Annotated in this window: 54 protein-coding genes, 1 tRNA gene and 1 riboswitch (2 of these 56 running past the window's edge); of the genes, 21 read left to right on the forward strand and 34 right to left on the reverse strand. The window is 65.9% G+C overall.

The genetic code is table 11. The features are described from left to right. Positions 1-75 carry the 3' portion of a response regulator gene (locus tag QTI04_RS21500; RefSeq protein ID WP_286617516.1) on the forward strand. The gene continues 2,154 nt to the left of window position 1, outside the view, so the window shows 75 of its 2,229 coding nt (coding positions 2,155-2,229); its start codon lies off the left edge, out of view; it ends in the stop codon at positions 73-75. Positions 76-87: 12 nt separating this feature from the next. On the opposite strand, the gene QTI04_RS21505 is transcribed toward QTI04_RS21500, so the two are convergent. The 3 genes from QTI04_RS21505 to QTI04_RS21515 all read right to left on the reverse strand — a co-directional run bounded on the left by QTI04_RS21505 (position 88) and on the right by QTI04_RS21515 (position 2,650). Beyond that, on the reverse strand, positions 88-336 hold the full coding sequence (locus QTI04_RS21505) for a hypothetical protein (protein WP_286617517.1): 249 nt from the start codon (positions 334-336) through the stop codon (positions 88-90). Positions 337-476: 140 nt separating this feature from the next. Continuing rightward, positions 477-1,454 (reverse strand): tripartite tricarboxylate transporter substrate-binding protein, encoded by a 978-nt coding sequence (locus tag QTI04_RS21510; RefSeq protein WP_286617519.1) that lies wholly within the window; start codon positions 1,452-1,454, stop codon positions 477-479. 29 nt (positions 1,455-1,483) lie between these two features. Continuing rightward, a complete protein-coding gene (locus tag QTI04_RS21515) occupies positions 1,484-2,650 on the reverse strand; it encodes a mandelate racemase/muconate lactonizing enzyme family protein (protein WP_286598226.1) in 1,167 nt (388 codons plus the stop codon). A 103-nt stretch (positions 2,651-2,753) separates the two neighbouring features. Here QTI04_RS21515 and QTI04_RS21520 point away from each other — a divergent pair, with 103 nt between their 5' ends. Then, positions 2,754-3,653 (forward strand): LysR substrate-binding domain-containing protein, encoded by a 900-nt coding sequence (locus tag QTI04_RS21520; protein ID WP_286598227.1) that lies wholly within the window; start codon positions 2,754-2,756, stop codon positions 3,651-3,653. A gap of 18 nt (positions 3,654-3,671) precedes the next feature. Here the strand turns inward: QTI04_RS21520 and QTI04_RS21525 are convergent, their stop codons facing one another. Next, positions 3,672-3,905, reverse strand: a complete 234-nt coding sequence (locus QTI04_RS21525) for a DUF2789 domain-containing protein (RefSeq protein ID WP_286598228.1) — start codon at positions 3,903-3,905, stop codon at positions 3,672-3,674. A 373-nt stretch (positions 3,906-4,278) separates the two neighbouring features. Here QTI04_RS21525 and QTI04_RS21530 point away from each other — a divergent pair, with 373 nt between their 5' ends. Next, a complete protein-coding gene (locus tag QTI04_RS21530) occupies positions 4,279-4,668 on the forward strand; it encodes a YkvA family protein (protein WP_286617610.1) in 390 nt (129 codons plus the stop codon). A 95-nt stretch (positions 4,669-4,763) separates the two neighbouring features. Here QTI04_RS21530 and QTI04_RS21535 read toward each other — a convergent pair. The 5 genes from QTI04_RS21535 to QTI04_RS21555 form a co-directional block, all read right to left on the reverse strand. Beyond that, positions 4,764-4,839: transfer RNA gene (locus QTI04_RS21535), tRNA-Asn, on the reverse strand. A 124-nt stretch (positions 4,840-4,963) separates the two neighbouring features. Continuing rightward, a complete protein-coding gene (locus QTI04_RS21540; RefSeq protein ID WP_286617521.1) occupies positions 4,964-5,872 on the reverse strand; it encodes a thiamine phosphate synthase in 909 nt (302 codons plus the stop codon). Positions 5,873-5,914: 42 nt separating this feature from the next. Then, positions 5,915-6,733: a thiazole synthase gene (locus QTI04_RS21545; RefSeq protein ID WP_286617525.1), complete on the reverse strand. Its 819-nt coding sequence runs from the start codon at positions 6,731-6,733 to the stop codon at positions 5,915-5,917. Between the two features lie 15 nt (positions 6,734-6,748). Continuing rightward, positions 6,749-6,946: a sulfur carrier protein ThiS gene (gene thiS / locus QTI04_RS21550; protein ID WP_286598231.1), complete on the reverse strand. Its 198-nt coding sequence runs from the start codon at positions 6,944-6,946 to the stop codon at positions 6,749-6,751. Next, positions 6,943-8,055 (reverse strand): FAD-dependent oxidoreductase, encoded by a 1,113-nt coding sequence (locus tag QTI04_RS21555; RefSeq protein WP_286617526.1) that lies wholly within the window; start codon positions 8,053-8,055, stop codon positions 6,943-6,945. The genes thiS and QTI04_RS21555 overlap by 4 nt, the downstream gene beginning before the upstream one ends. Positions 8,056-8,203: 148 nt before the next feature. Here QTI04_RS21555 and thiD point away from each other — a divergent pair, with 148 nt between their 5' ends. Further along, the gene (gene thiD, locus QTI04_RS21560) at positions 8,204-9,049 is read left to right on the forward strand and encodes a bifunctional hydroxymethylpyrimidine kinase/phosphomethylpyrimidine kinase (protein ID WP_286617527.1); all 846 of its coding nucleotides are present in this window, start codon (positions 8,204-8,206) and stop codon (positions 9,047-9,049) included. Here thiD and QTI04_RS21565 read toward each other — a convergent pair. The 16 genes from QTI04_RS21565 to QTI04_RS21640 all read right to left on the reverse strand — a co-directional run bounded on the left by QTI04_RS21565 (position 8,994) and on the right by QTI04_RS21640 (position 25,894). Continuing rightward, complete coding sequence (locus QTI04_RS21565) at positions 8,994-10,331, reverse strand: cytosine permease (RefSeq protein WP_286617528.1); 1,338 nt, start codon at positions 10,329-10,331, stop codon at positions 8,994-8,996. The two genes, thiD and QTI04_RS21565, sit on opposite strands and share 56 nt — an antisense overlap. 74 nt (positions 10,332-10,405) lie before the next feature. Beyond that, positions 10,406-10,510, reverse strand: a riboswitch (TPP riboswitch). Positions 10,511-10,601: 91 nt separating this feature from the next. Further along, the gene (locus QTI04_RS21570) at positions 10,602-11,219 is read right to left on the reverse strand and encodes a phosphatase PAP2 family protein (protein ID WP_286598237.1); all 618 of its coding nucleotides are present in this window, start codon (positions 11,217-11,219) and stop codon (positions 10,602-10,604) included. Positions 11,220-11,324: 105 nt separating this feature from the next. Then, positions 11,325-12,389, reverse strand: a complete 1,065-nt coding sequence (locus tag QTI04_RS21575) for an NAD(P)/FAD-dependent oxidoreductase (RefSeq protein WP_286617529.1) — start codon at positions 12,387-12,389, stop codon at positions 11,325-11,327. Beyond that, entirely contained in the window at positions 12,347-12,676 is a 330-nt protein-coding gene (fdxA, locus tag QTI04_RS21580) for a ferredoxin FdxA (protein ID WP_286570019.1), read from the reverse strand. The genes QTI04_RS21575 and fdxA overlap by 43 nt, the downstream gene beginning before the upstream one ends. A gap of 43 nt (positions 12,677-12,719) precedes the next feature. Beyond that, a complete protein-coding gene (locus QTI04_RS21585; protein ID WP_286598240.1) occupies positions 12,720-14,057 on the reverse strand; it encodes a sulfate adenylyltransferase subunit 1 in 1,338 nt (445 codons plus the stop codon). Continuing rightward, positions 14,057-15,013, reverse strand: coding sequence for a sulfate adenylyltransferase subunit CysD (gene cysD, locus QTI04_RS21590; protein ID WP_286617530.1), 957 nt, complete (start codon positions 15,011-15,013; stop codon positions 14,057-14,059). Before cysD ends, QTI04_RS21585 begins: the two co-directional genes overlap by 1 nt. Before the next feature lie 10 nt (positions 15,014-15,023). Continuing rightward, the gene (locus QTI04_RS21595; RefSeq protein WP_286617531.1) at positions 15,024-15,839 is read right to left on the reverse strand and encodes a phosphoadenylyl-sulfate reductase; all 816 of its coding nucleotides are present in this window, start codon (positions 15,837-15,839) and stop codon (positions 15,024-15,026) included. Positions 15,840-15,883: 44 nt separating this feature from the next. Then, on the reverse strand, positions 15,884-16,282 hold the full coding sequence (locus QTI04_RS21600) for a DUF934 domain-containing protein (protein ID WP_286617532.1): 399 nt from the start codon (positions 16,280-16,282) through the stop codon (positions 15,884-15,886). Beyond that, positions 16,279-18,057 (reverse strand): nitrite/sulfite reductase, encoded by a 1,779-nt coding sequence (locus QTI04_RS21605; RefSeq protein ID WP_286617533.1) that lies wholly within the window; start codon positions 18,055-18,057, stop codon positions 16,279-16,281. The genes QTI04_RS21600 and QTI04_RS21605 overlap by 4 nt, the downstream gene beginning before the upstream one ends. A 263-nt stretch (positions 18,058-18,320) precedes the next feature. After that, complete coding sequence (locus tag QTI04_RS21610) at positions 18,321-19,133, reverse strand: SDR family NAD(P)-dependent oxidoreductase (RefSeq protein WP_286617534.1); 813 nt, start codon at positions 19,131-19,133, stop codon at positions 18,321-18,323. Between the two features lie 5 nt (positions 19,134-19,138). Next, entirely contained in the window at positions 19,139-19,897 is a 759-nt protein-coding gene (locus tag QTI04_RS21615; protein ID WP_286617535.1) for an SDR family NAD(P)-dependent oxidoreductase, read from the reverse strand. Continuing rightward, positions 19,890-20,813, reverse strand: coding sequence for a branched-chain amino acid ABC transporter permease (locus tag QTI04_RS21620; RefSeq protein ID WP_286598250.1), 924 nt, complete (start codon positions 20,811-20,813; stop codon positions 19,890-19,892). Before QTI04_RS21620 ends, QTI04_RS21615 begins: the two co-directional genes overlap by 8 nt. 6 nt (positions 20,814-20,819) lie before the next feature. After that, a complete protein-coding gene (locus tag QTI04_RS21625; protein ID WP_286617536.1) occupies positions 20,820-22,139 on the reverse strand; it encodes an ABC transporter substrate-binding protein in 1,320 nt (439 codons plus the stop codon). A gap of 28 nt (positions 22,140-22,167) precedes the next feature. Further along, a complete protein-coding gene (locus QTI04_RS21630; RefSeq protein WP_286598253.1) occupies positions 22,168-23,073 on the reverse strand; it encodes an NAD(P)-dependent oxidoreductase in 906 nt (301 codons plus the stop codon). A gap of 20 nt (positions 23,074-23,093) precedes the next feature. Further along, positions 23,094-25,025, reverse strand: a complete 1,932-nt coding sequence (iolC, locus tag QTI04_RS21635; protein ID WP_286617537.1) for a 5-dehydro-2-deoxygluconokinase — start codon at positions 25,023-25,025, stop codon at positions 23,094-23,096. 8 nt (positions 25,026-25,033) lie between these two features. Next, the gene (locus QTI04_RS21640) at positions 25,034-25,894 is read right to left on the reverse strand and encodes a MurR/RpiR family transcriptional regulator (protein ID WP_286617538.1); all 861 of its coding nucleotides are present in this window, start codon (positions 25,892-25,894) and stop codon (positions 25,034-25,036) included. A gap of 101 nt (positions 25,895-25,995) precedes the next feature. On the opposite strand from QTI04_RS21640, the gene QTI04_RS21645 reads away from it, so the two are divergent. From QTI04_RS21645 to QTI04_RS21660, 4 genes are read left to right on the forward strand one after another with little or no spacing between them, the layout of a single operon-like run. Next, positions 25,996-27,042 (forward strand): branched-chain amino acid ABC transporter permease, encoded by a 1,047-nt coding sequence (locus QTI04_RS21645; protein ID WP_286598258.1) that lies wholly within the window; start codon positions 25,996-25,998, stop codon positions 27,040-27,042. Beyond that, a complete protein-coding gene (locus QTI04_RS21650; protein ID WP_286617539.1) occupies positions 27,029-27,772 on the forward strand; it encodes an ABC transporter ATP-binding protein in 744 nt (247 codons plus the stop codon). The genes QTI04_RS21645 and QTI04_RS21650 overlap by 14 nt, the downstream gene beginning before the upstream one ends. Continuing rightward, entirely contained in the window at positions 27,769-28,521 is a 753-nt protein-coding gene (locus QTI04_RS21655; protein ID WP_286617540.1) for an ABC transporter ATP-binding protein, read from the forward strand. Before QTI04_RS21650 ends, QTI04_RS21655 begins: the two co-directional genes overlap by 4 nt. A gap of 5 nt (positions 28,522-28,526) precedes the next feature. Beyond that, entirely contained in the window at positions 28,527-29,153 is a 627-nt protein-coding gene (locus QTI04_RS21660) for an ATP-binding cassette domain-containing protein (RefSeq protein WP_286598261.1), read from the forward strand. Positions 29,154-29,158: 5 nt separating this feature from the next. Here QTI04_RS21660 and QTI04_RS21665 read toward each other — a convergent pair whose 3' ends face one another. Next, positions 29,159-29,773, reverse strand: a complete 615-nt coding sequence (locus tag QTI04_RS21665; protein ID WP_286599252.1) for a hemolysin III family protein — start codon at positions 29,771-29,773, stop codon at positions 29,159-29,161. A 187-nt stretch (positions 29,774-29,960) separates the two neighbouring features. After that, positions 29,961-30,170 carry a hypothetical protein gene (locus QTI04_RS21670; RefSeq protein ID WP_286598262.1) on the reverse strand — a complete coding sequence of 70 codons (210 nt, stop codon included), beginning with the start codon at positions 30,168-30,170 and terminating at the stop codon, positions 29,961-29,963. A 214-nt stretch (positions 30,171-30,384) separates the two neighbouring features. Between QTI04_RS21670 and QTI04_RS21675 the strand changes: the two genes are divergently transcribed. Further along, on the forward strand, positions 30,385-31,326 hold the full coding sequence (locus QTI04_RS21675; RefSeq protein WP_286617541.1) for a crotonase/enoyl-CoA hydratase family protein: 942 nt from the start codon (positions 30,385-30,387) through the stop codon (positions 31,324-31,326). A gap of 1 nt (position 31,327) precedes the next feature. On the opposite strand, the gene QTI04_RS21680 is transcribed toward QTI04_RS21675, so the two are convergent. Together QTI04_RS21680 and QTI04_RS21685 are read right to left on the reverse strand one after the other, a co-directional pair. After that, the gene (locus tag QTI04_RS21680; RefSeq protein ID WP_286598264.1) at positions 31,328-31,546 is read right to left on the reverse strand and encodes a YbdD/YjiX family protein; all 219 of its coding nucleotides are present in this window, start codon (positions 31,544-31,546) and stop codon (positions 31,328-31,330) included. Further along, complete coding sequence (locus QTI04_RS21685; protein ID WP_286598265.1) at positions 31,543-33,609, reverse strand: carbon starvation CstA family protein; 2,067 nt, start codon at positions 33,607-33,609, stop codon at positions 31,543-31,545. Before QTI04_RS21685 ends, QTI04_RS21680 begins: the two co-directional genes overlap by 4 nt. 239 nt (positions 33,610-33,848) lie before the next feature. Between QTI04_RS21685 and QTI04_RS21690 the strand changes: the two genes are divergently transcribed. Then, on the forward strand, positions 33,849-34,091 hold the full coding sequence (locus QTI04_RS21690) for a hypothetical protein (protein ID WP_286617542.1): 243 nt from the start codon (positions 33,849-33,851) through the stop codon (positions 34,089-34,091). A gap of 14 nt (positions 34,092-34,105) precedes the next feature. On the opposite strand, the gene QTI04_RS21695 is transcribed toward QTI04_RS21690, so the two are convergent. Continuing rightward, positions 34,106-35,560, reverse strand: coding sequence for a GntP family permease (locus QTI04_RS21695; protein WP_286617543.1), 1,455 nt, complete (start codon positions 35,558-35,560; stop codon positions 34,106-34,108). A gap of 3 nt (positions 35,561-35,563) precedes the next feature. After that, entirely contained in the window at positions 35,564-36,577 is a 1,014-nt protein-coding gene (locus tag QTI04_RS21700; protein WP_286617544.1) for a patatin-like phospholipase family protein, read from the reverse strand. A 295-nt stretch (positions 36,578-36,872) separates the two neighbouring features. Here QTI04_RS21700 and QTI04_RS21705 point away from each other — a divergent pair, with 295 nt between their 5' ends. The 3 genes from QTI04_RS21705 to QTI04_RS21720 are packed head-to-tail and all read left to right on the forward strand — an operon-like array spanning position 36,873 to position 43,133. Beyond that, a complete protein-coding gene (locus tag QTI04_RS21705; protein WP_336621899.1) occupies positions 36,873-38,477 on the forward strand; it encodes an efflux RND transporter periplasmic adaptor subunit in 1,605 nt (534 codons plus the stop codon). Next, positions 38,474-41,665: an efflux RND transporter permease subunit gene (locus QTI04_RS21715; protein WP_286598270.1), complete on the forward strand. Its 3,192-nt coding sequence runs from the start codon at positions 38,474-38,476 to the stop codon at positions 41,663-41,665. Before QTI04_RS21705 ends, QTI04_RS21715 begins: the two co-directional genes overlap by 4 nt. Further along, positions 41,652-43,133, forward strand: a complete 1,482-nt coding sequence (locus QTI04_RS21720; RefSeq protein ID WP_286617545.1) for an efflux transporter outer membrane subunit — start codon at positions 41,652-41,654, stop codon at positions 43,131-43,133. Before QTI04_RS21715 ends, QTI04_RS21720 begins: the two co-directional genes overlap by 14 nt. A gap of 4 nt (positions 43,134-43,137) precedes the next feature. Here the strand turns inward: QTI04_RS21720 and QTI04_RS21725 are convergent, their stop codons facing one another. Further along, positions 43,138-44,037: a transglutaminase family protein gene (locus tag QTI04_RS21725; RefSeq protein WP_286598272.1), complete on the reverse strand. Its 900-nt coding sequence runs from the start codon at positions 44,035-44,037 to the stop codon at positions 43,138-43,140. A gap of 109 nt (positions 44,038-44,146) precedes the next feature. Here QTI04_RS21725 and QTI04_RS21730 point away from each other — a divergent pair, with 109 nt between their 5' ends. Both QTI04_RS21730 and QTI04_RS21735 read left to right on the forward strand, forming a co-directional pair. After that, a complete protein-coding gene (locus QTI04_RS21730; RefSeq protein ID WP_286617546.1) occupies positions 44,147-46,561 on the forward strand; it encodes a hypothetical protein in 2,415 nt (804 codons plus the stop codon). Next, positions 46,518-47,411 (forward strand): hypothetical protein, encoded by an 894-nt coding sequence (locus tag QTI04_RS21735; RefSeq protein ID WP_286617547.1) that lies wholly within the window; start codon positions 46,518-46,520, stop codon positions 47,409-47,411. The genes QTI04_RS21730 and QTI04_RS21735 overlap by 44 nt, the downstream gene beginning before the upstream one ends. Here the strand turns inward: QTI04_RS21735 and mnmC are convergent. Both mnmC and QTI04_RS21745 read right to left on the reverse strand, forming a co-directional pair. Next, positions 47,387-49,276, reverse strand: coding sequence for an FAD-dependent 5-carboxymethylaminomethyl-2-thiouridine(34) oxidoreductase MnmC (gene mnmC / locus QTI04_RS21740; RefSeq protein WP_286617548.1), 1,890 nt, complete (start codon positions 49,274-49,276; stop codon positions 47,387-47,389). The genes QTI04_RS21735 and mnmC overlap by 25 nt on opposite strands. A 15-nt stretch (positions 49,277-49,291) precedes the next feature. Continuing rightward, on the reverse strand, positions 49,292-49,564 hold the full coding sequence (locus tag QTI04_RS21745) for an oxidative damage protection protein (protein ID WP_286570053.1): 273 nt from the start codon (positions 49,562-49,564) through the stop codon (positions 49,292-49,294). 127 nt (positions 49,565-49,691) lie between these two features. Here QTI04_RS21745 and QTI04_RS21750 point away from each other — a divergent pair, with 127 nt between their 5' ends. From QTI04_RS21750 to ssuD, 6 genes are all read left to right on the forward strand, one after another. Beyond that, positions 49,692-50,714 carry a sulfate ABC transporter substrate-binding protein gene (locus tag QTI04_RS21750; protein ID WP_286598276.1) on the forward strand — a complete coding sequence of 341 codons (1,023 nt, stop codon included), beginning with the start codon at positions 49,692-49,694 and terminating at the stop codon, positions 50,712-50,714. A gap of 13 nt (positions 50,715-50,727) precedes the next feature. Continuing rightward, positions 50,728-51,312, forward strand: coding sequence for an NADPH-dependent FMN reductase (ssuE, locus tag QTI04_RS21755; protein WP_286617549.1), 585 nt, complete (start codon positions 50,728-50,730; stop codon positions 51,310-51,312). An 88-nt stretch (positions 51,313-51,400) separates the two neighbouring features. Beyond that, entirely contained in the window at positions 51,401-51,541 is a 141-nt protein-coding gene (locus QTI04_RS21760; RefSeq protein ID WP_286598279.1) for a hypothetical protein, read from the forward strand. Between the two features lie 28 nt (positions 51,542-51,569). Next, on the forward strand, positions 51,570-52,526 hold the full coding sequence (locus QTI04_RS21765) for a sulfonate ABC transporter substrate-binding protein (RefSeq protein ID WP_286617550.1): 957 nt from the start codon (positions 51,570-51,572) through the stop codon (positions 52,524-52,526). Positions 52,527-52,539: 13 nt separating this feature from the next. Beyond that, positions 52,540-53,571, forward strand: coding sequence for a sulfonate ABC transporter substrate-binding protein (locus QTI04_RS21770; RefSeq protein ID WP_286617551.1), 1,032 nt, complete (start codon positions 52,540-52,542; stop codon positions 53,569-53,571). Positions 53,572-53,583: 12 nt separating this feature from the next. Beyond that, a protein-coding gene (gene ssuD / locus QTI04_RS21775) for an FMNH2-dependent alkanesulfonate monooxygenase (protein ID WP_286617552.1) crosses the window boundary here: on the forward strand, positions 53,584-54,449 show its 5' portion. 304 nt of this gene lie beyond the right edge of the window; 866 of the gene's 1,170 nt are visible here — the first part of the coding sequence; its start codon is at positions 53,584-53,586; the stop codon falls past the right edge of the window.

The following is a 54,449-nucleotide window of genomic DNA, read 5'->3' on the forward strand; positions in this document are numbered from 1 at the left end:
GCCTTGCTGAACTGCATCAGGACGTGGCGCCATTCGCGGCCGGACGACAGCGCCGACGTCCAAGCCGGCGTGTAGGCCATTGCGAGGCTAGACGGCGTCTTTCAAGGCCTTCTTGGCCTTGTCAGCCGAGTTCTGCGACCGGTTCTTGTGATAGCCCGACTTGACGTTGTTGACCGCCTTCCCGACCGGTCCGCTCTTCTTGGCTTCACTGTCCGCTCGCTTTTCGTCGATCTTGTGCTTGGCCGCGTCGGTGGCCTCGGAGGCGGCCTTGCCCACTTGGGCCGTGGCGGCGAGGACGGTGAGGGAGGCGGCGAGAGCGAACAAGATCTTCTTCATTGGGTTTTCCGGATATTGATTGGGCGATCCGGATGGTTGCAGCGCTTGGCGAGCCGCCTTGTCAGCCGCGACCGCGCGCGGCTCGGTCACAACATCGACAAGCGGTGTCAGCGTCTCTCGTCTCACCGCAGCAAACGCCCTCAATCCGCGTACTCGCCCGCGTCCTTGATCACCTTCGACCACCGCGCCTTTTCGGCTTCGACGAACTTCCTGTGACCGGCAGGGTCGACCCGGTCGTCACTTGCCACGGTGAGGCCAAGCGCCTCCTCGCGCTTGATCAGTTCGGGATCCTTCAACGCGGCACGCAGCGCAGTGTTGAGCATGGCGATCACATCCGGCGGCGTGCCGCGGGGGGCGTACAAGCCGTGCCAGACTTGGACATTGAAGTCCTTCAGTCCGGATTCCGACAGCGTCGGCGTGTCCTTGAGCGCTGCAAGCGGGAGCTTCTGCAAACTGGTGCCGCCATAGACCTTGACTTTCTTGCCCTCGATCTGCGGCACCGCGTTGGTGGCTTGCTCGCACATCAAGTCCACCTGCCCGCCGATGAGGTCGGTCATCGCCGGGGCTGTGCCCTTGTACGGGACTGGCGTCATGTCGGTCTTCAACGCACTTTGGAACATCAGGCCGCACAGGTGCGATGCGGAGCCGATTCCCGCGTTGGCGAGGTTCACCTTGCCGCCGTTCGACGCGATCCACTGGCGCAGCTCCGCGAAGTTGCCGGCCGCCAGACCTGGTTTGCCAATCAGGACGGAGGGCGCTTCATTGATCAGACCCAGTGTCTCGAAGTCGTCCGGCACCTTGTAGCTCAGCTTGCGGTACAGCGCTGGTGCGGTTGCCATGCCGATGTGATGCACCAGCAATGTGTAGCCGTCCGGTGTGGCCCTTGCAACTCGGGCCGAGCCGATCGTGCCGCCCGCGCCGACGGTGTTGTCGACGATCACCGTCTGGCCGAGAGGCTTCCGGAGCGCCTCGGCCAGGTCCCGGGCGATCTTGTCGCTGGGGCCACCGGCGGCGAATGGCACGACGAGCGTGACCGGCTTGTCGGGGAAGTCTGCGCAAGCCAGGGCGGCAGATCCGGCCAGGGCCAGGCCGGCGACGCAGCGCCAAAGTCTGTTCATGTCTTGTCTCCGTTGTGGTTGGTGCTGCGTCAGGCCGACAGGGCCTGCATCTCGCGGTACAGGTCCGCTTTGCCCTCGAAGCCGATACCGGGCAGGTCAGGCAGCGTCACGAAGCTGTTCTCGACCTTCACGCCATCCGGAAAGCCGCCGAAGGGCTGGAACAGATCCGGGTAGGACTCGTTTCCGCCGAGCCCGAGTCCCGCTGCGATGTTCAGCGACATCTGGTGCCCGCCGTGCGGGATGCAGCGGCTGGCCGACCAGCCATGCTCCTTGAGCATGTCGAGCGTGCGCAGGTACTCCACCAGGCCGTAGCTCAAGGCGCAGTCGAACTGCAGCCAGTCGCGATCCGGACGCATCCCGCCGTAGCGGATGAGGTTGCGTGCGTCCTGCATCGAGAAGAGATCCTCGCCCGTGGCCATCGGGTTCTTGTAGAAGTTGCGCAGGGCTGCCTGGAGTTCGAAGTCGAGCGGGTCGCCCGGTTCTTCGTACCAGAACAGGTCGTACTGCGACAGGGCCTTTGCATAGGCGATCGCGGTTTCGAGGTCGAAGCGACCGTTGGCATCGACGCAAAGCTTCTGGCCGTCCTGCAGCACTTCCATGATCGAGTCGATCCGGCGCAGGTCCTCGTCGAGCGAGGCGCCGCCGATCTTCTTCTTGACGACGGTGTAGCCGCGATCGATGTAGCTGCGCATCTCGTCCTTCAGCTTGTTGTGGTCCTGCCCTGGGTAGTAGTAGCCCCCGGCCGCATAGACGAAGATCTTGCGGTTCGGTTTCCCGTCGCCGTATCGGTCCGCGAGCAGTTGGAAGAGGGGCTTGCCTTCGATCTTCGCGACTGCATCCCAGACCGCCATGTCGATCGTGCCTATCGCCACCGAACGTTCACCATGACCGCCCGGCTTTTCGTTGGTGAACATCGTGTTCCAGATCTTGTGCGGATCGAGGTTGTCGCCGGTGGCATCGACGAGGGATGCCGGATCGGCTTCCAGGACACGCGGAATGAAGCGCTCGCGCATCAGCTTGCCTTGGCCATAGCGACCGTTCGAGTTGAAGCCGTATCCGATCACTGGCTTGCCGTCGCGGATCACGTCGGTGACCACGGCGACGAGGCTCAGCGTCATCTTGCTAAAGTCGATGTAGGCGTTGCGGATGGGCGAACTGATGGGGATGGTTTTCTCGCGAATTTCGACGATCTTCACATTGGCTCCAGAGGTTTTGGGTTGAGGACCTGAATGGTCTGCGCCGTGCGCTTTTTCGGCCAATGCTCTTTTTCGCTGCTTCTATGCGCTGGAAGAACCGCCCATGAATCTGATATGGCTTGAAGACTTCGTGGCCCTGGCCGCCACCGGCAATTTTTCGCGCGCGGCGGAGGACCGCCACAGCTCGCAGCCTGCGTTCAGCCGGCGCATTCGCGCGCTGGAAGAATGGGTGGGTGCAGACCTGTTCGACCGCAGCTCTCAACCGGCCCAACTGACCGAGGTCGGCGAGTGGTTTTCAGGCGTGGCCCAGGAGCTGATCGCCAAGGTCGCACGGGTGCCGGGTGAGGCCAGGAAGGTCGCCGAAGCCAGTTCGGTCACCTTGCGCATCGCATCCACGCATGCGCTCTCATTCACCTTCCTGCCGCGATGGCTGCGAAGTCTCGAATCGAATACGACGCTCGGGCCCGTGCAACTGATGTCCGACGTGCTCCAGCGTTGCGAAGCGCTGATGCTGCAGAGCAAGGTCCAGTTCGTCTTGACCCACGCGCATCCGAAGGCGCAAGGGGCCCTGGATGCGGAGCCTTACAGGTCGGTCCGGATCGGTGAGGATGGCCTGATCGCCATGTCCGCGCCGGACGCCGAGGGCAAGGCGCGTCATCAACTCACGCCTCATGGGGGATCGGCCTTGCCGGTGCTTCAGTACACCGACGAGTCAGGGCTGGGACGCATCATGCGCGCCGTGATCGGCCGCCGCTTGGAGACGATGCCCGTTCAGATCGTCTTCACCGCGCATCTTGCCTCGGTCCTCAGGACCATGGTGCTCGATGGGAGAGGGGTGGCGTGGCTGCCGCGGACGCTCGTCGAGGAAGACATTGGCGAGGGGCGGCTGGTCACGGCAGCGAGCAACGACTGGAACGTCCCTCTGGAGATCAGGCTCTATCGCGACGCCGAGCCTCTCGGCAAGGCGGCCGATGCGTTCTGGAATGCCGCCGCCGGGAGGTGATCGTTGCTGGAGGCCCGGTCAGGCGCGCAGCATCAAGTTCAGCTGATCGACGACCTCTGCCCAATCGGCATCCTCGCTGATTTCCTCGCGTAGGAACTGCGCCTGTCCGGCACTCCAGAACGGCGCATCCGCCAGTTGGAGCGAATTGCTCAATGGACGGTGCTGAGCGACGAACTGCTCGATTTCAGCGGACGTGTTGCCGAGCCCAAGCTGAGCGAACAGATCCTCGATTGTGTGGTTGCCTGAGTCCAATGGAATGCTCCTCGGTTTGCTTCGCTCACCAAAAGCGCCAGAACGGGCGCCGACGCGGTGACGAAGACTCCAGCGTGGCGCTCATCGTCGACGGGGGACCAAAGCGGCGCCGCACTTCGGTTTCGTGGCGATGGGCGGCTCCTCTCGCATCGCGGTGGCCGCGCAGGGCCAGCAGGCGAAGCTGGTGCGCGCGATCGAGCAACTCTTCGTCGGACAGTTCACCGGGCTCAGTCATGCCGCAATTCTGCACAGGGCCGGGCTCGCAGGCCAGTGCCGGCTGTCTCGCAGTTGCTTTTTCATCAACCGTCGTGGCGGTGCGTGCGTGGCGCCCGGCTATGGCAAGCTTGCGTGCTTATTCGAACGAGGGCACCGTTTGCCGATCCTCCAGGGCATCCGACAGTGGGCGCGCCGCGTCAAGCGTGACGCGTTGACGCTCTGGTTCGCCTATCGCCACCCGGCGACCACGTGGGTCCCGAAGGTGATGGCTGCCGTGGTCGTCGCCTACGCGCTCAGCCCCATCGATCTCATCCCCGACTTCATCCCGGTGCTGGGTTATGTCGACGATGCGCTCTTGCTGCCTGCGCTGATCTGGCTGACGATCCGCATGCTGCCGCAAGACGTGCTCGCCGACTGTCGCAACAAGGCCGATCAGTGGTTGGACAGCGGCAAGGCAAAGCCTCGCAGTGCCTGGGGCGCCGCGCTTGTCATCGCGATCTGGACGGGTGTGACCGTGCTTTTGTGGGCCTGGTTGCGAAGGCACTAGTCGCTTCGCGGGGACTTGCCAAACAAGGTGCCTAAAAAGGAAAAAGCCCGCTACAAAAAATGTAGCGGGCTTTCCAGAGGCCTTGCGGCTTGTAGTGGCTCCTCGACCTGGGCTCGAACCAGGGACCTACGGATTAACAGTCCGGCGCTCTACCGACTGAGCTATCGAGGAACAAGCCTCAGATTATAGCGTGCTTTTTTGGGCTCCTTCGGCAGACACCCATCGAATCTGCAATTTCTTCACAAGAATTTTTGAGCATCGAGTCGCTGGAGAAAGAGCACGTAAACGTAATCGTTCATTTTTCGTCGCAGATGGCCATCAGTCGGGCCGCTGCGGCCTCGGGATGGGTATCTGCCACCAGTGCGCGAACCACCGCCACGGAGCCCACGCCCGTTGCCAGCACTTCGGGCATGCGCGCCTCATCGACGCCGCCGATGCCCACTTGCGGATAACCGCGCAGGAGACGCGCGTAGGCGCCCAATCGCGCGACGCCTTGCGGCGCCGTCGCCATCTGCTTCAACGTGGTCGGGTAGACGGCGCCCATCGCGATGTAGCTCGGACTCACGGCGTCGGCGCGCACCATCTCTGCGTAGCCATGCGTGCTGACGCCCAGCCGAAGACCGGAGGCCCGAAGGGTCTGGAGGTCCGCCGACGAGAGGGCATCGAGATCTTCCTGGCCGAGATGAAGCCCGTAGGCGCGGGCAGCGATGGCGGCGCGCCAATGGTCGTTGATGAAGAGCAGGGCCTTGGTGCTTCGCACCGCCTCGACGGCTGCATGCACCTCGCGCTCGATGGCTTCGGCGTCGCCGGACTTGCAGCGCAATTGAACCGTGGGGACACCAGCGTGCGCCATGCGCCCGACCCATTGCGCATCGGGAAGCACGGCGTAGAGGCCGAGGTTCATGGGGCATTGGGGGAATGCGTCGTCTCGCGAGGACGGCGGGAAAGGGCGCATGCCGAAGTCGGCAGGGTTCTCGGGCCACGCATTCGCTTCGAACGAACCGGTGCGTTGCGTTTGTGCGCGCCATGCGTTGGCGAGGCATTCGGCGTCGACTTCGATGAAGCCGAGCGCCGCACAGGCCTGCTTCGCGCCGCGATACACGGCGTCGTCGGACGAGAAGGACGCTGCGGTGTCGGAGCTTTCTCCAAAACGCGGCGCGTGCGCCGCAACGATGGCTTGCGCGATGTCGTTGGAATCAGTCATTTGCGGTGATGGCGTCCATTGCATTGATCGAATTCATTGCGCTCATTGCGAAGCAGCGTGATGCCAGAACGGCGTGCCGAGGACCGGCGTGCTCGGCTGCGCGGATTCTTGTGCCGCCATCGCACCCGCACGATGCGCGTCCCGTCCGGCCTGCACCGCGTCCGCAAACGCACCGGCCATGGCGACGGGATCCTGCGCCAACGCGACGGCCGTGTTCAAGAGAACACCGTCGTATCCCCACTCCATGACCTGGCAGGCATGCGAAGGCAAACCCAGGCCGGCGTCGACGAGCAGCGGCACCGACAACCGTTCGCGCAGTACCTGCAACGCATAGGGATTGACGGGGCCGCGGCCGGTGCCGATCGGCGCTGCCCACGGCATCACCGCCTGGCAGCCGACGTCGACCAGACGCTGGCACAGGACCAGATCCTCGGTGCAATAGGGCAGCACCTGGAAGCCGTCGCGAATCAACTGCGACGCGGCGTCCACGAGGTTCAGTGTGTCGGGCTGCAGGGTGTAGTCGTCGCCGATCAGTTCGAGCTTGATCCACGGCGTGTCGAAAAGCTCGCGCGCCATCTGTGCTGTCGCGATCACCTCCTGGACGCTGTGGCAGCCGGCCGTGTTCGGGAGCACCGGCACGTCGAGACGTCGCAGCAGTTCCCAGAAGCCGTTGTCGCTGCCGGAAGCGGTGGGCGTCGCGGTCTGGCGTCGCAGCGAGGCTGTGAGCATCGCGGGCCGCGCGCGGCGGACAGCCGCTTCGAGCACATCCGGCGACGGATAGCGCGCGGTGCCCAGCAGCAGGCGGCTCTGGAAGGTCTGGCCGTACAGGACGAGCGGGTCTTGGGTGGATGCAGTGGTCATGGCGTGGCCTGGGTTCTAGCCGCCCGTCACGGGGCGGATCACTTCGATGCGGTCGTCCGGTTGCAGCGGGTGCGATGCGTAGTTCGAGCGCGGTACGAATTGACGGTTGACGGCCGCGGCAAAGGGCGGCGTCGCGTTGATGAGGACGAGCGCGTCCGACAGCTTCGCCTCGGGCGGCAGCGTGTGGGGCTCGTCGTTGATCAGGATGTTCATGGCACTGTGGGTTCCAGGCTGGGCGCCATGTCGAAGCGGCTTGCAAGCGCGGAATGGCCGGTCGCGAGCAGTTCCATGACGACGTCGAGGATGGCGGGCGCGATCATGAAGCCGTGGCGATAGAGGCCGTTGACCTGGATCACGCCCGGCCGCGGCTGGCGCACGGCCGGAAGATTGTCGGGCAGGGTGGGCCGGCATTGCGTCGCGATCTCGACGATGCGTGCTTCCGCGAAACCGCTGTGCACCGAGTAGGCGGCGCTCAGCAGTTCGAGCGTCGATCGCACGCTGGCGGGCGACATGTCGTCCGATTCGATTTCGGTCGCGCCGATCACGAACACGTTGTCGGGCTTGGGCGCGATGTAGAGCGGATAACGTGGGTGCACGAGGCGTGTGGGCCGCTGCAATGTCACCTCGGGCGCGTGAACACGGATGACTTCGCCGCGCACGCCGCGCAGGGCGTTCCATTGGGGGCGCGCGCCGAGGCCACGGCAGTCGATCACGCGTTCGGGCTGGCCGGGCTCGCCCGGTGTGAAGTCATCGGTGGTTCGGGGCGCGTGCCAGTGCAGGCGAACTTGGGACGACGCCTGCAGCGTCGCGAGCAGGGCGGCGAGCAGCGCGCGGTTGTCGAGCTGGCCTTCGTCGGGCAGCAACAGCCCCTGTGCAAAACGCTGGCCCAGCGAAGGCTCCAGCGCCGCGATGCCGGCCGCGTCGAGCGATTTCATCGCAGGCAGTTCGGGCACGACTTCGCCGGTACGCGCGAGGACACGGGCGAGGCGCGCGGCCTCCGATGCGTCCTGTCGATGCCACAGCACCAGCGTGCCTTCGCGCTGGAAGAACGCGGGCGCGGTCAGCGATGCAATCAGTGTCGGCCAGCGGTCGAGCGCGTAGTGGCCCATGCGCACCACCGAAGCCGGCGCGACGGCGGATTCCGCCAGCGGCGCCAGCATCGCGGCCGCGACGCGGGCGGCCGCGCCTTCGGCCTCGGGCCCGCCTGCTTCGAAGAGTTCAACCCCGCAACCGGCCTGCGCCAACGTCACCGCGAGCAGGCGCCCCATGAGGCCGGCGCCGAGGATCGCGGCGGAGCGAAATGGAAGATCGACCTTGTTCATGTCAACTCACCGCGCGCCGATCGAATCCGGCGCGTCCAAAAATCCAGGAATACCGCGGAACCGGCTCCGCCGGGCCGCCGGTATTGCCCCCCGGAGAGGGGGTGCCCGAGCCACACGAAGTGGGCGAGGCTGGGGGTAAGCTCGTGTCATGACTATTGCATTTTCCCGCTACGCCCGCGTGCTCTCGATCGCAGGTTCCGACAGCGGCGGCGGCGCCGGCATCCAGGCCGATCTCAAGACTTTCGCGGCGCTGGGCTGCTACGGCATGACGGCCATCACCGCGCTCACCGCGCAGAACACGCTCGGCGTGTCGGGCATCCACGGCGTGCCACCGGCCTTTCTGAAGGCGCAGATTCAGGCGGTGGTCGAGGACATCGGCGTCGATGCCGTCAAGCTCGGCATGCTGCATGCGCCCGAGATCGTCGAAGTCGTGGCCTGGGCCATCGATCACTACAAGCTTCCGAACGTGGTGCTCGATCCGGTGATGGTCGCCACCAGCGGCGACAGGCTGATCGCTGCGGAAACCGTTCAGGTGCTGGTGCGCGACCTCTTTCCGCGCGCGGCGGTGGTCACGCCCAATCTGGACGAGGCGGCGCTGCTCATCGGCCATGCGATCGACGGCGTCGATGCCCTGGACGAAGCGGCCAGCGAACTGCTCGCGCTGGGTGCCAGCGCCGTCTTGCTCAAGGGTGGGCATCTGCCGGGCGACGACGTGGTTGACCTGCTGGCGGAGGCCGGCGGCGACAGGCTGCGGCTCTCGTCGGCGCGCATCGCCAGTCGCAACCTCCACGGCACGGGCTGCACGCTGTCGTCGGCCATTGCCGCCCACCTGGCGCTCGGCTACGCATTGCCCCAGGCGGTGGAACGCGCGCGCGGCTACGTGGTCGCCGCCATGGAGGCGGGCGCGGATGTCAAGGTGGGTGCGGGCCACGGACCTCTCAACCACGGCTTTGCGCCAATGCCGACGGTCCGCTTGCCGGCGACGGACGCGTGACCCACGCCAGCACGAAGGTGATCGCCAGGGTCGGCAGCGCGGAGCCCCACTGAGGCGCCCAGGCAGCGCAGCCGTGATAGATGGCGATGCCGCCGATCCAGATGGCCGCAGCGGCAATGTCCACGCGGCGTGCGCCGACCGCCACGACGGAGCCGCCCGAGCCCAATCGCCCGAGGATCACGCCGTAGAGCGGCACGAAGACCGAGCTCAGCAGCAGCAGGAAGGGTTCGAGCGAGTGCATCGGCAGCACCAGCGCGAAGCCGATGCAGACCACGGCGAGAAGCAGGCCCCAGCGCCGCACGCTCCAGCGCGGCTGCAGACTGTGGGCCGAGACCGAGCCTGAATAGACGTCGCCATAGGCGTTGTCGAGTTCATCGATCAGGATCAGGCCCAGTGCAACCAGCCCGCCTTGCGCCAGCAGCAGCGCCGTGACCAGGCCGGCGCCGGGCTCCGCAACGCTCACCACCATGACGCCGAGCGCATAGCACCAGATGTTGGCCACCGCGTAGCCGATCCACGTTCCGCTGAACGCGCCGCCCAGTCTGCCCGAACTGCGCCTGCCGTGGCGCGCGTAGTCGGCGACCAGCGGAAGCCAGGACACAGGCATCGCGATCACCAGGTCGAGCGCACCGAACATCCCCATGCTCCCGTCGCCCGGTCGCGTCCAGAAGGCGTCCAGGCCCTTGGCATGGAGCCGCGTCGCGAACTGCCACGTCAGCCACAGGAGAGAGAGCACCACCAGCGGCAGGCCGAAGCGACTGACGAAGCGGCGCACCAGCTTGACCATGGAGCCTGCCAGAAGGGCGAGCAGCACGGCGCCCCAGAGCAGTGTCGTCACCAGCGAACCCAGGCTGCCGTCGAGCGACCAGCCGAACGCCTGGCGGCCAATGGCCTGGGTGCCCTCGCGCATGATCACGATCTCGAAAGTGGTCCAGCCGATCAGCTGCACGATGTTCAGCACCACCGGGAGGCGAGCAAAGGCGCTGCCGTAAGTGGCGTGCATCAGGCCCGCGCTGGCGAGCCCGCTCTCGCAGCCCAGGCGCGCGGTCCATGCCAGCAGGCCGGCGCCGATGCACGAGCCCAGCACGATCGCGAAGACCGCGTCACGCGTTCCGACCGCCGGCACCAGGTAGGCGCCGATCTGCATCACCAGCAGGCCGACCCCGAGGCTGAACCACAGCGCCATGTGGTCGTGCCACCGAAAGACGCGTCCGGCCTCCTGCAGGGGCGTCAGCGCCTCGTTGGCGCCGTTGCGTGCGGCATCGTTGTTCGTGTTTGCCATCCATTTGCTCCAATGCAAATTGTTTGGCAGGTGGGCGAGGCCCGGCGGTGGGACCGGCACGCGAGAAAACGTGGCGGCCGCCGGACCAGCTTCCCTGCGCGAGGATTACCTCAGTCAGGTTCAAAGGGACTCTCTCAGCCGGCCCACCGCATGGCGGGTCGGCACCCCTAGCGTTGCTTCAGTCTGGCGAAGCAGTGTGAATTGTAGAGCGGTGCGTTCCCCCGCAGCGCGGCGGCGTTCCGCCGGGGGCGACGGCAAGGGGATCGGGATTCAGGCGTGGCGGACAGCGGTCGGCGCAACGCCCTGTTTTTCCGAGCCCTTCGGTCGAAGGGCGGTTGGCGCATCATCGCGAACGAGCCGCGGGATGATGAAGCGCTGGCTCAAGCGCACAAGCGCCCAGAACACCGCCGTGATTGCCACGGCCAGAATCAGACCGGCGACGATGTCGAAGGGGAAATGAACCCCGACGTAGACGCGCGCCCATCCCGTGAAAACCGCGATCGCAAGCATCGCGAGCCCCGCACCCCGCAGGGAAGACCGCATGCAGAAGATCAGCGCAACGGTGAACATCACGGAGGCATGCGCACTCGGCAGGGAACCGCGCGCGCCGTGCACGATGTGCGGCGGGCTCAGGCCGAGCGCGAAGGGGCGTGGCAAGTTGATGGCGTCCGCCAGCGCGTGGGCGATGAGTGCTGTCACCCCGGCGGCGACGAGCGTCCCCATGGCGTACGCCCTTTGCGGCGGGCGTCGCCAAGCCACCCAGCCCATGATCGCGACGCAGGCCCAGGATGCTCCTTCGGCGATGACTGACGCGATCCACAGCAACTGCGGATGGGGCGTGTGGCCCGCGGCCAGCCACTGAAAGAGGGAGATGTTCAGTGCCTGCATGCGGGCATCGTAGGCCCCCACGGTGTCGATAGCATGAATCGGATGTTCACACCTCGTTCAGGATCGCAACGATCTGCTTGCGGGGCGTCCCGCAGCGGCGAGGCGCTAGTGGCCGACGCCGAGCAGGGTGTGCAGCCGCGTGCTGGTCGTGGTGTATTGCAGGGGGATCGACTTGCCGGGGAACACGATCGCCGTCGCACCCCAGGCCGCCAGCGTGGCTTCGTGGAAACCGCAGACGATCAGCTTCTTCTTGCCCGGATAGGTGTTGATGTCTCCGACGGCGAAGATGCCGCGCTCGCGCGTTTCGTACTTCTCAGTGTCGACCGGCACTTGCTTGCGCACGAGATCCAGGCCCCAGTCGGCGATGGCGCCGAGCCGAGGCGAAATGCCGAGGCAGCCGACGAGGGCATCGAAGGGCAATGAGACAGTTTGCGCGTCGGGCGTGGTGATCTGCAGGTGGGCGTCGTCGAAGGCGACGGGCTGACCCACGGCCAGGCGCATCGTTCCTGCGGCGACGTGCTCGCGCAAGGCTGCGACAGTGGTGTCCTCGGCCTGGAAGACATCACGCCGGTGCAGCAGCGTGACTTGCTTCGCGATGGGTGCGAGCGCCAGCGCGGTATCGAGCGCGGCATCATCGCCGCCGTTGACCACCACGGTCTGGCCGGCAAAGCGAGCGAGTGCATCGGGGTGATAGAAAAGCCGAGTGCCTTCCAGGCGCTCGATGCCTTCGACGGCGATTCGCTTCGGAACGAAAGCGCCGACACCTGCGGCGATGAACACGGTCCTGGCGAGGAAAGCGCTGCCCTTGTTCGTGCCCAGCAACAGACGACCGTCACTCTGACGCGCGAGCGACGCGACCTGCTCGCCAAGGTGGAGTTGCGGCTTGAAGGGTGAGATTTGCCGCTGCAGCGATTCCACGAGGCCACGGCCAGTGGTCACCGGGGTGCCGGGAATGTCGTAGATGGGCTTGTCGCCATACAGCTCGACGCATTGGCCGCCGGCACGGGGCAGGGCGTCGACGATGTGGCAGGAGATTTCAAGCAGGCCGAGCTGGAAGGCCTGGAACAGCCCGACCGGGCCCGCGCCGATGATCAGCGCGTCGGTTTCAATGGGGCGTGCTGTCGTGCTCAGCGCACCAGCTCCGAGACCTTGTCGGTCTTGTCTTTCCACTCTTCGGCATCGGGCAGCGCCGGCTTGCGCTTGGTGATGCTCTTCCAGCCATCGGCCACGGCCAGCTCGGCATTGAGCTTGATGAAGGCCAGCTGGTTGGCGGGAAGATCTTCCTCCGCGTAGATCGCGTTGACCGGGCACTCGGGAATGCAGACCGCGCAATCGATGCACTCGTCGGGATCGATCACCAGCATGTTCGGCCCTTCACGGAAGCAGTCGACGGGACACACGTCGACGCAATCGGTGTATTTGCAGCGGATGCAGGATTCGGAGACGACGTGGGTCATGATTCTTGGCTGACGGGAGAAATGATCGGGAAAACCCCGAATTTTAGGGCTTTGTGGCCGGGGGCCGCACGAGCACGGCGGCGGAGGTCCGGTGAGAGGCGGTGTCGACGAGGATCAGCGAACCGAGCGTGCGCGATTGCGTGAAAGGCAGCACAGCCAGCGGCTGCTGCAGGCTCAGCACCACGTCGCCGATGGCGTTGGCTTCGAGCTGGTCCGTCGGCTCGGAATCGAGCGTCGTGATGTTGACGCGGTCCACGATGCGCGCCACCTTGGCCTTGACCCAGCGATGGCCCTGCAGCGCCCAGTAGACGCGGCCCGCCACGAGCGGCTCGTCGTCGAGCCAGGCGATGGTGGCCGTGATCTCGCGCGCCGGTTCGAAGGCGCCGGGCTCCAGCAGCCAGTCGCCGCGCGACACGTCGAGTTCGCGGTCCAGCACGATGCCGGCGCTGTGGCCCGCATGCACGGCCTTCGGCTGGCGGGTGTGGCTCAGCACCTGCGCCACGGTAGCGGTCTGGTTGCTAGGCAACACGGTCACGCGCTGTCCGGGCTCGATATGCCCGCTCGCGACGCGGCCCCAGAACACGCGGCGGCCTCGTGAGGTGTCGGCCGAGGCGGAGAACTTCTCGACCCACTGCACCGGGAAGGCAAAGGGCACGGCCTCGTCCTGTGCGGTGACCGGCAGTTGCTCCAGCAGTTCGAGCAGGCTGGGGCCTTCGTAGCCGGCCCAGTCCGGATGGCGCGAAGCGACGTTCCAGCCCTTGAGCGCCGAGATCGGCACCGTGGCGGCAACCTCCACGCCGGCGGCTTCGGCGAAATTCGCGAGTGCTTGCGAAATGCGCTCGAAAGCCAGTTCGGCGTCGTCGATGGCATCGAGCTTGTTAACCGCGAACACGATCGACTGCACGCGCAACAGATGACACAGCAGCGTGTGCCGGCGGGTCTGAGGCAGTAACTCGCGCTTGACGACTTCGCCGTCGCCGACCTCGGATGCCCAGGCGAGCTTGGTCGCATCGACCAGCACCACCGCCGCATCGGCGCTCGACGCGGCCGTGACCATGTTGCGCGTGTACTGCTCATGGCCGGGCGCATCGCCGATCACGAACTTGCGGTGCGCAGTCGAGAAGTAGCGGTAGGCCACATCGATCGTGATGCCCTGTTCACGCTCGGCAGACAGCCCGTCGGTCAGCAGCGCCAGATCGGTCTCGCCGCCGCGCTGGACGCCGGCCAGTTGATCCTGAAGCACCGTCTTGCTATCGACCAGCAGGCGGCCGATCAGCGTGCTCTTGCCATCGTCCACGCTGCCGCAGGTGATGAAGCGCAGCGCCGCGCCGGTCTCGGCGTGCAGCTTGGAGGCAGCCGGGGATTGGGTAGCGGTGCTCATCAGAAGTAGCCGTCCTTTTTGCGTTTTTCCATCGAAGCTTCGGACGTCTTGTCGTCCATACGCGTGGCACCGCGTTCGCTAACGTCAGCCGCCAGCGTTTCGATGACCACGTCGCCGGCATCAGCCGCAAGGCTGTCGACCGGGCAGGTGCAAGTGATGTCGCCGACGGTGCGGAAGCGCACGTCGCGGACCTGGATCTGCTCGCCGTCACGCGGCGGGGTGAGTTCGGTCACCGGCACCAGCAGGCCGCGGCGCTCCACCACTTCGCGCTTGTGCGTGTAGTAGATCGAGGGCAGGGCGATGTCCTCGCGCTCGATGTACTGCCACACGTCGAGTTCGGTCCAGTTCGAAATCGGGAACACGCGGAAGTGCTCGCCGGGCGCGAGGCGAGTGTTGAACAGCGTCCACAGTTCCGGGCGCTGGTCCTTGGGCTGCCATTGGCCGAAGCTGTCGCGGTGCGAAAAGATCCGTTCTTTGGCACGGGCCTTTTCCTCGTCGCGGCGGGCGCCGCCGATGAGCGCGTCGAAGCGGAATTCCTCGATGGCTTCGAGCAGCGTGACCGACTGGTGCACGTTGCGTGATTCGTCCGGGTGCGCCAGGCGTACCGTGCCGCGTTTCATCGAATCCTCGACATTGCGCACGATCAGTTCGGCGCCGAGTTCCCTGGCGCGGGCATCGCGGAAATCGGTCACTTCGGGGAAGTTGTGCCCGGTGTCGATCATCAGCAGCGGGTAGGGGATGCGGCCGATGCCGAAGGCCTTTTCCGCGCACTTGAGCAGCACCAGCGAATCCTTGCCGCCCGAGAACAGCAGCGTCGGCCGCTCGAAGGATGCGGCGACTTCACGCAGGATGAAGATGGTCTCTTCTTCCAGTGCGTCGAGCTGCGCGTTGGAGAGGCGCGCGAGCGACTGCGATGTGGATTGCAGCAGCAGGTCGGTGTCGGTACGGGCGTTCATGAAGCGGGGTTCAGTTCGGGATGGCACGAATGGGGATGGCGCGGTTCGGAAGGGGAGAGACGGGTGAGACGGCGGACAGGGGCTCGAATGCAGCGGGCTCTTCGCCCTCGTGGCTGCCGTCGGCGGCCACGTGCAGGCCGCATTCCTTGGCGCTTTCCTGCTCCCACCACCAGCGGCCCGACCGGAAGTCTTCTCCGAGGGTCACGGCGCGGGTGCAGGGCGCACAGCCGATGCTCGGGTAGAACTGGTCGTGCAGCGGGTTGTGGGGCACGTTGTGGATGGCGATGTAGTGCCACACGTCGCCCCAGGTCCAGCGCGCCAGCGGATTGATCTTGACGCGCTCGGGCTGCTGCTCGATGAACTCGACCTCGGCACGCGCGCCGGACTGCTCGCGCCGGAGGCCCGTGATCCAGGCACGCTTGCCGGCGAGCGCACGCTCCAGCGGCTCCATCTTGCGGATGTGGCAGCAGGCCTTGCGCAATTCGAGGCTGCGGTACATCGCTTCTTCGCCGTTTTCCTTGACGAACGCGGCCGCATCTTCCTCGACCGGGCGGTACACCTCGATCTCGCGGCCGTAGTGCGTCTGCAGGCGGTCGAGCAGGCCCAGCGTTTCAGCATGCAGCTTGCCCGTTTCCAGCACGAAGACGCCGCTCTGCACCTGGAAGCGATGGAGGATGTCCGTCACGACCATATCCTCAGCGCCCAAGCTGGAAGCTTGCGTGATCGGCGTGAATTCGGCCGCCGCGCCTCGAAGCAGCGCCACGCTCTCGGCGAGCTTGTCGTCGAAATCGGCGGAGGGCTTGGCGTAGAGCGAGATGGCGTTCATGTCGAAATGGCTGGGCGCGCAGGGCGCTGGCTGGTTGTGGAAGTTCAGGCGGTTTCGCGTTTGAAGATCGGTGTGGCTTGCACCGCGTCACCTTGATAGAAGGCCGCAAAACGATCGAACTGGCGATGTGCGGCGGAGGCGTCGACGCCTTCCTTGAGCACGGCACTGGAGAAGCCGGTGCGCTGCATCTGCACGAGCTGGTCGATCAGCACGTCGCCGGTGGCGCGGATATCGCCCTTGAAGCCGAGTCGGCGGCGTAGCAGGAAGGCCTGGCTGTAGGCGCGGCCGTCGGTGAACTTCGGGAAGTCCAGGTCGATGCGTTCCACGTCGTCGAGGCAGACCTCGATCGCCAGCGGATCGGCGTCGTTGGCCAGTTGCAGGACGTTCGGGTCGCCGTTGTCCACATGGTCTTCGGCAGCGATGAGTCGAAGCGTCTTGTTCATGCGGCCACCTCGACCTTGAAGCGCGCGCCGTTGGCGGCGGCCTTGAAAGGCTCGATGCCGACGCGCCGCAGCGCGTCGATGAAGGTCTCGCCCGCCTCGCGGGTATCGCGGTAGGTGTTGAGCACGGCCTCGATCACGTCCGGCACTTCGGCCGCGGAGAAGGAGGGGCCGACCACCTTGCCGGGCTGCGCCGCACCGCTGAGCGCGGAGCCGTCGGAACCGCCCAGCGTGACCTGGTACCACTCCTTGCCGTCCTTGTCGACGCCGAGGATGCCGATGTGGCCGCTGTGGTGGTGACCGCAGGAGTTGATGCAGCCGCTGATGTGCAGGTCGATCTCGCCGAGATCATCGAGCTCGTCCAGATCCTGGTAGCGCTCGGTGATGGCTTCGGCGATCGGGATCGAGCGCGCATTCGCCAGCGCGCAGAAGTCGCCGCCGGGGCAGGCGATCATGTCGGTCAGCAGGTGCACGTTGGCGCTGGCAAAGCCGGCTTCGCGCGCTGCGAGCCACAGGGCATGCAGATCTTCGGCGTGCACCCAGGGCAGCAGCAGGTTCTGGTCGTGCGTGACGCGCGCTTCTCCGGCGCTGAAACGGTCCGCCAGCAGGGCGGCCGTATCGAGCTGGTCGGCAGAAGCATCGCCCGGTGCCTGCAAGCGGCGCTTGAACGACAACGTGACCGCGCGCAGCGCCGGGTTCTTGTGCGGCGCCACGTTGCGCGCCAGCCAGCGCGCGAACATGACGTCGTCGGCGGCCTGTGCGCGGAGGTCGGCGTCGGTTTCCTCGGCGCTGCGGAACACGCGGGTGGCGAGCGTCGGCGGCACGAAGGAGGCGCTCACGCGGTCGAGCTCGGCCTGCGTGACCGTGTGCGGCGCGCCGTCGTGCTCGATGATCTGCTTGTACTCGGCCTCGACGTCGTCGATGTAGCGTTGGCCCTCGGCCTTCACCAGGATCTTGATGCGCGCCTTGTAGATGTTGTCGCGCCGGCCGTAGCGGTTGTAGACCCGAATCACCGCTTCGAGGTAATTCATGATCTGGTTCCACGGCAGGAACTCGCGCAGCACGGTGCCGATGATCGGGGTGCGGCCCATGCCGCCGCCGACCTGGACGCGGAAGCCCAGGTCGCCCGCGTCGTTCTTCACGAGGTGCAGGCCGACGTCATGCCAGCCGGTGGCGGCGCGGTCTTCCTTGGCGCCGCTGATCGCGATCTTGAACTTGCGCGGCAGGAAGGCGAATTCAGGGTGCAGCGTGCTCCACTGCCGCATGATCTCGGCGAAGGGGCGCGGATCGGCGATCTCGTCGATGGCCACGCCGGCGCGCTCGTCGCTGGTGATGTTGCGGATGCAGTTGCCGCTGGTCTGGATGCCGTGCATGTCGACCGAGGCCAGCAGGTCCATCACGTCGGCCGACTTGGACAGCGGGATCCAGTTGTATTGGACGTTCTGGCGCGTTGTGAAGTGGGCGTAGTGCGTCGGCAGCTTGGCCGTGCCGAGCTTGCCCTGCGTGGCCAGCGCGGTCTTGTAGACCTCGGCCTCGGGTTCGTCGTAGACGCGCGCGATCCTGGCCAGCACGCGCAGCTGCCGGCTCGACAGCTCGCCGTAGGGCACCGCGACGCGCAGCATCGGCGCGTAGCGCTGCACATACCAGCCGTTTTGCAGCCGCAGGGGACGGAATTCGTCCTCCGAGAGCTTGCCCGTTTGCCAACGTTCGAGCTGGTCGCGGAATTGCGCCGCGCGCAGGTGCACGAACTGGCGGTCGAAATCTGTGTATTGGTACATCGTGTTGTCAGTTGCTGGAAGGCAGTGCGTCCACGGCCTCGTCAACGGGATCGAGGAATGTAGAAGCGAGCCTTATGGAAACAAACTATTTTTTGGTTCGCGCTTTATGCGGATAAGCATATTCACCAGTCCCCATGCGGGTTTGCGGGCGATTGAATGCTTATTCCGGATAAGGCGAGCGACGTCCGGATCGCCGTTGGAGCGACGGGTCCGGGTCCGAATCCCGGGGTGATTCTAGGAAAGGACGCGCCTGCGCGTGCGCGTCATTGCGTCGCGTTGATGCCGCCGTCCAGGTACAGCACCTGCCCGGTCACGAAGGACGCCGCCGGTGCGCAGAAGAACACGGCAGCGCCGGCCACGTCCTTCGGGTCGGCCACGCGGCCGAGCGGGATGCGATCCAGCAGTTGCTTGTGCGTGTCGGGGTTCGCCAGCCAGTGGCGCGCCATCTCGGTGCGCACGACGGTCGGCGCAACCCCATTGACCGTGATGCCATGCGGGGCCAGCTCGGCGGCGTGCTGGCGGATCAGCATGACCAGGGCCCCCTTGCTGCTCGCGTAGGCCGAGTAGCCGCGGCCGCGAAGCCCCAATTGCGAGCGCACCGACAGCAGATGCACCTGTGCACCGCCGCGCCCGCCGGCCATTTGATGCTTCGCCGCCGCTTGTGCCAGGAACATCGCGGACTTGAGATTGACCTGGACGACCTCGTCGAAGGCCTCTTCGGTCACGTCCAGCAAGGCCTGCTCGCGCTGGATGCCGATGCAATTCATCAGCACGTCCAACCTGCCGAAATGCGCTGCGACGGCGTCGACCGACGCCTGCATGTCGGCAACCGAATGCGCGTCCATCGCGAGACCCAGTGCGTCGTGACCGGCTTCCCTGAGCGATGCCGCCAGGGCCTGCGCCTTGGCTTCATTCCGCCCCGACACCGCCACCTTGGCACCTGCCAGCGCCATCGCCCAGGCGATGGCCTCACCGATTCCGCCATAGCCACCGGGAACGTAGGCCACCTTGCCTTCGAGTCTGAAGAGCCCCGAGAGCTCGCGAGGGAAGTCGATGCGCGGCGTGAGTTCGTCCATGGGGGTCAGTCCATCAGCAGGCCGCCGTTGAGATCGATGATCTCCCCGGTGATGAAGCCCGAGAGCGGCGAGGCCAGGAAGCGCACCACATGTGCGAATTCCTCCGGCTCGCAGAAGCGGCCGACCGGGATGTCCTTCAGCAGGGCTTGCCGCTGCTGCTCCGTGAGTTGCTCGGTGATCATGGGGGTCTTCACGTAGGCTGGCGAGATGCCGTTGGCGGTGACGCCGAAGGATGCCAGTTCGCGTGCCAGCGAGAAAGTCAGCGAGGTCAGCGCGCCCTTGGACACCGAATACGCCGTGCCCGCCGTCAACCCGCCGGTCTTCGCCGCCAGCGAGCAGGTGTTGATGATCCGGCCAGCGCGCCGTGCCTTCATCGACGGCACAACCTGCTGCGACAGGTAGAACGCGCCGTCCAGGTTCACGGCCAGCACGCGCCGCCATTCCGCCGCATCGGTCGCTTCCGCCTTGTTGTTCGACAGGATGCCCGCGTTGTTGACCAGCACGTCGACCGGCCCCAATGCTTCGACGACCTGGGCGTGCCCGCTTCGCACCGCCTCTGCGTCGCTGATGTCGAAGCAGAAGGGCTGGGCGTCGGCGCCGAGTTCCTCCGCAAGGGCCAGGGTGCGTTCCCGGTTCGCATCGACGAGCGCGACCTTGCAGCCGTCCTCCAGCAGGAACCTGGCGGCCGCGAGGCCCATGGTGCCGGCCGCGCCGGTCACCAGCGCGACCTTGCCCTGCAAGGGCTTCGAGTGAAGTTCAGGCATCGAGCACGCTCTTCTTTCCAAACAGTCCGCGCGAGCGGAAGGTGACCACCGCGATGAACAGGAGGTACATCGACATCAGGGACCATTCCGAGGCGTAGGAGCCAGTGAGCCCGACGACCATGCCGACCATCAGCCCCGCGATCACCGCGCCCCACAGCGAACCCACTCCGCCCAGCACGATGATGAGAAAAGCCGGCACCACGGCGTCCACGCCCACATGGGGCCGGATTCCCCAGATCGGCGCCATCACCACGCCGGCGATCGCCGCCAGCGCCACGCCGAGCCCGAAGACGAACAGCCGCAGGCGCGACAGATTGATGCCCAGGGCGCGCACCATCTCGCTGTCGTGCGCGCCGGCCTTGATGATTGCGCCATAGGGCGTCTTCTGCAGGAAAAGCCAAAGCAGGAAGATCATCAGTACCGCGAAGGCGCTGGCGAAGAAGCGATAGCGCGAATAGATCAGGTCGCCCATCATCACTGCGCCCGAGATCGCCTGCGGCAGCGGAATCTGCTTCTCGGACGAACCCCAGACGAGCCGGATGCCCTCCTCGATCACGAGCGCGGCGCCGAAGGTCAGCAGCAGGCCGTAGAGTGGATCGCGCCCGTAGGTGCGCCGCATGCACAACTCCAGCAGCATCCCGAAGATGCCGACGAAGATCGGCGCCAGCACCAGCGCGAACAGGTAGCGCAGCTCGATCGGCAGGGCCATGTACGCCGCCTGCAACGCCGGAAACATGCCAAGCTGCGGCGCGACGATGAAGAGCGCTACGTACATGCCCAGCGCGAAGAGCGAGCCGTGCGCGAGGTTGATGGTCTCCATCACCCCCACGATCAGCATGAAGCCCAGCGCGATCAGCGCGAACAGGAGCCCGAGCGAGACGCCGTTGACCAGATGCGGGACGAGCTGCGTGAGCATTTCTTTTCAGACGTCGTAGCTCGGCGTGGCGTCGTAGCTCTCGAGCTTGCAGGTGCCTTGCGCTTGCGTGTCCATCACGTCTTTCGGATTGGCCTGCGTGATGATCTTGAAGATGTCGTCCTTCTCCACCGGCTTGTCGTTGTACTTCGCCATGTAGATGGTCTGCTGGCACTGGTGCGTGACGGGGTCCATCCAGGCGTCGAAGTGCTGCAGCCGGTCCACCGCCTTCATCTGCCGGCCTTCGAGTTTCTTGATGACCGCGATGTTCTGCGTCGTGCCGGCTTCCTCGGTGCAGCGCAGCAGCTCGCGCGTCGCCATGTAAGTGTTGTGATAGACGTTGCCGGGAACGCGGATCGCAACGCCCGGGTACTGCTTCTGGTAGGCGGCGACGAACTCCTTCACGCCCGGCAGGTCGAGCCGGTAGTACCAGGTGGTGCCGAAGACGCCGAAGATCGCGTCGGGGCCGAGGCCATAGACGTCGGGCCAGTCCTGCTGGTTGTTGATCCAGGCCATCGATTCGTTGAGCTTGAGCTGCACCACCTGCTGGCGCAGCGCCTTGATGTCGTCTCCGCCGACCGCGGTGGCCACCACGTTGGGCTTGAGTTGTTGAAGCTTCAGCAGATAGGAAGAGAAGTCGCGCGTGTTCTGCGGAATCAACAGCTCGTCGATGATCTTGCCGCCGTTGGCCTCGACGATGTCGCGCGTGGCCTTCGAGGTCGTGTGGCCCCAGACGTAGTCGTTGGTCAGCAGCACCCAGTTGCGGCCGTTCGCCGTGATCGCGTTCTTGACGATCGCGTTGGAGAAATTGGTGCCGTTGCCGTCCCAGACGAACTTGGTGCGGTGGCAGTCCTTGCCGGCCTCGGTAGGTGAGCTGGAGTTGGTGTTGAGGAAGACGGTGCCGTACTTCTGCGCCACCTGCGAGATCGCGTTCGACACGCCCGAGTGCACCGCGCCGATCAGGAAGGCGGCCTCGTTGCGCGTGATCATGCGTTCGGCGATGCGCGAGCCTGTCGCGGGGGTGGTCTCGGTGTCCATGTGGATCGCCTCGATGCGCCGGCCGAGCACGCCACCCTTGTCGTTGAACTCCTTGATCGCCATCATCGCGCCCAGCCGCTCCTCGCCGCCGGAGGCTGCGTACATGCCGGAGGTGTCCATCGTGAGCCCGATCACCAGCGGCTTCTTCTGCGCCGACTGGGCCCAGACGCGGTTGTGCTTCCACGGCCCCATGAACGGGGCGACGCCGTAGAGACCGGCGCCCGCGAGCGCGAGGCCGGCGCCCTTGAGAAGCTTGCGGCGGGAATCCGATGGGTTGTCTGTCTTGCGCATGGTGTTTGTCTCCTGCAGTTGGTATGGACTAGCGCGGAACGATCTTCACGTCGTTGATCTTTTCCTGGGCCTCGAAGAGCGAGGCGATCAGCTTGTCGCCGAAGCCCAGGTTCACGGCCTGGACCAGGCTCTGGTGCGTGGCCTCGCCCATGAAGCTCGACACGGGCAGGGCCTCGGCCAGGTGGGTGTAGTAGCGCAGGTCCTTCTGCGCATTGGCGATACCGAACTTGAAGCCGTCGACGGAGCCATCGACCAGCGTCTTGGCGGTCATCATCTGGAAGATGCCGCAGTTGACGCCGCCGACCGACACCACGTCGTAGAGGCGCTTCAGGTCCAGCCCCGACTTGGCGGCGACAGCGAAGGCCTCGGCGATGCAGCTCGCGAAGCTCATGGCCATCATGTTGTTCACCAGCTTGAGCACGTGGCCATGGCCCGGCGGGCCGACGTGGAAGATGTTCTCGCAGAAGGCCTTGAGCACGGGCTCGATGGCCGCGAAGTCCTCGGCGTCGGCGCCGACCATGGTGTTGAGCCGGCCTTCCTCGGCTTCCTTCGGCGTGCGCGCCAGTGGCGCATCGATGAAGTTCACCCCCTTGGCCGCAAAGTCGGCGCGGATTCGCGCGCTCGACGATGGCTCGGCCGTGGAGCAGTCGACCACTCGCAGTCCCGGTCGTGCGGCGTCGAGAAGGCCGTCGGCACCGTAGACGATCTCCTCCACCTGCGGCGACCCGGTGACGCAGATGAAGACGACGTCGACATCGGTCGCCGTGGCCGCGTGCGTGTCGGCCTCGGTGGCGCCAGCGGCCAGCAGGTCCTCGAGGTTGGTGCGGTTGCGGTGCGCCTTGAGCTTGACCGGAAAGCCCTTCGCGAGCAGGTTCCTGGCCATGCCGTGCCCCATCATGCCGATGCCGATGAAGCCGATCCTTGCGGTGGTCATGGGATGTTCCTTGGAAAGTTTCAAACGAGACTGGTGGTGTGGCCGGCCCGGGCGTCGCGCCAGAGCCGGATGAGCCCGGCGTAACGGGCGCCGACGTCGTCGATGACCTGCGCGTCGTCGAGCCGGCGCGCGAACCATCCGGCGGCGGCATCCGCGAAGATCGAGCGGCCGACCGCGAAACCGCGACAGATCGCATGGGGCGCAGCCGCTTCGAATCCCTGCCGCAACACTTCTTCGCTGGCTTCCAGGCCCAGCAGCAACACACCGCGGCAGTGCGGGTCGTGATCCTGGACCACGGCGGCGATGCGCTCCCAGGCTTCGGCCGATGCGGAGGGTGGGAGCTTCCACCAGTCGGGACGAATGCCGGCCTCGTAGATCTGGCCCAAGGCCCGCGCCAGCGTGTCGTCGTCGGCGGGCATGTCGCGCGGCGGAATGACCTCGACCAGGAATTCGTGAAAGGTCGCGACGCTCGCGGCCTGCAGTTCGGTGAGGCGCGCCAGTTGCGTGGCGCGCAGTGCAGCTGGATCGTCCGGATGCCAGGCCACCAGGCATTTGGCGACATGCTCGGCCGGCCAGTTGCGCATCTCCAGCATCAGCGGCTGCGCCGGCTCGAAGGCCAGGGGCCGCGAGCCAGGCAGTTCGACCGGCCGCGCGACCCACCAGCCCTTGCCGGTGAGGGCCGGCAGGATGTCGAAACCGAAGCGGGCGTCGAGGATCATCCCGGCGTCGAGGTCGCGATCGGCTTCAGCCCGAGCGACGCGGCGTGCGGCCTCGGCCACCAGGGATTTGAAAGCCTCGATGCGCTCGCGGCCGCCGCCATGCCGCGCGGCGAGTTCGTCGAGCTGGACCCGATGGTCGAAGGCCAGAATGCAGAGCTCTTTCCAGCGGCGGGTGCGGGTGCTGACGCGGTGCAGATGCTCCAGGTCCACGTCCTCACGCAGCCGCCGCGTTCGAGAGCCGACCGCCAGGAAATGCTGCAGTTCTGTCCAGCTCGGCATCGCCGGCGCGCAGCCATGGCGCGACACCACGAGTGCGCCGCAGGCGTTGGCGTAGGTGCAGCAGCGTTCCAGCGCCTCGTCCTTGAGCCAGCCTCGGAGGAATCCCGCCATGAAGGCGTCGCCGGCGCCGAGCACGTTGAAGACATCGACGGGGAAGCCCGGACCCCGCAGGCCGTCCTCGATCCGCTCGGGGATGGCGCCGTCGAATACCACGCAGCCCATGGGACCGCGCTTCACCACGATCGTGCCGGCCGTGAGCGAGCGAAGGCGGCGGATGGCCGTCAGAGTGTCCGAGCTGCCGCCCGCGATGTGGATTTCCTCTTCGGTTCCCACCACCAGATCGCACGACGGAATCACCGTCTGGAAATGCGCGCTGACCTGCTCCGAGGGCACGAAGCGTTGCTCGCCCATGCCGGGACTGGTCAGTCCCCAGAGCACGGGGCGGTAGTCGATGTCGAGCACCACGCGCGTCCCACTCGCTTTCGCTTGCCGAATTGCCGTGCGGCAGGCCTGGTAGGTGTGCGGCTGCGACAGGTGCGTGCCGGAGAGCAGCAGGGCGGTCGCAGAGGCGATGAAGCCGGGGGTGATATCGGCTTCGTCGATCGCCATGTCGGCACAGTTGTCGCGGTAGAAGACGAGAGGGAAGGTCTCGCGGTCCTGGATGCCGAGGAACACCAGCGCCGTGAGCCGCTTCGGATCGGTCTTTGCATGGCTCACGTCCACGCCCTCTGCCGCCAGCGTCTCGCGCACGAAGCGTCCGTTGTGCTCGTCGCCGACCCGCGTGAGCATCGCGGGCTTGAGCCCCAGACGTGCCACGCCGACTGCCGTATTGGCCGGCGACCCGCCCAGGTACTTGGTGAAGCTCAGCATGTCTTCCAACCGGCCGCCGATCTGCTCCCCATAGAGGTCGACCGCGGCCCGCCCCATGCAGATGACATCGAAAGGTCTTGTCATGACAGCTTCTAGGCTGCGGGCGTCTTGCGGGCCCGCGGGTGGCTGGCCTGCTCGGCCAGGAGATGTCCGGTGCTGACGACCAGTGCCTGCGCGAGGCACAACGGCGCTACCAGGGAACGGAACGGTTTCGATGAATCGTCGGCCAGCTCGAAGCAGACCGTGGCCGACGCCTTCAGCGGCGACAGCGGCCCATCGGTGATCGCGATCACCGCCGTGCCGCGCTCGCTCGCCGCCTGCGCCGCGTCGAGCACCTCCGGCGAGTAGTTGCGAAAGCTGGCGACCAGCAGCACATCGCCTGGCGCCACTGCGCGCAGGCTCTCGCGCAGCATGCCGCCGGCACCGTCGAGCAGGTGCGTGCGCAGTTCGAGCTGGCTCAACGCGTAGGCAAGGTAGCCGGCGACCGGAAAGGCCCGGCGCTGCGCGAGCACGTGGATGTGCGGCGCGCTGGCAATCAGCTTGACGGCCTGCGTGAGGTCCGCCTCATGGATCATCTCTTCGAGCTGGCCCAGCTCGCCGACAGAGTCCATCGCCAGTTGATGCAGCACGCTGCCCGGCGCGCGCGCGCCGTTGGTCTGCTTGCGGCGCATCTCCACGATGCGTTCGCGGTAGCTCGACGAGCGCTCCACCAGATGGCCGCGAAAGACCTGCTGCATCTCGGAGAAACCGCCATAGCCCACCGCGTTGGCGAAGCGGATCATGGCGGACGGCTGGACCTCGGCGGCTTCGGCAATGGCGGCCACCGTGCCCAGCGCGAGATCGTCCGGACGCTCCAGGGCGTGGCGGGCGATGCGCTGCAGCTGCTTCGACATACCGGGGTAGGCCTGCGCGATCCGGTTCTTCAGTTGCTCGTAGGTGGCGATCGGGTCCATGGCGAAAAAAATAGAATGAATATTCTTGAACGTTTCGATATTAGAACGTACATTCTGTTTTGTCCAACGTCAAATTTCAAGAATCTGGAGACAAGTCGTTCATGCAACTCGCTGCTGGTCGCGCCGCACTGTTTCCTGCGCCCATGGTCTTGCTACTGGCCTTCCTGGTGTCCACGCCGCTGTGGATTGCGCAGGTGGGGCTCTATCAGTACCTGGCGCTCGAAATCATGATCTGGATGATGTTCGCGCTGGGCTACAACCTCCTGCTCGGTTTCACGGGGTTGCCGTCCTTCGGGCACGGGGCCTACTTCGGCATCGGCGCCTACGCCTTCGGCCTGCTGCAACTCAAGGTGTGGCCCAACCTGTGGTTCGACCTGTTCGGCGCGGTGCTGATCGCTGCCAGCCTGGGCGCGCTGGTCGCACTGTTCATATCGCACCGGCGCGGCATCTACTACGCGCTCCTCACCATCGCTTTCGGGCAGGTGTTCTGGTTCGTCGCCAACAAGTGGCACTCGATGACGGGTGGTGAAGATGGCCTGCTCAATATCCGTCGACTGCCGGTGGACCTGGGCTTCGCATCCTTCAGCCTTGCAAGCAACAACGCGCTGTTCTATTTCTGCCTTGCCGTCTTCGCCGTGGTGCTCGTGGCGCTGTGGCGGGTGGTCCATTCGCCGCTGGGACGCGTGCTGAGCGCGATCAAGCAGAACGAGACGAGGGCCGCTTTCGTGGGCTACAACGTCTGGCTCTACAAGTGGCTGGCCTTCACCTTGTCGGCTGGTGTGGCGGGCCTCTCGGGCGCGCTGTTCGCCATGGCGCAGCAATCGGCCTATCCCAACGTGATGAGCCTGCACAACTCGGGCTTCGTCGTGATGATGGTGCTGGTGGGCGGCGGCCTCGTCAGCTTCTGGGGGCCGGTGATCGGCGCGGCCTTCTTCATCCTCGCGCGCGACTTGCTGGGTGTCTACACCGAGACGTGGCTGCTCTGGTATGGCCTCATCTTCATGGCGATGGTGATCTTCAAGCCCGATGGCATCGCCGGGATCTGGCAGGCATGGCGACATCGGCCGTCGGCCGGCCGGCGGGTGTTGGCGGCCACGGCGGCGGTGCCGGTGGCATTGGTTCAGCGAGGTGCAGATGAAGCTGTTTGAAGCAACAGGACTGTCCAAGCGGTTCGGCGATCAGGTGGTGCTCGAAGACATCACGCTGGACTGCGAGGAGGGTGAACTCGTCGGCATCATGGGGCCGAACGGCGCGGGCAAGACGACCTGCTTCAACGTGCTCACGGGCCGCTTCAAGCCTGACCGGGGCACCGTGCGCTTCGCGGGCGAGGACATCACCGGACTCGCACCGCGCGAGATCGCACGCAGGGGCATCTCGCGTTCCTTCCAGATCATGAATCTGTTCGACGACTACTCGGCTCTGGACAACGTGCTGATTGCGACGCCGCACGTGCGCAAGCAAGGCTTCAATCCGTGGCGCGACCTGGGCGCGGACAGCACCGCGCAGGACCTCGCCGCAACGGTGCTCGACAGCGTGGGTCTCGCGGGCAAGAAGCGCTCGCAGGCCAAGAGCCTGTCGTATGGCGAACGCCGGGCGCTGGAGATCGGCGTCGCGCTCGCGGCCGAGCCACGCATGCTCTTCCTCGACGAACCGACGGCAGGACTCGGTGCGGAGGGCACGGCGCGCCTGGCGGAACTGGTGGCGCGCTTGAGGAAACGACTGACGATCATGATCATCGAGCACGACATGAAGTTTCTCTTCGGGCTGGCCGACCGAATCTCGGTGATCCACTGGGGCCAGGTCATTGCGCAGGGCACGCCGGATGCGTTGCGGCAGAACGAGTGGGTCGCGCGCTCCAATCTGGGGACGCTCGCATGAGCGCGGTCGCCATCTCGCGCGCGCAGCCGTCTGCGGAAGCAGGGCAGGCTGCGCTGCTTTCCATCGACCATATCGACACCTACTACGGCGAGACGCAGGCGCTGTTCGATGTTTCGCTGCGCGTCGGCGCGGGCGAGGTGGTTGCGTTGCTCGGCCCGAATGGCGCGGGCAAGACCACCACGCTGCGCTCGATCCTCGGCCTGACGCCGCCCGGTGTCGGCACGGTCCATTTCGACGGCCGAGACATCACACGGGCGTCCACCCACGAGATCGCCCGCTGCGGCGTCGGCTGGGTGCCCGACGACCGACGCATCTTCCCGACGCTCACGGTCGCGCGCAACCTCGCGATCGCGCGCAAGAAGTCCCGATTCCGCGCATGGAGCGAGAAGGAGTGCTTCGAGATCTTCAGCGCGCTCGAGTACCTCATGCACCGTGAATGCGAAAACCTCTCCGGTGGCGAGATGCAGATGGTCGCCATCTCTCGCGCCTTGCTCGGGTCGCCGGGGCTCGTGCTGTTCGACGAGCCGAGCCAGGGGCTCGCGCCGAAGGTGGTGCAAGACGTGATGAGGACGATCACGCGTCTCAAGGCCGAAGGCGTCGCGGTGCTGGTCGTCGAGCAGAACGTGCAGAGCGCGCTGGACGTCGCGGACCGCGTGTATGTGATGAACCTGGGCAGCATCGTCCACGAAGGCCCGGCCGATGCGCTGCGGCGCGACGCGACGCTGCGGCGCCAACTGCTGGGAGTGTGAAGACGATGAGTGCACCGCTTCTCCGCGTCGTACAGGTCGGCAAGCAATACACCCGCGGCCTGATTCGGCCGCAGGTCACGTTCTCGCTTGCGGCCGATTTCGAGGTCGCCGAGCCCACCGTGGTGGGCGTGCTCGGTCCCAACGGCTCGGGCAAGACGACGCTGTTCGAACTCATGACCGGCAGCAACCTGCCTGACGCCGGCCACGTGCTGGTCAACGGGCAGGACATCCACCGCGTGCGAACGCGCGAGCGCGACCGGCTGGCGATCCACTACCACCAGTCCTACCAGGTACGCTCGTTCCAGCGCACGCGGCCGAACTTCATGCTCGAACATTCGCTCAGCGATTCACCGCTGGTGCATCTGTTCGACGAGCCTCAGTTCAACACGCAGGACGGCTACATCGGCTTCATGCTGGAGTTCTTCAAGAAGCTGCGGGGAGCAGGGCGCGTGGTGTTCCTCTGCCTGCATCCGAACGAGCCGTATCACATCGACATCCTGCGCGAGAGCTGCGAGCGATTCATCTTCGTGCAGAAAGGCGTGGTGACGCAGGTGCCGAGTTTCGCGGCGCTCATGGGCGACGACCGCGTGCGTGGCTACCTCGGCGCACTCGCGCCGGTGCGCGAGCGATAGCTCGGTTAGAGCACGAACTGCGTCACCGTGATGTAGTGGCAGAGCGTGCCGCCGAGCACGAACATGTGCCAGGTCCCATGCGCGTGACGCCACCCCCGGGGATTGCGGTAGAAGACCGTGCCCGCCGAATAGAGCGCAGCGCCGACCATCAGCCAGGCCAGCCCTTCGCTGTCGAGCCGCATGATGAGCGGCGCGCCGACCAGGACGCCGAGCCAGCCCATGCCCATGTAGAGCAGCAACGATGTCTTCGGTGGCTCGGCGGGGCGCAGCTCGCGACCGATGCCGAAGATCGCCGCGCCCCAGATCGCGGCCAGCAGCGCCCACCCCCATGCGCCCTGCAGCGTGACCAGCGCAAAGGGCGTGTAGCTGCCCGCAATGAGCAGGTAGATCGCGCAGTGGTCCATCCGTTGCCAGAACAGCTTCATGCGACCGCGAGTGCTGTGGAAGAGCGTCGACGCCGCATAGAGCGTCATCATCGAGATCGCGAACACCAGAGCGCTGGCCATCTTCGCCGGATCGCCGTCCGGCATCGTCTTTGCGATCAATACGGCCGAGCCTGCCGTCGCCAGCAGCAGCCCGAGCAAGTGGCTGTATCCGTTGAAGCGTTCGCCGTGGTACATGGTGGCCGCCGAGTCATGTGGATAGAAGGTGTCTAGTGGGCCGAAGCATTGCTGCAGCCTGATGACATGAGACACGACTCCGCGTCGCCGCGCATCAACCGTTGGTGCTGGCGAATCGGCCAGCGCGCGGCACCTGCCTCTGTCCATCGACAGACCGTGTGCGTATGCACTCCGGTCATCGGCGAGGTCAGCGTCGGTCGCGATAGACCATCATCAGTTGACTTGCCGAGAACTTTTGCTCACTTCCGACCGGATCGGCGTCTTCGTCTTCATCGCCGGGCCCGCTGGAGCGGAGGGTGTGATGCGGTGTCGCTTCGACCTCCGTCGGGAAACGAAACGCGCTGAGATGGCGCGCCAGGGAGGGCTCGAAGTCGGACTGGGGCATGGCGAGCGGCATGGTGGATTCTCCTGTTGCCTTTGCCACTACCGTGGATGCGTCGGCCCGCTGCGGGTGTAGGCGCCTGGCGCCGCGCAGCGACGCTTCGGCTGATTTGCGGCTTCGTGCGGTCCTACGAAATCGCCTTCTTGTCCGCGATGTCGTACAGCGCTTTGCGCCAAACGGCCGAGTGAAGTGAAATCGTGAACTGCTGCCCACAAGTACAGGAGACCTCATGCCAGCGTTCAACACCGTTCTCATCGACAGGGACGCCCAGCATCCGCGCATCGCACGGCTGCTGCTCAACCGCCCCGACAAGCTCAATGCCATCGGCAACACGACGCCCTCGGACATCCGGCGCGCGGTCGAATGGGCGCAAGCCGATGACGAAGTACACGTCATCGTCGTCGAGGGCGTCGGCCGGGCTTTCTGCGCCGGCTACGACCTGAGTGAATACGCCGAGGGCAAGGACCTCGAAGGCAGTTCCGACCATCCCTGCCGCCAGGAAAAGACACCTTGGGACCCGATGCTCGACTACGCCGCGATGAAGGCCAACACCGACGACTTCATGTCGCTGTGGCGCTGCACCAAGCCCACCATCGCAAAGGTGCACGGCTACGCGGTGGCCGGCGGCAGCGACATCGCCCTGTGTTGTGATCTGCTGGTGATGGCGGACGACGCGCAGATCGGCTACATGCCCACGCGCGTCTGGGGCTGCCCGACGACCGCGATGTGGACCTACCGCCTCGGCGCGCTGCGTGCCAAGCAGCTCATGTTCACCGGCGACACCATCACCGGAAAGCAAGCCGCCGAATGGGGGCTTGCCAACTTCTCGACGCCCGCCGGGCAACTCGACGAAGCCACGCTGCAACTGGCGCTGCGCATCGCGGGCGTGCCGCGCTCGCAGCTGATGATGCACAAGCTCGTCGTCAACCAGGTCTGGCACTCGATGGGGCTGGAGCAGTCGCAGATGTTCGCGACCGTGTTCGACGGCATCACGCGCCACAACCCCGAGGGAATGTGGTTCCGCCGCCATGCGGAGGTGGAGGGCTTCAAGAGCGCCGTTGAATGGCGCGACAGCGGCAGGGCGATTCCCGAGGGGGACGAAGCCAGGGCGCTGGTGAAGGATCTCGAAGCGCGGCTGGCCCGGGCCAGGGCCGCGCTCGACGGTGCGTAGGTCAGCAGCAGCGAGCGCCGCCCTTGCCGTACCGGCGCTCGATCACCCGTGCGCAGTATTCGCTGCGCGACAACACGGGCGCGCCCGGATGCAATCCCGCTGCATGCGCGAGGTAGCGCTCATAGTCCGGCATGCCGAAGACCTGGCGGCACACGGAACAGATGCTTCGGATGTTCTGGCCCAGCCAGCGTTGTGCACCGGCTTCGCGTTCGTCGCTCATGGCAAGGCTCCCTGTGCGCCGGTCAGTGGCGGAATCTCCTGGGCGGTCGGCTTGGCCTGCTTCAGCGCCTGCATGCAGATCTTCGCCGCGAAGATGCACATCGCGACCACCAGCAGCACGAAGAAGCCGCAGACGAACGCATCGAGGTAGTTGTTGAAGGCAACGCGCTGCATTTCCTCGATCGACTTGGCCGGCGCGATCACCTTGCCTTGCGCGGCCGCATCGCCGAACTTGTGCGCCAGTGCAAGGAAGCCGATGGCAGGGTCGGGATGGAAGATCTTCTGCACGCCCGCCGTCAGCGTGGTGACGAGCAGCCAGGCCGTGGGCACCAGCGTGACCCACACGTAGCGCTGGCGCTTCATCTTCACGAGCACGCTGGTGCAGAGCAGCAGGGCGATGCCGGCCAGCATCTGGTTGCCCACGCCGAAGAGTTGCCAGAGCGTGTTGATGCCGCCGAGCGGATCCACCACGCCCTGGTACAGGAAATAGCCCCACATTGCGACGCACAGCGCGGTGGCGATGAGGTTGGCGGGCAGAAATTCCGTGTTGCCCAGCGGCTTGTACACGTGGCCCAGCATGTCCTGGATCATGAAACGGCCCACGCGCGTGCCCGCATCGACCGCGGTCAGGATGAACAGCGCCTCGAACAGGATCGCGAAGTGATACCAGAACGCCTCCATCGACTTGCCGCCGAAGGCCTGCCCGAGGATCTGCGCCATGCCCACCGCCAGCGTCGGTGCGCCGCCGGCGCGCGAGAGGATGCTGGTCTCGCCGATGTCCTTGGCCGTTTGCGTGATCAGTTCCGGCGTGATGACGAAGCCCCACCCTGAGATCACCTGCGCCGCGCTGGCAGCCGTCGTGCCGATGACCGCGGCCGGCGCGTTCATCGCGAAGTAGATGCCCGGATCCAGCACGCTCGCGGCCGTGAGCGCCATCACCGCGACAAAGGATTCGGCCAGCATGCCGCCGAAGCCGATGAAGCGCATGTGTGATTCCTTCTCGACCATCTTGGGCGTCGTACCCGAGGAGATCAGTGCATGGAAGCCCGATACCGATCCGCAGGCGATGGTGATGAAGAGAAACGGAAAGAGTTTGCCCGAGAACACCGGTCCGGTGCCATCGATGAAGCGCGTGGTCGCCGGCATTGCCAGCATGGGTGCGACGTAGTAGATGCCGAGCGCCAGCGCGACGATCGTGCCGATCTTCAGGAAGGTGCTCAGGTAGTCGCGCGGCGCCAGCATCAGCCACACGGGCAGGCTGGCGGCGATCGCGCCGTAGATGATCAGCGCCCAGGCAAGCTGCGGGCCGGTGAGCGTGAACAAGGGCGCCCAGGTCGGGCTTTCGGCGACCGCACGCCCGAGAAAGATCGACAGCAGGAGCAGCACCACACCGAAGGCCGAGGCTTCGCCGACCTGTCCGGGGCGGATGATGCGCATGTAGATGCCCATCAGCAGCGCGATCGGGATGGTCGCGAAGATGGTGAAGAGGCCCCACGGGCTTCCGGTCAGCGCCTTGACGACGATCAGCGCCAGCACCGCGAGGATGATGATCATGATCGCCAGCACGCCCACCAGCGCCAGCGTGCCGGGGATGGGGCCCAGCTCCATCTTGATCATTTCGCCGAGCGATTTGCCGTCGCGCCGCACGGACGCGAAGAGCACGATGAAATCCTGCACGGCGCCGGCCAGCACCACTCCTGAGAGGATCCACAGCGTTCCAGGCAGGTAGCCCATCTGCGCGGCGAGCACCGGGCCGACCAGCGGACCGGCGCCAGCGATGGCGGCGAAATGGTGGCCGTAGAGCACCCATTTGTTCGTCGGAACGTAGTCCATGCCGTCGTTGTGGCGGATGGCCGGCGTGGGGCGCGAGTCGTCCAGACGCAGAACTTTGTCGGCGATGAACTTGCTGTAGAAGCGGTAGGCGATGAAGTAGACGCAGAGCGCCGCGGTCACCAGCCAGACCGCATTGACGCTTTCGCCGCGCCCCAGCGCCAGCGCGCCGAAGGAGATGGCCCCCACGATGGCCACCGCCGGCCACAGCAAGAGGGATGTGAGCTTGTTCATGGCGCCGCTCCTCTCAAAAAGAACAGGTCCGGGCCGAGCGGACGTCAGACGACTCCTTGGGCGGTCGCCATCATCCTGCCGCGGCGTCCCGCGCGCAAGGCGAAGGAGCGTCCGGCCTGCAACCGGGCGAAATGACTACCGCCTAAGCGATATAGACCTACACACCCACAAGGTAATACATAAGTAGTCTGGAAAGGAACACTCAGGGAGCCGTCGTGCAACGATTGAGAAAAGGCGAAATGACACGGCTGCACCGCGCGGTCGTCATGAGCCGTCTCGCAGTCGACGCGGCACGCGGAGAACTCATCGAGGCGCTGGGCGACTGGATGTGCGGGAGCGACAAGCCGCCGCCGAGTCCCGAGGAGATCGCGGAGCTGGCCCGCCTTGTCGAGACACAGGAACAGGCCGAGGCAAACTACGCGCGGTGTATCGCCGCGCTGTCCGACGAGTGGGTCTCGCACGCGCGCCGCAAGGCCGGCTGAGCGTCAGGCGCGCTTCAGAAGGATCCGAAGGCTGTACCGAGCGCGATCACGGCGATCAGCGCGATCAGCGCGCCGACGATGCCCACCATCACGATGTCGAAATAGCTTTCGCGGTGACCCGTGCCACACACCGCAAGCAGGGTGACGACCGCGCCGTTGTGCGGCAGGCTGTCGAGTGTGCCCGCGCCGATCACCGCCACGCGGTGCATCAGGGCCGGGTCGATTCCGGCCGTCGCGGCCAACTGCATGTAGGTGGCGCCCAGCGCATCGAGCGCGATCGTCAAGCCGCCCGAGGCCGATCCGGTCAGCGCAGCCAGGATGTTGGTCGACAGCGCCAGCGACACCAGAGGGCCGCCGCCGATGCCAAGCACCCAGTCGCGCACCATCTCGAAGGCCGGCATGGCGGCGACCACCGCGCCGAAGCCCACCAGGCTGGCCACGCACACGACCGGCAGCACCGAGGCGTTCGCACCCGCGTCGACCGTTGCGCGCAGCGAAGGCAGGCGTTTCCAATTCAAGACCACCAACAGGACGATGGCAGCAGTCAGCGCGACAAGCACCGCCCAGACGCCGCCCACGTTCGCAAGAGTGATGCCGCCGAACCGTGGCTCTTCGAGGTAGCTCGTGTCCAGGCTTGGCAGCACCACGAGTGCCATCAGAAGATTCACGAGGACGACCACGACCAGCGGCAGTAGCGCGACCACGATGCCCGGCTGGCCAGCGCCATGCTGGCCATGGGTGATTTCGGCCGGGTCGAAGCTGCCGGAAGTCGTCGCGCGTTCGCGCACCACCGGGTCTTCCGCGGCGCTCACGTGCTTGTCGACCGCAACGGGGGCGTAACTTTCGCCGGACCGGCGTGCGCCGCCCTCGGCGCGGCGCAGCCACCACATGCCGAAGCCGAGCATGATGGCCGCCGCGATCACGCCGAGCCCGGGTGCGGCGAAGGCTGTGGTGCCGAAGAAGGGCATCGGGATCGCGTTCTGGATGGCCGGCGTGCCCGGCAGCGCGGACATCGTGAAGGTCGACGTGCCCAGTGCAATGGCCGCTGGCATCAGGCGCGCCGGAATGTCCGCTGCGCGGAACAGCGCGTGCGCCATGGGCGCGAGTACGAAGAAGGCGACGAAGAGACTTACCCCGCCGTAGGTCACGAGCGCACCAGCGAGCACCACCGCGAGCATCGCGCGCTTGGGGCCGAGCTTTTCGGTCATGAAGCGCGCGATCGTCTGCACCGAGCCGCTGTCGTCCATCAGCTTGCCGAAGACCGCGCCGAGCAGGAAGAGCGGGAAGAACTGCGCCAGGAAGCCGGCGGCCGAGCTCATGAAGGTTTGCGTCCAGTGCGCGAGCAGCGGCTCGCTCGCGAAGAGCGCCGCGATCAGCGCCGCGGCAGGCGCCAGGACGAGCACGCTCCAGCCGCGGTAGGAGAGCCAGATGAGCAGGCCGAGGCCTACGAAGATGCCTGCGAGTCCCATGGCTCAGACTCCTTCCAGCAAGGCGTCGAGATCGAGCGTCGAACGCTTGCCGATGTCGCCTGCGTGCGCATCGATGAACGCGCTCGCGGTGTGCCGTCCTTCGTCGCGCAGTTTGCACAGGAAGGCCCACTCCGTGATCATCTTCGACGAATAGCCGAGCTCAAGCATGGCCTCCGTGGCGATGCGATGGATGCGCATGCGCGCCCAGGCAGCGCCTTCGCCGCGGCCGGGGTCCGCCACCTGATGCAGCAGGGCGATCATGCGAAGTTCCTTCAACAGCGGCGAGTTGAACGAGATCTCGTTGAGCCGGTTCGTGATGTCCTGCGCGCTGCGCGGCACGCCCGGACGCTCGACCGGATTGATCTGCACGAGGATGGTGTCGCTCGACTGGCACTCGCGGATCAGCGGCGTCATCGTCGGATTGCCGGCGTATCCGCCGTCCCAGTAGGGATCGCCGTCGATTTCGACCGCATGGAACATGGTCGGCAGGCAGGCCGATGCCAGCAGAACGTCAGGGCCAATCTCGGCATTGCGGAACACGCGCCCTCTGCCGGTGCGCACATTGGTCGCCGTCACGAAGAGCTTGATCGGCGAGGAGGCGAGGCGCTCGAAGTCGATCAGGTCGGCCAGGATGCCGCGCAGCGGGTTCATGCCTTGCGGATTGAGGTCGTAGGGCGACCACAGGCGCGTCGCCATCTCGATCGCCACGAAGGCCGGCGAGCTATCGAGCGACCAGGTCCCGGTCATCATCTCCGTCCAGCCGCGTCGGAAGGGGCTGTAGCGGGCCGCATCGGAGACGCCGCGCCAGAAGTTCTCCAGGGCTTCGCGTGCGCCCTCGGGGCCGCCTGCGGCGTGACCGCAGGCGAGTACGGCCGCATTCATCGCGCCGGCCGAAGTGCCCGAGATGCCGTCGAGGCGCACCCAGGGTTCTTCCAGCAGGCGGTCGAGCACGCCCCAGGTGAAGGCGCCATGGGAGCCGCCGCCTTGCAGTGCAAGGTCGATAGGTAGAGTTTTCATTGGTTCCTCCAAATCTGCAGCGAAGTCCGCCGCCGAACTGCATGTCCTCGCAAGGATCTGCCCTCGCAAGGATCGTGCGTGGTTTGCGTCACCTGCACGAGAACACGAAATCGAACCGAACGTCAATTGGCACAAGGTGCAAGGTAGTCCCGGACTGCAACGGCGCGTACTTTCTTGCCCATCGCCATCTTTGAGGCGACATTAGCGATTCAACAACAGCCTTGGCTCGGCCCGGGTCGCTCGCCTGCTCCAGTGCCGGTCGTCCGACCCTCCGAAGCAGGAGGAGCGCGGTCTTATGGGTTTGCATCTCGTCGGAACGTGGCCTCGCGTGTGCAGTGCGGCGCTTGCACTTGCATTGCTTGTTGCATGCTCGAGGAAGGAGCCGGAGAAGCCACCCCCGCAGGCGATCGACGTATCGGTGCAGGTCGTCAAGGCGCAGACCGTGCCCGTCACTTTCGAATTCGTGGGCCAGACCGAGAGCTCGCAGCAGGTCGAGATTCGTGCGCGCGTCTCGGGGTTTCTCGAAAGACGCGTCTACACCGAAGGCGCTTTCGTTCAGCCGGGCCAGGTGCTCTTCCTCATGGATGCCAAGCCCTTCGAAGCCAGCCTGAAGGCGGCGCGCGGAGAGCTGGCTCAGCAGCAGGCACGCCTCAACACCGCGCGCGCCAATCTTGCGCGCGTGAAACCACTCGTCACGGACAACGCACTGGCGGCCAAGGACCTCGACGATGCCACGGGGCAAGAGCAGGCCGCGGCGGCCGCCGTCGAGTCCGCCGCGGCGAAGGTCACCGATGCGCAGTTGAACCTCAGCTACGTCACGATCACGTCGCCCGTCGCGGGCCAGTCGTCGTTCGCCAAGGTGCAGGACGGTGCTTATGTGAGTTCGGCTAACAGCCTGCTGACCTATGTGGCCAAGCTCGACCCGATGCGGGTCAACTTCAGCCTCTCGGAGAACGAATCGCTGCGCAGGCAGGACGAGGTCGCGAAGGGAACGCTGATCAAGGCGCCACACGACGACTACACGGTCGAGATCGTCCTCGCAGACGGCACGAGTTTTCCGGCGCAAGGGCGCATCACCTTTGCGGATGCGTCGTACAGCCAGGAGACCGGCACTTTCCTTCTGCGCGCGGAGGTGCCCAATCCCAAGGGAGACCTGAAGCCGGGACAGTTCGTGCGCGTCAAGGTCCACGGCTTCACGCGGCCGAATTCGATCGTCGTGCCGCAGCGGGCCGTGCAGCAAAGTCCGCGCGGCGAATTCGTCTGGACGGTCGATGGCGAAGGCAAGGCCAGCCAACGTCCCATCCAGGTCGGCGACTGGATGGGCGATCAATGGCTCGTGACCGGCGGGCTCAAGGATGGGGAGCGGGTGGTGGTCGACGGATTCATGCGGCTGGGGCCAGGCGCGGTCGTTCGCGCCAAGGAAGTGCCCGCGGCGTCACTGCCGGCGAGCGGCATCGCGCAGATCACGACGGCGGCGTCTTCCGCATCGGCAGGTGGGGCCGGCGCTGTGGCCGCGCGGCCTTCGTCGGGCAAGGCCGCGGCTCCCACCGCCGCCGCTACCGCTGCCGTCGCTGCCGCTACGGACAAGGATGCCGTGTACTTCGATCGCGGCCGGACTTCGCTGGATGCCACCGGTCACGCGCGTCTCATCGCGGTCGTTGCCGCGTTGAAGGCCAAGCCTGAACTCCGGGTCGAGCTGCATGGCTATGTCGATTCGAGCGGTGACATGACACGCAATGCAGCCTTGGCCAAGCATCGCGCCGAGTCGGTGCGCGATGCGCTGCTGGCGGCCGACGTGCCGCCCGATCGCATCGTGCTGAAGGCGCCGGCCAATATCGTGGGGGGCGATTCGCCCGCGCTGGCACGTCGTGTGGATGTCGTGCTCGCGGGGGCACGATGAAGTTCGCTCACTTCTTCATCGACCGGCCGATCTTCGCGTCGGTCATCTCGGTCATCCTCGTGCTTGCAGGGCTGGTCGCGATGCTGAACCTGCCGATCGCGCAGTTCCCCGACATCACGCCGCCGCAGATCTCGGTCAGCGCCACCTATCCGGGCGCCAGTTCCGAAGTGGTGTCTCAGAACGTGGCGGCGCCGATCGAGCAGCAGGTCAACGGCGCCGATCGCATGATGTACATGAACTCCACGTCGAGTTCGACGGGGAACATGACGCTGTCGGTGTACTTCGAGATCGGCACCGATCCTTCGCTGGCGCAGGTCGACGTGCAGAACCGCGTGAACCTCGCGCTGCCCACGCTGCCTTCGGCCGTGAGCAGCCAGGGCGTCTCGGTCGCGAAGAAATCGCAGGCCTTCATGATGATCGTGGCGATCTATTCGCCCGACGACAGCCAGAACCCGACCTTTCTCGCGAACTACGCCAACATCAACGTGCTTGATGCAATCAAGCGCGTGCCGGGGGCGAACCAGAGTTCGATCTTCGGCTCTCCGGACTATGCGATGCGGCTGTGGCTCAAGCCCGACCGCATGGCCGGCCTCAGCCTGACGGCGACCGACGTGCAGGCCGCGGTGGCCGCGCAGAACCAGCAATACGCCGCCGGCCGCCTCGGCGCGTCGCCCACGACCGCGCCGGTGCAGCAGACCATTCCGGTCGCGACCTCCGGCCGCATGACCGAGCCGTCGCAGTTCGACAACATCATCCTGCGTGCGCAGCAGGGCACGGGCGCGATCGTGCGCGTCAAGGACATCGGCCGCTCGGAACTGGGCGCGAAGGACTACTCGATCCGCTCCAAGTACAACGGCAAGACGGCCACGCTGATCGCCATCTACCAGCAGCCGGGCGCCAATGCGCTGCAGGTCGCCAAGGATGTGAAGGCGCTTCTTCGCGAGCTGAAGCCCACCTTCCCCGACGGCGTGGACTACGACATCGCGCTGGACACGACCGTGTTCGTGCAGGAGTCGATCAACGAAGTGGTGCACACCTTCGTCGAGGCGGTGGTGCTGGTCGTGCTGGTGGTCTTCATCTTCCTGCAGAGCTTTCGCGCCACGCTGGTGCCCATCCTGGCGGTGCCGGTGTCCATCCTCGGCGCTTTCATCGGCATGATGGCGATGGGCTTCTCGATCAACATGCTGACCCTGTTCGGCATGGTGCTGGCCATCGGAATCGTGGTGGATGACGCGATCGTCGTGGTCGAGAACGTCGAGCGCAACATGGCCGAGTTCGGCCTCGGGCCGAAGGAGGCCGCGAAGAAGGCGATGGACGAGGTCAGCGGTCCGGTGGTTGCCATCGTGCTGGTGCTGTGCGCGGTGTTCATTCCGGTGGCCTTCCTCTCGGGCATCACCGGGCAGCTCTACAAGCAGTTCGCCATCACCATTGCGGTGTCGGTGGTGCTGTCGGGCGTCGTCGCGCTGACGCTCTCGCCGGCGCTGGCGGCCATCCTGCTGAAGCCGCCGGAGCCGGGCGAGCACGAGAAGAAGGGCTTCTTCGGTTGGTTCAACCGGCGCTTCGAAAGGCTCACCGAGCGCTACACCTCCACCACGCGGCTGGCCATCCGGCGCGTGGGCATGTCGGTGCTGCTGATCGTCGGGATGATCGCCATCATGCTAGGCCTGTTCAGGCACGTGCCGTCGACCTTCCTGCCGGTGGAAGACCAGGGCTACATCTTCACCGCGGTGATCATGCCGGACGCGGCCAGCCTGGACCGCACCGAAGCGGCAACCGATCGCGCGCAACAATGGTTCAGCAAGCAGGCGGCCGTGCAGTCGGTGGCCTCGGTGCCGGGCTTCAGCCTGATCGACTCGCAGCTCAAGTCCAACGCGGGCGTTCTATTCGTTTCGCTCAAGGGCTTCGCGGAGCGCCAGGCGCCGGCCGACAGGGCCGATGCGCTGATCCGCAGCGCGAGCGCGGAGTTCGCGACCTTCGAGGACTCGGTGATGATCCCGGTCAACCCGCCTTCGATTCCGGGGCTGGGCACGACCGGCGGCTTCGAGTTCTGGGTGCAGAGCGAGGGCGATGCCACGCTGCAGCGCGTCGAGGAGGTGACGCGCGCCATCATTGCGAAGTCGCGCGAGCGGCCCGAGTTGCGCGGCGTGAATTCCACCATCAACACGCGCTCGCGGCAGTTGCTCGTGGATGTGGACCGCGACAAGTCCGAAAGCCTCGGAGTGCCGGTGCAGGACGTGTACTCGACCTTGCAGACGCTCTTCGGCTCGCTCTACGTCAGCCAGTTCCCGAAGAACAGCCGGCTGTTCCAGGTCATCCTGCAGGCAGAACCGGATTACCGCATCAAGCCTGAGGACCTGCAGAACATGTACGTGCGCAACCGCAGCGGCCAGATGGTGCCGTTGAAGGCGGTGGCCACCACGCGCTATGTGACAGGTGCCGATATCGTCACACGCTTCAACAACTTCACCGCGGCCAAGATCTCGGGCGATGCCGCTCCCGGGTACAGCTCCGGCCAGGCGCTCGATGCCATGGAAGCCATCGCGAAGGAGGTGCTGCCGCAGGGCTTTTCCTTTGCGTGGTCCGGGCAGGCGTACGAAGAACGCAAGGCCGGCTCGACTGCCGGGTTGGTGTTCGCGTTCGCGCTGGTGATGGTGTTCCTGATCCTCGCGGCGCAGTACGAGAAATGGACCTTGCCGATCGGCGTGTTGTTGGCGGTGCCCTTCGCGCTCTTCGGTGCGATCGCCGCGATCTGGATGCGCGGCATCCAGAACGACGTGTATTTTCAGATCGGGTTGACGGTACTGATCGCCCTGGCCGCGAAGAACGCGATCCTGATCTTCGAGTTCGCGGTCGAGTTGCGGCACAAGGAAGGGATGTCGCCCTACGACGCGGCGGTCGGTGCGGCGAAGCTTCGCCTGCGGCCGATCATCATGACCTCGCTGGCCTTCATCCTGGGCTGTATTCCGCTCGCGATCGCGAGCGGCGCCTCGGCGGCGAGCCGGCAGTCTCTGGGCACGGGCGTGATCGGCGGCATGCTGGGCGCGACGGCGATCGCGATCTTCTTCATTCCGATGTTTTTCTGGGGTTTCGAAGTGCTCAGCGATCGCGCGGCGGGGAAGAAGGCGGTGTCTCATCCGGCCCGCGAATCCGGGCCGGACGGGGAGGGGGGTGCCCATGGTGCGCATTGATCGGGATCGACGCGCCAACATGTGCCGTAGCGGTGCCGTGCCGTTGCTTGCAGTGTTGCTCGCGGGCTGCATGCTCGGGCCGGACTACCGGCGGCCTGACCTGGTCATTCCGGCTCAGTTCACGGGTGAGCCGAAAACTGCCTCGCCCACGGCGGCCGACACGGCATGGTGGAATCAGTTTGGCGATCCCCAACTCGACGCTCTGATCAGCGAAGGCCTGCGCAACAACCAGGACCTGGTCGCCGCCGCGGCGCGCGTGGAGCAGTTCTACGGCGCGCTCGGCACGACCCGCGCGCCCTTGTTTCCGCAGGTCGGTGCGCAGGCGGCCAGTAGCCGCACGCGTGCCAGCGAGCAGACCATCAGCCCGGCGCCGACGATCAATCCCTACAACGCGACGCAGATCAACCTGCTCGCGAGTTGGGAGATCGATCTCTTCGGGCGCACCCGCCGGCTCACCGAAGCGGCGACGGCCGAGCTGCAGGCGAGCGAGTCCTTCCGGCGCGGCACGGTGCTGTCGGTCGTGGCGGCGATCACGACCGGGTACGTCGACCTTCGCGAACAAGACCGCGAACTGGAGGTGGCCATCGAGACGCTGGCGCTGCGCAAGGACACATTGAACCTGTTCGAAAGGCGCTTCCGTGGCGGCGTGGTGTCGGACGTCGAAGTCAGCCAGGCCCGATCGGAATACGCAGCCGCGTTGCGGACCATATCGGCACTGCACCAGGCGATCACGGAGCGGGAGAACGCGCTGTCGAATCTGCTGGGCCGCAACCCGGGGCCGATCGCCCGTGGCCGGGCGGTCAACGAGCTCACAGTGCCTGTGGTGCCCGCGGGCTTGCCCTCCGATCTGCTGGAGCGGCGTCCCGATATCCGGCAGGCGGAGGAAGTGTTGATGGCAGCCAACGCGCGCATCGGCGCGGCCAAGGCGGCGTACTTCCCGACCATCAGCCTGACCGGCGCGTACGGCCAGGCGAGCCGTTCGCTGTCCGACCTGTGGGGTGGCGCCGCGCGTGTCTGGACTTACGGTGTCGACATCGCCGTGCCGATCTTCACGGCGGGCGCCATCGCCGGCCAGGTGCAGAGCGCTGAGGCGCAGCAGCGCGCATCGGTGGCGCAATACCGCAAGGTCGTGCAGGCCGCGTTCAGCGAGACCGAAAACGCGCTGATCGGCATCGGCAACGCGCGCGAAGGCCTTGACGCGACGGTGCTGCAAGTCAGCGCGCTGTCCAACTACGCGCGGCTGGCACGCAAACGCTTCGAGGGCGGCTACACCAGCTATCTCGAAGTGCTCGACGCCGACCGCAGCCTGTTCAGCGCACGGCTGCAACTGGCCCAGGTGCAAGGTGATGTGCTGCTGAAGGCGGCAGCGCTCTACAAGTCGATGGGTGGCGGATGGATCGGCCTGGCGGACCAGGAAGCGCCGCAACCCGACGTGCGCCTGAGCGAGCGGCCGACGATCTTTCCGTGATCGGTCAGCTCGATACGCGCCGCACCACCACGGATGCGTCGAGGCCATCGTAGGCTTCGGGTTCGCCATACCAACTGCCGGAGATGGGGGCTGCCAACGTCGGATCGCGCGCGACGCCAACGCGGATGAGCTGGCCGCCGCTGCCCATGAGGTTGTTGGTCGGATCGAAGGCGATCCAGCCCGCGCCCGGCAGATAGGCGTGCAGCCATGCATGGGTGCTGCCTGCGCCCGTCATGGAGTCGCCGGGTTCGATGCTGCCCGTGTCGAGCGCAGAGTCATACAGATAGCCGGAGACGAAGCGAGTCGCGACGCCCAGGCGCCGCGCGGCTTCCATCATGAGCAGCGCGTAGTCGCGGCAGCTTCCGCTGCCGAGCGCGAGCGTCTGTAGCGGCGTCTGGGTGCCTTCCTCGTCGCGCGGGACATAGCGCAGGCTCTGCCCGATGTGCGCGTTCATCCGCGACAGCACGTCGCGCGTGCTGTTGACGCCGTCGGCGTACAGGAACTGGTGGGCCCAGCGGATCAGCACGCCCTCCGGATCCTCGTAGTGGGGGCGCAGGTAGTGCTCCAGGTCGAGCCGCTCCTGTACCGCATAGGCGAAGGGCATCATTTCCGCGGCCGGGTCCAGCGACAGAGTGTCCAGCGGTGCCGACACGTGCTCGATGCTGAACGAGCAGACGATGCGCAGCTCCGTCGCTTCGCCCATCGGCTGCACCATCGCGATCGAGTTGGAATAGGGGTCCTGGATCATCCGCACATGCGCCTGCGGACTCACCTGCAGGTCGGTGGCGAGCACCCGCAGGTCATGGCTGTCGCGCGGCCGGAACATCACCCGGTGCAACCCAAAAGTCACCGGCGTCTTGTAGCGGTAGATGGTGGTGTGGGTGATGTCGTAGTGAGTAGGCATTGCGGATGAGTCACCGGTGGCGTTGTTGTCTAGTTCTTCTGGAGGATTTCAGGAGCGGGCAATACATTGTGAAATGGTTGCCCGCGTCCCGCGAGACCTGGAGAGGCTGATGGACAAGGAATCGAAATCTGGGTCCGGAGGGTTTCCCAACAACGGCATCGTCGCCATCGTTCTGCTCGCCGCGGGTGTTCTCTTCGTGCGTGAGTCGCCATTGCAGACCACCCGTCTTCCGGTCAATGAGCCGCGCCTGGAGCAGCATTACTCGAAACAGGACGTCGATGCGCGCCTGTGGCAGGACCCCTTCGGCGCAGTCGCCAAGTATCGCTCCGAACTTCGCAAGAACAATCTCGAAAAGCTCAGGAAAGAAGACGTTCACCGCACGGCCGGTGACTTGGCGAAGGAAGTGGCGGCCATGGTCGCGAAGGCGCCCGACAAGCAGCCGCAGATCCTGGCCGTCATGCTGGCAGGCGGGCCTTATTCGGAGAACGTCGAGAGCCGCAGGCGCGGGCGCTACGCCGTGCTGGCCGCGCTCAACGCGAGCCGCCTGTCGCCGGTGGATACGGAGCATCTGGGCTATTTCATGCCGGCACCCTCGGGCGGCGATGCGGCTCTGGAGCCGGTTCCTTACGAATGGTTCGAGCCGGCGACCGATGTCCAGGTCCGGGAGTTGTCCAGAAGCGGTCTGCAGTCCCCGGTGCTGGTCATGTGGCTGCAGACCGAGGCGTTTGCGGACTCCCCGCTGAAGCGGATGGCGGAGTTCGCGGAACCTTTCATCAAGGCCGGGGCGAACTGGCGCGTGCTGGGACCCAATGGATCGGACGGCCTGAAAGCGATGATGGACGAGGCTGGCGCGCCGGGCTTCGAGGGCGGGCCGATCCACGCGGCCATGCGCTTCTATTCGCTCTATGCGACCGTGCCCGACGCGGTGCTGCTCGAAAACCGGAAGGACGAGCAGGAACGCAAGGGCGGCATCTCGAAGTTTCTCGAGGACCGCAATGTCGCCCTGGTGCGGACCATCGGCGATGACGGGCGCCTGGCCGACGGGCTGATCGAGGAATTGCGACTTCGCGGCCTGAAGCCACGCAAGTTGCTCAAGGGTTCCGGCGACGAAGCCCAGCGCTACCAGGAAGCCTGCAGGACGCGCAGCGACGACGATGCGCCGAGCGAGGTCGCCGTTGTCGCCGAGTGGGACACGCTCTATGGCCGCAGTCTGCGGCGCGAGTTCAGGGCGAAGAAGGACGAAGCCGGTTTCTGTGTCGAGCGCTTCGACTACGTGCGGGGCCTGGATGGCCAGTTGCCAGCCGCGGGCGACGGTGCTTCGGCTTCGGGGAGCGCAGCAAAGCCGGGCCCAGGTGACAAGGACGCTGGCCGCCGCAAGGACGGCACCTTCGTCGAGGTGGCCGAAGGGCAAGGGCAATTCGACTACCTGCGCCGGCTGGCGGTGCAGATGCACATTCGGGACGAGCAGGTGCGCAAGACCAGTGCCGACGGCCAGGGATTCCGTGCCATCGGCGTGCTGGGCAACGACATGCACGACAAGCTGTTGGTGATGCAGGCGCTGCGGCCGGAGTTTCCTGACGTCATCTTCTTCACCACCGACATGGATGCGCGCCTGCTGCACCCGCGCGAGCAGGCGTGGACGCGCAACCTGATCGTTGCATCCAACTTCGGATTGCGCCTGACCGATTCTCTGCAAGGCGGCGCGCCCCCGTTCCGTGACAGCTACCAGGTCTCGGCCTTCCTTTCGACGCGCCTGGCGATGGACGACGCGCGTCGTGCGCTGCAATTGGAAAAGGGTGCGGGCGACGCCATGGAGCCCTTGTCGCAAGCCACGGTCCGCAAGTGGTTCAAGGAACCGCGCATCTTCGAGATCGGTCGCACCGAGGCTTTCGATTTCAAGGGCCAATGGCCCAAGGGCATCGACAAGGACAACTGCCGCGGGCTCGCTTGGGCGCAGTGCGACGACATCCATCCCGCCGGTTCGCCTCTTTACCCCGCACCGGGCGTTGCAGTCATGTTCCTGATCTTCAGCGTGCTGATGCTCGCGATCTGGATGCCGCCTCTGGTCGTCAGCCGTGGTGCGAAAGCCCGCCTTTCGGACTTCGTGACGGACGACGAGGATTTGCGTGCACGCCGGGTGCGATGGGTGCGGCTGGCGCTGCTCGTGATCGTCGTGCAGATTGCCTTGCCGCTGGGAATGGCCTTGGGCTGGGAGTCGTTCGCGGAATGGCTCACCCGAGGCGGCAAGCCGCTGGTCGCGATCGAGGGCATCAGTCTCTGGCCCACCGAAGCACTCCGCGTCTTCACGCTGCTGCTGTGCTTCTACCTGCTCTTGAGGGGGGTGGCTGATGTTGACCTACAACCTGGAGGAGATTGGCAGGGACTTCGAAGCCGACGTTGCTCACGCGGACATGATCGCGCGGCAGGAAAAGGCCGACCGCAAGCAGAGCCGATGGTGGAAGCTCGTACAGATGTTTTCGATGCGCTTCATTCCTCCACTGCATCGCCAGCGCCGCACGGGTGACGACCACGGCATGACGCCCGAGGCCATCGATTTCTGGGGCCGCCACATCGTGCAGAACAGGCTGGTGGCACGGCTGGTTCGCACCGGTTCGTGCGTCGTGCTCGCCACGGTCTTCAGCGGCTTGCTCATCGTTGCGGTCAGCGAAACGCGCTTCGTGCCACAGCGGGGCGACCTGTCGTTCGCGGTGCATGAATTGCTGCGCCTTCCGGCACTGGTGATGATGTTCTTCCTGGTGTTCTTCGTTGTGGATGCGACGGTGCTGTGTGTGCGATTCGTGCGAGGGCTGCTGCGCCTGCGCCGCCTGCACGAGGTCGCCGCCAACTGGCCGGAGCCGACATTGAAGAAGTTCGAAGACGAGATGGGCATCCCGCGGGCCTATCTCGAAAACTGGATCGACCTGCAGTTCGTCGCACGGCGGACCCACACCGTGACCCTGCTCATCTACTACCCGTTCGTGGTGATCTCGCTGTGGCTGCTGTCGCGTAGCGCCGTCTTCGATCGCTGGACGATGTCCGTCAGCACCGTGGGACCCGCTGCCGTGGGCGCCGCCGTGGCACTGGGTTGCGCGGTGGCGTTGCGGCTCGCCGCCGAGGATTCGCGTGCACACGCGCTGGAGCAGGTCAGGAATGCCGTGTCGTGTGCCAGCGCCAAGGTGGCGCCGGACGGCGGGACACCGCAGCCGTCGCCTTCCGTCGACCAGCTCAAGCTGCTACAGGGACGCATCGAGAACCTTCGAGAGGGAGCCTTCGCGCCGTTCTGGCAACAACCGTTGCTCAAGGCTGTGTTGCTGCCGTTCGCGACGCTGGGCGGCACCACGGTGCTTGACTACATGGCGCTGGCCAACCTCTGAGACGTCTCCTTTTCGGGCCAGGCGCGCCGCGCATCCAGCGCTTGCGCGAGCTTCGCGGGCAACGGCAGCGGTTCCCGGTGCCAGTGGGCCGCCAGCAGTTCGGCGCACAGCACGGCAAAGCTGAGTCCGCGCGAACCCAAGGCGGTGCAGAGCCAGATGCCGTCTGCCGAGTCGGGAGATAGCGGGCCGACCAGTGGGCGGCGGTCGCCCGAGGCGCAGCGTATGCCGGCCCATGCGTGTGTTTCGCCGTGAGCGAAGGCAAGGGCCAACTTCGCCGCCGCGTCGGGGTGAAGCCGCGCCAGGCGCTCGCGATTGAACTCGGTGTCGGAGGCCCGCGGCGTGACATCGCTGCTGTCGCGGTCGAAGGTGGCGCCGGCGAGCCATAGCTTGCCTTCGGCGGCCGGTACGCCGGCAATGAGGTGACCATTGCCATTGAGGGGTGTGGCCGGCAGTCGAGCGTCCTCGGGCATGCAGCCCCATTCGACCTGGCCGCGCACGGCCTGCAGCGGGAATTCGGGCGCGAGCGCATGGCTTTCAATACCGCCCGCGATGACGATTCGATCGGCTTCCGCGAGCAGTGCGCCGTCCGCGTCGCGCACTCCCCAGCGTGCGACCGAGCCATCGATGCGCTCGATGTGGGCCGCACGGCATCGCGCCCTGACGCGAATGCCGGGCAGCGCGAGCCAGGCCTCGATCAGTCGCGACGGCCGCACCCAGGCGCCGCGCGCATGCCAGAGCGCGACTGCGTCCGGCGAAAGACCTGCTTCGGCAAGCTGCGTCGGGCTAGCGTGCCATGACTCGTTGGGCCCATCGGCGGTCCAGCGTTCCGGCAAGCGGTCGTCGCCAGCGGCGCGTCGTTCGAGCACGCCGCTGGCACGCCAGTCGTCGCCTTCCGCCAGCAATTGCTCCAACTGCTGCCATGTCGCACGGATGCCTGCGCGCGTCAGCCGGGAAAGCAGGGCGTCGTCGGGCGATATGTGCGGCGCCAGCATGCCCACCGGCAAGCCCGAAGCACCAGCTGCGGGGCGATCGGCTGCTTCGAGCACTTCCACTTCCCAGCCGCGCCGCGCGAGACTTGCCGCAACAGCCCCGCCGGCCAACCCCGCGCCGATGACCGCGCACCGTCCAGCCAGCGCTGCGGGCGAGGGCGCAGGACCACGCCGGCGAACCTGCCACGTGGGCTCGAACACGCTCTGCAGGCAATCGCGCTTCGGCGGCAGTCCCGGCGCCTTTTCCACCTGGAAGCCGTTTTGAGCGAGCGCGTCGCACACGGCGCGCGCAATCGTCCATGTCGCGACGCGCGTCCCGCGCCGGGCAAAGCGCGACACGGCCTTCAGCGTCTCCGCCGACCACATCGCCGGATTGCGTTGCGGGCTGAACCCGTCAAGAAAGATGCTGTCCGCCTCGAAGCGCTGCGCGCGCAGCATGGCCTGCACATCGCCGATGCAGAGGGTGAGCAGCACCCGCCCTTCGTCGAGGCAGAGCCGATGAAAGCCCGGCAGCAGCCCGTGCCATTGCGCCGCGAGGCTTTCCGCCAGTCCCAGCAGATCGGCATGTCCGGCTGCCGCGCGCAGCAAATCTTCGCGCGAGACCGGGAATGCCTCGATCGAAACAAAATGCAGCAGCCGCGGACGCTGCGGGTCGGCACGCCACGCCTGCCAGGTTGTCAGGAAATTGAGGCCAAAACCGAAGCCGGTTTCGAGAATCCGCCATTGCGGCTGTCCGGCCCAGGCACCAGGAAGCCCGCAGCCCCCCAAAAAGACGTGCCTGGCCTGTGCCGGGGCGCCGGTTTCCGTGTGATAGATGTCATCGAACCGCGCGCTGCGCGGAATCCCGTCCGCACGCCAGTCGACCGGCTCGGCCATGCGGAGGGCTGGAGCTCAGTTAGTGGGGGGAACGTAACCCTGCGCGACATCGGCGCCGTCGCCGAAGAAATGCTTTTCCATCTGGCGCGCCAGATACTGACGCGCACGCGCATCGGCCAGATTCAGGCGGTTTTCATTGACCAGCATGGTCTGTTGCTTGAGCCAGGCGGCCCACGCTTCCTTGCTGACGTTTTCCCACAGGCGTTTGCCCAGTTCGCCCGGATAGGGCGGGAAGTCGAGACCTTCGGCCTCTTTGCCGAGCTTGATGCACTGAACCATGCGTGCCATTGGGATGCCTTTGTGGGTGTCTTAGTTGATTTCGCTATTTAGAACTGAGAACTCAGTCGTTCCCGTTTCCATATGCCGTATCCAGAATACGTGGCTTCAGCTTTATGCCATTTGTGAGCACAAGACCATGAGCCTTCGCCGCGACTTTATCAAGCTTTCCCTCGGCGCCGCCGCAGCAGCCAGCATCGCCCTGACGTCATTGCCGTCGTTCGCGCAGGGCGTGACCCTGCTCAACGTGTCGTACGACCCGACGCGTGAGCTCTACGTCGACTACAACCAGGCCTTCGCCAAATACTGGAAGGGCAAGACCGGCCAGGACGTGACGATCAAGCAGTCGCACGGCGGCTCCGGCAAGCAGGCGCGCTCCATCATCGATGGCATCGACGCCGACGTCGCGACGCTGGCCCTGGCCGGCGACACCGATGCGCTCGTCACGCACGGCGGCCTGGTCAAGCCCGACTGGCAGAAGCGACTGCCGCTCAACTCGGCACCCTATACCTCGACCATCGTATTCCTCGTGAAGAAGGGCAATCCCAAGGGCCTGAAGGACTGGGACGACCTGGTGAAGCCCGGCGTCCAGGTCATCACGCCCAATCCCAAGACCTCCGGCGGTGCCCGCTGGAACTACCTGGCCGCATGGGAATTCGCCAAGCGCAAGTACGGCGGAGACGACAAGGCCAAGGAGTTCGTCGGCAAGCTCTACAAGAACGTGCCCGTCCTCGACACCGGTGCGCGCGGCTCGACCATTACCTTCGTCCAGCGTGGCGTGGGCGATGTGCTGCTGGCGTGGGAGAACGAAGCCTTCCTCGCATTGAAGGAATTCGGCCCGGACAAGTTCGACATCGTCGTGCCCTCGATCAGCATCCTGGCCGAACCCACGGTGACCGTGGTCGACAAGGTCGTCGACAAGAAGGGCACACGTGCCGTCGCCGAGGAATACCTGAAGTACCTGTACTCCGACGAAGGCCAGGACATCGCGGGTCGCAACTACTACCGACCGACTTCCGAGAAGGCCAAGGCGAAGTACGACAAGCAGTTCCCGAAGCTGACGCTGTTCACGATCGACCAGGCCTTCGGTGGATGGACGAAGGCCGACAAGGCGCACTTCGCGGATGGCGGTTCGTTCGACCAGATCTACACGAACAAGTGACGCGCGCCTGGCCATGACTGTTCTTCTGATTGCCGGCAGCCCCTCCGCGCCTTCGCGCTCCGCAGTTCTGCTCGACGCGGTGGCGGCGCGGCTCTCCGAGCGCAACGTGCCTGTAGAACGTCTCGCAATCCGCGAACTCGCCGCACATGCGTTGCTGATGGGCGAGGCCTCGCATCCGTCGGTGCAACTGGCGGTGGAGCAGGTGCGGCGTGCCGATGTGATCGTGGTTGCGACGCCGGTCTACAAGGCGGCGTACAGCGGCGTGCTCAAGGTGTTCCTCGACCTGCTGCCGCAGTCGGCGCTCAAGGGCAAGACAGTGCTGCCGCTGGCCACTGGCGGCAGTCCGCATCACATGCTGGCGCTGGACTATGCGCTGCGGCCCGTGCTGCAGTCGCTCGCGGCGCGGCACATCCTGCCGGGCGTGTATGCGACCGACGGCCAGGTCACGCTGCAGCCCGAAGGCGCCTACCAGTTGCAGGCGGACCTGTCGCAGCGGCTGGACGATGCGGTCGAGACGCTGGCGAGCGAAGGGCTCAAGCTGCCCCCGACCTGGGGCTTCGAGTCCGTGGCCTTCGAACAGGTGCGATGTAGCGTCTGACGGCGCTCTCCACTTTTTCGTCCCCCCATACCGTTTCGATTTCTTCGCCGCAACGCGGCGCGGGATCGGCGTTGCCTGAAAGAAAACCATGCCACCCGTTCTCACCGACAACTTCCAACCGCCGCGCCGTCCTCGGCGGGTGCTGGCCGATCTCGCGATCGGCGTGCTGGTGGTGGTCGCGCTCGCGCTCATCACCAGTTTCATCGCGGCCACTTCGGCCCCCCTGTGAAGTCATCCATCGATACGGAAGCACGCACATGACACAGCATTCATCGACACGCCGGCAACTGATCCAGGGCGCCGCTGCGGCCATCGCGCTGCCTCCGTTTTCCGCCTTCGCACAGACGCCGGCGCGCCAGTTGCGCATCGGCAACCAGAAGGGCAACCTGAACCTGCTCAAGGGTAGGGGCGCGCTGGAAAAGCGCCTGGCGCCGCTGGGCGTGTCTATCAAGTGGACGGAGTTCACCGCAGGGCCGGTGCAGCTCGAAGCGCTCAATGTCGGCTCGATCGACTTCGGCGACGTCGGCGAAGCGCCGCCGATCTTCGCGCAGGCGGCCGGCGCGCCGTTGGCCTACGTCGGTGCGACGGTGCCGCGTCCGCATTCCGAGGCGGTGCTGATTCCCAAGGGCTCGACGATCCAGTCGGTGGCTGACCTGAAAGGGAAGAAGGTAGCGCTCAACAAGGGCAGCAATGTTCACTACTTCCTCGTCAAGCTGCTCGAAAAACATGGGCTGAGCTACGGCGACGTGAACGTCGTCTTCCTGCCGCCGGCCGATGCGCGCGCCGCCTTCGAAAAGGGATCGATCGACGCGTGGGTCATCTGGGACCCCTTCCTCGCCTCGGCGGAGAAAACACTCGACGCCAAAGTGCTGGCCGACGCCGCGGGCGTGGTCGGCAACCGCGCCTATTACTTCTCGTCGCTGGACTATGCGCAGAAGAACCCGGACGTGATCAAGATCCTCATCGAGGAGCTCGACAAGGTCGACCAGTGGGCGCAGTCCAACCAGGGCGCGTTCGCAACCGAACTTTCGGCGATCTGGGGCATTCCCAAGCCCGTGGTGGACATCACGGTGGGGCGCACGAAGTTCGGCACGACACCGATCACCAAGGCGATCCTGGGCGAGCAGCAGCAGATCGCTGACACCTTCTTCGCGCTCGGATTGATCCCGCGGAAGATCCGCGTGCTCGATGCGGCCGCGGGCAACCTCGCCTGAACGGGCGACCACCATGACCGTGTCGCATACGAAGGCGTCCACCGCGCGCCGCCGCCTGCTTCAGTTGCTCGCACTCTCCGCTGGGAGTTGGGGACTGGGCGCCCCCGTAGCGCTGGCACAGCCGGCCGCTGCGTCGTCCCAGGCATCCGAGCCTTTGCAGCAGTTGAGGATCGGCTACCAGAAGGCCGCGGCCAACCTCGTGATCGCCAAGCAGTCGGGCTGGCTCGAAAAGCGCTTTCCGCAAACAAAGATCGCGTGGATCGAGTTCCCCGCAGGGCCGCAACTGCTCGAAGCCCTGGCGGTCGGCAGTCTGGAATTCGGGCTCACCGGCGACTCGCCGCCCGTCTTCGCCCAGGCGGCCGCCAAGGATCTCGTCTACGTCGGTGCCGAGCCGCCGAAGCCCGACAGCTCTGCCGTGTTGGTGCTGAAGGATTCGCCGCTCAAGACGCTCGCAGATCTCAAGGGCCGCAAGGTGGCGCTGCAGAAGGGATCGAGCGCGCACTACCTGCTTGTGCGGGCGGTCGAGAAGGCCGGCCTGCAATGGGGCGACATTCAGCCTGTCTACCTGACGCCCGCCGATGCGCGTGCCGCCTTCGAGCGAGGGAGTGTCGATGCCTGGGCGATCTGGGACCCGTTCTACGCGGCGACGGAGCTCGCGATCCAGCCACGCGCTCTGACGACGGGCCGAGGGCTCTCCGGCAACAGCTCGTTCTACCTGGCATCGCGAGCGCTCGCCGAGCGGCATCCCGCCGTCATTGCGGCGCTGTTCGAGGAACTGACGCGCGCGGACCGCCTGGTCCAGCAAGACCGCCCGGCCGCCATCCGCCTGATCGCCGATTTCAGCGGGCTCGATGCCGGCATCGTCAGTCTCTTTCTCCAGCGGCGGCCGCCTTCGCCTGTCGGTCCGATCCAGCTTGCGACGGTGGCGGACCAGCAACGGGTCGCGGATGCCTTTCACAAGCTGGGGCTGATTCCGAAGCCTGTGGAGATCGCCCGCATCGTCTGGCGGCCGGACAACGGCCGCATTGCGGCCGCCAAACCCTGAGAGCACATGATCATGAACATCCTCTGGTTCCTCCCCACGCATGGCGACAGCCGCTACCTAGGCTCCACCGAAGGCGCGCGCACGGTCGACCTGGCCTACCTGCAGCAGATCGCCGGTGCGGCCGACAAGCTCGGCTATGAAGGCGTGCTGATTCCCACCGGTCGCTCGTGCGAAGACCCCTGGGTGATCGCGTCGAGCCTGATCGGCGCGACCTCGCGGCTCAAGTTCCTTGTCGCAGTGAGGCCGGGTCTGCATCAGCCGAGCCTTGCTGCACGCATGGCGGCGACCTTCGACCGGCTCTCCGGCGGAAGAGTGCTGGTGAACCTCGTGACCGGTGGCGACCAGGCCGAGCTCGAAGGCGATGGCGTGTACCTCGACCATGCCGCGCGCTATGAGCAGTCCGCCGAGTTCATCCGCATCTGGCGCGAGATCATCGCGCGCAGCCATGACGGACAGAGCTTCGACTATGAAGGCAAGCACTTGAGCGTGAAGGGCGCGAAGCTTCTGTTTCCGCCGACGCAGAAACCGTATCCGCCGGTGTGGTTCGGTGGATCGTCCGCTGCTGCGCATGAATTGGCAGCCGAGCAGGTCGATGCCTACCTCACCTGGGGCGAGCCGCCGGCCGAAGTGGCGAAGAAGATTGCCGACGTGCGCGAGCGCGCCGCTCGCCGGGGTCGCACCGTGAAGTTCGGCATCCGGCTGCACGTCATCGTGCGCGAGACCGAAGACGAAGCGTGGCGCGCCGCCGAATCGCTGATCAGCCGCGTGGACGACGAGACGGTGATTCGCGCGCAAGCCGCCTTCGCACGCATGGACTCCGAAGGCCAGCGCCGCATGGCCGCGCTGCATGCGGGTGGCGCCAAGCGGACGCGTGCGGA

The organism is Variovorax sp. J22R115, assembly GCF_030317005.1.
Taxonomy (GTDB): domain Bacteria; phylum Pseudomonadota; class Gammaproteobacteria; order Burkholderiales; family Burkholderiaceae_C; genus Variovorax.

Excerpts from the sequence above, each read along its gene's own strand:
- thiD (WP_286617527.1), top strand. The coding sequence starts at position 8,204 with ATGACTATTGCATTTTCCCGCTACGCCCGCGTGCTCTCGATCGCAGGT.
- QTI04_RS21770 (WP_286617551.1), top strand. The coding sequence starts at position 52,540 with ATGACCGTGTCGCATACGAAGGCGTCCACCGCGCGCCGCCGCCTGCTT.
- QTI04_RS21570 (WP_286598237.1), bottom strand. The coding sequence starts at position 11,219 with ATGCAGGCACTGAACATCTCCCTCTTTCAGTGGCTGGCCGCGGGCCAC.
- ssuE (WP_286617549.1), top strand. The coding sequence starts at position 50,728 with ATGACTGTTCTTCTGATTGCCGGCAGCCCCTCCGCGCCTTCGCGCTCC.
- QTI04_RS21610 (WP_286617534.1), bottom strand. The coding sequence starts at position 19,133 with ATGGACGAACTCACGCCGCGCATCGACTTCCCTCGCGAGCTCTCGGGG.
- QTI04_RS21715 (WP_286598270.1), top strand. The coding sequence starts at position 38,474 with ATGAAGTTCGCTCACTTCTTCATCGACCGGCCGATCTTCGCGTCGGTC.
- QTI04_RS21735 (WP_286617547.1), top strand. The coding sequence starts at position 46,518 with ATGCGCTTCATTCCTCCACTGCATCGCCAGCGCCGCACGGGTGACGAC.
- QTI04_RS21520 (WP_286598227.1), top strand. The coding sequence starts at position 2,754 with ATGAATCTGATATGGCTTGAAGACTTCGTGGCCCTGGCCGCCACCGGC.
- QTI04_RS21605 (WP_286617533.1), bottom strand. The coding sequence starts at position 18,057 with ATGTACCAATACACAGATTTCGACCGCCAGTTCGTGCACCTGCGCGCG.
- QTI04_RS21645 (WP_286598258.1), top strand. The coding sequence starts at position 25,996 with ATGCAACTCGCTGCTGGTCGCGCCGCACTGTTTCCTGCGCCCATGGTC.
- cysD (WP_286617530.1), bottom strand. The coding sequence starts at position 15,013 with ATGAACGCCCGTACCGACACCGACCTGCTGCTGCAATCCACATCGCAG.
- QTI04_RS21705 (WP_336621899.1), top strand. The coding sequence starts at position 36,873 with ATGGGTTTGCATCTCGTCGGAACGTGGCCTCGCGTGTGCAGTGCGGCG.
- thiS (WP_286598231.1), bottom strand. The coding sequence starts at position 6,946 with ATGAACATCCTGATCAACGACGAGCCCCACACGCTGCCGCCCGAGGCG.
- QTI04_RS21680 (WP_286598264.1), bottom strand. The coding sequence starts at position 31,546 with ATGAGCGACGAACGCGAAGCCGGTGCACAACGCTGGCTGGGCCAGAAC.
- QTI04_RS21545 (WP_286617525.1), bottom strand. The coding sequence starts at position 6,733 with ATGACCACTGCATCCACCCAAGACCCGCTCGTCCTGTACGGCCAGACC.
- QTI04_RS21750 (WP_286598276.1), top strand. The coding sequence starts at position 49,692 with ATGAGCCTTCGCCGCGACTTTATCAAGCTTTCCCTCGGCGCCGCCGCA.
- QTI04_RS21625 (WP_286617536.1), bottom strand. The coding sequence starts at position 22,139 with ATGCGCAAGACAGACAACCCATCGGATTCCCGCCGCAAGCTTCTCAAG.
- fdxA (WP_286570019.1), bottom strand. The coding sequence starts at position 12,676 with ATGACCCACGTCGTCTCCGAATCCTGCATCCGCTGCAAATACACCGAT.
- QTI04_RS21730 (WP_286617546.1), top strand. The coding sequence starts at position 44,147 with ATGGACAAGGAATCGAAATCTGGGTCCGGAGGGTTTCCCAACAACGGC.
- QTI04_RS21760 (WP_286598279.1), top strand. The coding sequence starts at position 51,401 with ATGCCACCCGTTCTCACCGACAACTTCCAACCGCCGCGCCGTCCTCGG.
- QTI04_RS21585 (WP_286598240.1), bottom strand. The coding sequence starts at position 14,057 with ATGAGCACCGCTACCCAATCCCCGGCTGCCTCCAAGCTGCACGCCGAG.
- QTI04_RS21615 (WP_286617535.1), bottom strand. The coding sequence starts at position 19,897 with ATGCCTGAACTTCACTCGAAGCCCTTGCAGGGCAAGGTCGCGCTGGTG.
- QTI04_RS21720 (WP_286617545.1), top strand. The coding sequence starts at position 41,652 with ATGGTGCGCATTGATCGGGATCGACGCGCCAACATGTGCCGTAGCGGT.
- QTI04_RS21690 (WP_286617542.1), top strand. The coding sequence starts at position 33,849 with ATGACACGGCTGCACCGCGCGGTCGTCATGAGCCGTCTCGCAGTCGAC.
- QTI04_RS21650 (WP_286617539.1), top strand. The coding sequence starts at position 27,029 with ATGAAGCTGTTTGAAGCAACAGGACTGTCCAAGCGGTTCGGCGATCAG.
- QTI04_RS21555 (WP_286617526.1), bottom strand. The coding sequence starts at position 8,055 with ATGAACAAGGTCGATCTTCCATTTCGCTCCGCCGCGATCCTCGGCGCC.
- QTI04_RS21665 (WP_286599252.1), bottom strand. The coding sequence starts at position 29,773 with ATGTACCACGGCGAACGCTTCAACGGATACAGCCACTTGCTCGGGCTG.
- QTI04_RS21630 (WP_286598253.1), bottom strand. The coding sequence starts at position 23,073 with ATGACCACCGCAAGGATCGGCTTCATCGGCATCGGCATGATGGGGCAC.
- QTI04_RS21505 (WP_286617517.1), bottom strand. The coding sequence starts at position 336 with ATGAAGAAGATCTTGTTCGCTCTCGCCGCCTCCCTCACCGTCCTCGCC.
- QTI04_RS21675 (WP_286617541.1), top strand. The coding sequence starts at position 30,385 with ATGCCAGCGTTCAACACCGTTCTCATCGACAGGGACGCCCAGCATCCG.
- QTI04_RS21595 (WP_286617531.1), bottom strand. The coding sequence starts at position 15,839 with ATGAACGCCATCTCGCTCTACGCCAAGCCCTCCGCCGATTTCGACGAC.
- QTI04_RS21655 (WP_286617540.1), top strand. The coding sequence starts at position 27,769 with ATGAGCGCGGTCGCCATCTCGCGCGCGCAGCCGTCTGCGGAAGCAGGG.
- QTI04_RS21600 (WP_286617532.1), bottom strand. The coding sequence starts at position 16,282 with ATGAACAAGACGCTTCGACTCATCGCTGCCGAAGACCATGTGGACAAC.
- QTI04_RS21765 (WP_286617550.1), top strand. The coding sequence starts at position 51,570 with ATGACACAGCATTCATCGACACGCCGGCAACTGATCCAGGGCGCCGCT.
- mnmC (WP_286617548.1), bottom strand. The coding sequence starts at position 49,276 with ATGGCCGAGCCGGTCGACTGGCGTGCGGACGGGATTCCGCGCAGCGCG.
- QTI04_RS21565 (WP_286617528.1), bottom strand. The coding sequence starts at position 10,331 with ATGGCAAACACGAACAACGATGCCGCACGCAACGGCGCCAACGAGGCG.
- QTI04_RS21510 (WP_286617519.1), bottom strand. The coding sequence starts at position 1,454 with ATGAACAGACTTTGGCGCTGCGTCGCCGGCCTGGCCCTGGCCGGATCT.
- QTI04_RS21695 (WP_286617543.1), bottom strand. The coding sequence starts at position 35,560 with ATGGGACTCGCAGGCATCTTCGTAGGCCTCGGCCTGCTCATCTGGCTC.
- QTI04_RS21620 (WP_286598250.1), bottom strand. The coding sequence starts at position 20,813 with ATGCTCACGCAGCTCGTCCCGCATCTGGTCAACGGCGTCTCGCTCGGG.
- QTI04_RS21540 (WP_286617521.1), bottom strand. The coding sequence starts at position 5,872 with ATGACTGATTCCAACGACATCGCGCAAGCCATCGTTGCGGCGCACGCG.
- QTI04_RS21700 (WP_286617544.1), bottom strand. The coding sequence starts at position 36,577 with ATGAAAACTCTACCTATCGACCTTGCACTGCAAGGCGGCGGCTCCCAT.
- QTI04_RS21725 (WP_286598272.1), bottom strand. The coding sequence starts at position 44,037 with ATGCCTACTCACTACGACATCACCCACACCACCATCTACCGCTACAAG.
- QTI04_RS21685 (WP_286598265.1), bottom strand. The coding sequence starts at position 33,609 with ATGAACAAGCTCACATCCCTCTTGCTGTGGCCGGCGGTGGCCATCGTG.
- QTI04_RS21745 (WP_286570053.1), bottom strand. The coding sequence starts at position 49,564 with ATGGCACGCATGGTTCAGTGCATCAAGCTCGGCAAAGAGGCCGAAGGT.
- QTI04_RS21670 (WP_286598262.1), bottom strand. The coding sequence starts at position 30,170 with ATGCCGCTCGCCATGCCCCAGTCCGACTTCGAGCCCTCCCTGGCGCGC.
- QTI04_RS21660 (WP_286598261.1), top strand. The coding sequence starts at position 28,527 with ATGAGTGCACCGCTTCTCCGCGTCGTACAGGTCGGCAAGCAATACACC.
- QTI04_RS21640 (WP_286617538.1), bottom strand. The coding sequence starts at position 25,894 with ATGGACCCGATCGCCACCTACGAGCAACTGAAGAACCGGATCGCGCAG.
- iolC (WP_286617537.1), bottom strand. The coding sequence starts at position 25,025 with ATGACAAGACCTTTCGATGTCATCTGCATGGGGCGGGCCGCGGTCGAC.